General features: G+C 62.5%; 55 protein-coding genes and 1 tRNA gene (1 of these 56 cut by a window edge). 33 read left to right on the top strand and 23 right to left on the bottom strand.

The window, feature by feature from the left end:
• Both AC1RT2_RS21165 and trxB read right to left on the bottom strand, forming a co-directional pair.
• Positions 1-785, bottom strand: the 5' portion of a protein-coding gene (locus tag AC1RT2_RS21165) for a LysR family transcriptional regulator VtlR (protein ID WP_069058115.1). It extends 112 nt beyond the left edge of the window; 785 of the gene's 897 nt are visible here — the first part of the coding sequence; its start codon is at positions 783-785; its stop codon lies beyond the left edge, outside the window.
• Between the two features lie 112 nt (positions 786-897).
• Positions 898-1,872 carry a thioredoxin-disulfide reductase gene (gene trxB / locus AC1RT2_RS21160; protein ID WP_493105066.1) on the bottom strand — a complete coding sequence of 325 codons (975 nt, stop codon included), beginning with the start codon at positions 1,870-1,872 and terminating at the stop codon, positions 898-900.
• Between the two features lie 247 nt (positions 1,873-2,119).
• On the opposite strand from trxB, the gene AC1RT2_RS21155 reads away from it, so the two are divergent.
• A complete protein-coding gene (locus AC1RT2_RS21155; RefSeq protein WP_069058117.1) occupies positions 2,120-2,587 on the top strand; it encodes an Lrp/AsnC family transcriptional regulator in 468 nt (155 codons plus the stop codon).
• Here AC1RT2_RS21155 and AC1RT2_RS21150 read toward each other — a convergent pair.
• Together AC1RT2_RS21150 and AC1RT2_RS21145 are read right to left on the bottom strand one after the other, a co-directional pair.
• Complete coding sequence (locus AC1RT2_RS21150) at positions 2,559-3,542, bottom strand: mitochondrial fission ELM1 family protein (RefSeq protein ID WP_493105063.1); 984 nt, start codon at positions 3,540-3,542, stop codon at positions 2,559-2,561. The genes AC1RT2_RS21155 and AC1RT2_RS21150 overlap by 29 nt on opposite strands.
• A 1-nt stretch (position 3,543) precedes the next feature.
• Positions 3,544-4,674 carry a glycosyltransferase family 4 protein gene (locus tag AC1RT2_RS21145; RefSeq protein WP_493105061.1) on the bottom strand — a complete coding sequence of 377 codons (1,131 nt, stop codon included), beginning with the start codon at positions 4,672-4,674 and terminating at the stop codon, positions 3,544-3,546.
• A gap of 150 nt (positions 4,675-4,824) precedes the next feature.
• Here AC1RT2_RS21145 and AC1RT2_RS21140 point away from each other — a divergent pair, with 150 nt between their 5' ends.
• Positions 4,825-5,937, top strand: a complete 1,113-nt coding sequence (locus AC1RT2_RS21140; protein ID WP_493105059.1) for a glycosyltransferase family 4 protein — start codon at positions 4,825-4,827, stop codon at positions 5,935-5,937.
• A 32-nt stretch (positions 5,938-5,969) separates the two neighbouring features.
• Here AC1RT2_RS21140 and AC1RT2_RS21135 read toward each other — a convergent pair whose 3' ends face one another.
• Positions 5,970-6,701 (bottom strand): glycosyltransferase, encoded by a 732-nt coding sequence (locus tag AC1RT2_RS21135; protein ID WP_493105057.1) that lies wholly within the window; start codon positions 6,699-6,701, stop codon positions 5,970-5,972.
• A gap of 119 nt (positions 6,702-6,820) precedes the next feature.
• Here AC1RT2_RS21135 and AC1RT2_RS21130 point away from each other — a divergent pair, with 119 nt between their 5' ends.
• Positions 6,821-7,639 carry a glycosyltransferase family 2 protein gene (locus AC1RT2_RS21130; RefSeq protein WP_493105055.1) on the top strand — a complete coding sequence of 273 codons (819 nt, stop codon included), beginning with the start codon at positions 6,821-6,823 and terminating at the stop codon, positions 7,637-7,639.
• A 151-nt stretch (positions 7,640-7,790) separates the two neighbouring features.
• On the opposite strand, the gene greA is transcribed toward AC1RT2_RS21130, so the two are convergent.
• A complete protein-coding gene (gene greA, locus AC1RT2_RS21125; protein WP_069058123.1) occupies positions 7,791-8,267 on the bottom strand; it encodes a transcription elongation factor GreA in 477 nt (158 codons plus the stop codon).
• A 229-nt stretch (positions 8,268-8,496) separates the two neighbouring features.
• Here greA and AC1RT2_RS21120 point away from each other — a divergent pair, with 229 nt between their 5' ends.
• The 3 genes from AC1RT2_RS21120 to AC1RT2_RS21110 all read left to right on the top strand — a co-directional run bounded on the left by AC1RT2_RS21120 (position 8,497) and on the right by AC1RT2_RS21110 (position 10,496).
• A complete protein-coding gene (locus tag AC1RT2_RS21120) occupies positions 8,497-8,760 on the top strand; it encodes a hypothetical protein (protein WP_493105053.1) in 264 nt (87 codons plus the stop codon).
• A 442-nt stretch (positions 8,761-9,202) separates the two neighbouring features.
• Positions 9,203-9,520, top strand: coding sequence for a hypothetical protein (locus AC1RT2_RS21115; RefSeq protein ID WP_493105353.1), 318 nt, complete (start codon positions 9,203-9,205; stop codon positions 9,518-9,520).
• A gap of 10 nt (positions 9,521-9,530) precedes the next feature.
• Positions 9,531-10,496, top strand: coding sequence for an SDR family oxidoreductase (locus AC1RT2_RS21110; protein ID WP_493105051.1), 966 nt, complete (start codon positions 9,531-9,533; stop codon positions 10,494-10,496).
• A gap of 57 nt (positions 10,497-10,553) precedes the next feature.
• Here AC1RT2_RS21110 and carB read toward each other — a convergent pair whose 3' ends face one another.
• Both carB and AC1RT2_RS21100 read right to left on the bottom strand, forming a co-directional pair.
• Positions 10,554-14,036 carry a carbamoyl-phosphate synthase large subunit gene (carB, locus tag AC1RT2_RS21105; protein ID WP_493105049.1) on the bottom strand — a complete coding sequence of 1,161 codons (3,483 nt, stop codon included), beginning with the start codon at positions 14,034-14,036 and terminating at the stop codon, positions 10,554-10,556.
• Positions 14,037-14,086: 50 nt separating this feature from the next.
• Entirely contained in the window at positions 14,087-14,290 is a 204-nt protein-coding gene (locus AC1RT2_RS21100; protein WP_493105047.1) for a hypothetical protein, read from the bottom strand.
• Between the two features lie 43 nt (positions 14,291-14,333).
• On the opposite strand from AC1RT2_RS21100, the gene AC1RT2_RS21095 reads away from it, so the two are divergent.
• A complete protein-coding gene (locus tag AC1RT2_RS21095) occupies positions 14,334-15,515 on the top strand; it encodes an FAD-dependent oxidoreductase (protein ID WP_493105045.1) in 1,182 nt (393 codons plus the stop codon).
• 151 nt (positions 15,516-15,666) lie between these two features.
• On the opposite strand, the gene blaOXA is transcribed toward AC1RT2_RS21095, so the two are convergent.
• Positions 15,667-16,473 carry a class D beta-lactamase gene (gene blaOXA / locus AC1RT2_RS21090; RefSeq protein ID WP_493105043.1) on the bottom strand — a complete coding sequence of 269 codons (807 nt, stop codon included), beginning with the start codon at positions 16,471-16,473 and terminating at the stop codon, positions 15,667-15,669.
• A gap of 110 nt (positions 16,474-16,583) precedes the next feature.
• Here blaOXA and AC1RT2_RS21085 point away from each other — a divergent pair, with 110 nt between their 5' ends.
• Positions 16,584-17,471, top strand: a complete 888-nt coding sequence (locus tag AC1RT2_RS21085) for a LysR family transcriptional regulator (protein WP_493105041.1) — start codon at positions 16,584-16,586, stop codon at positions 17,469-17,471.
• Positions 17,472-17,475: 4 nt separating this feature from the next.
• Here AC1RT2_RS21085 and AC1RT2_RS21080 read toward each other — a convergent pair whose 3' ends face one another.
• The gene (locus tag AC1RT2_RS21080) at positions 17,476-18,135 is read right to left on the bottom strand and encodes a dihydrofolate reductase family protein (protein WP_069058130.1); all 660 of its coding nucleotides are present in this window, start codon (positions 18,133-18,135) and stop codon (positions 17,476-17,478) included.
• 189 nt (positions 18,136-18,324) lie between these two features.
• Positions 18,325-19,116 (bottom strand): LytTR family DNA-binding domain-containing protein, encoded by a 792-nt coding sequence (locus tag AC1RT2_RS21075; protein WP_493105039.1) that lies wholly within the window; start codon positions 19,114-19,116, stop codon positions 18,325-18,327.
• Positions 19,117-19,207: 91 nt separating this feature from the next.
• Here AC1RT2_RS21075 and AC1RT2_RS21070 point away from each other — a divergent pair, with 91 nt between their 5' ends.
• Both AC1RT2_RS21070 and ypfJ read left to right on the top strand, forming a co-directional pair.
• Positions 19,208-19,726 (top strand): DUF2306 domain-containing protein, encoded by a 519-nt coding sequence (locus AC1RT2_RS21070; protein ID WP_493105037.1) that lies wholly within the window; start codon positions 19,208-19,210, stop codon positions 19,724-19,726.
• Positions 19,727-20,060: 334 nt separating this feature from the next.
• Positions 20,061-21,002 carry a KPN_02809 family neutral zinc metallopeptidase gene (gene ypfJ / locus AC1RT2_RS21065; protein WP_069058133.1) on the top strand — a complete coding sequence of 314 codons (942 nt, stop codon included), beginning with the start codon at positions 20,061-20,063 and terminating at the stop codon, positions 21,000-21,002.
• A 48-nt stretch (positions 21,003-21,050) separates the two neighbouring features.
• Here the strand turns inward: ypfJ and AC1RT2_RS21060 are convergent, their stop codons facing one another.
• Entirely contained in the window at positions 21,051-22,790 is a 1,740-nt protein-coding gene (locus AC1RT2_RS21060) for a caspase family protein (RefSeq protein ID WP_493105035.1), read from the bottom strand.
• 117 nt (positions 22,791-22,907) lie between these two features.
• Positions 22,908-23,906 carry an aldo/keto reductase gene (locus tag AC1RT2_RS21055; RefSeq protein WP_493105033.1) on the bottom strand — a complete coding sequence of 333 codons (999 nt, stop codon included), beginning with the start codon at positions 23,904-23,906 and terminating at the stop codon, positions 22,908-22,910.
• 104 nt (positions 23,907-24,010) lie between these two features.
• On the opposite strand from AC1RT2_RS21055, the gene AC1RT2_RS21050 reads away from it, so the two are divergent.
• From AC1RT2_RS21050 to AC1RT2_RS21040, 3 genes are all read left to right on the top strand, one after another.
• Positions 24,011-24,913, top strand: a complete 903-nt coding sequence (locus AC1RT2_RS21050) for a LysR family transcriptional regulator (protein ID WP_493105031.1) — start codon at positions 24,011-24,013, stop codon at positions 24,911-24,913.
• Between the two features lie 141 nt (positions 24,914-25,054).
• Positions 25,055-26,308 (top strand): TCR/Tet family MFS transporter, encoded by a 1,254-nt coding sequence (locus tag AC1RT2_RS21045; protein ID WP_493105029.1) that lies wholly within the window; start codon positions 25,055-25,057, stop codon positions 26,306-26,308.
• A gap of 151 nt (positions 26,309-26,459) precedes the next feature.
• Complete coding sequence (locus AC1RT2_RS21040; protein WP_493105027.1) at positions 26,460-27,830, top strand: MATE family efflux transporter; 1,371 nt, start codon at positions 26,460-26,462, stop codon at positions 27,828-27,830.
• Here the strand turns inward: AC1RT2_RS21040 and AC1RT2_RS21035 are convergent.
• Positions 27,827-28,189 (bottom strand): hypothetical protein, encoded by a 363-nt coding sequence (locus AC1RT2_RS21035; protein ID WP_493105025.1) that lies wholly within the window; start codon positions 28,187-28,189, stop codon positions 27,827-27,829. The genes AC1RT2_RS21040 and AC1RT2_RS21035 overlap by 4 nt on opposite strands.
• 115 nt (positions 28,190-28,304) lie before the next feature.
• On the bottom strand, positions 28,305-29,513 hold the full coding sequence (gene carA / locus AC1RT2_RS21030; RefSeq protein WP_493105023.1) for a glutamine-hydrolyzing carbamoyl-phosphate synthase small subunit: 1,209 nt from the start codon (positions 29,511-29,513) through the stop codon (positions 28,305-28,307).
• A gap of 322 nt (positions 29,514-29,835) precedes the next feature.
• On the opposite strand from carA, the gene AC1RT2_RS21025 reads away from it, so the two are divergent.
• The 3 genes from AC1RT2_RS21025 (at position 29,836) to dnaG (ending at position 32,917) form a co-directional block, all read left to right on the top strand.
• The gene (locus AC1RT2_RS21025) at positions 29,836-30,285 is read left to right on the top strand and encodes a GatB/YqeY domain-containing protein (protein ID WP_083242805.1); all 450 of its coding nucleotides are present in this window, start codon (positions 29,836-29,838) and stop codon (positions 30,283-30,285) included.
• 238 nt (positions 30,286-30,523) lie between these two features.
• A complete protein-coding gene (locus tag AC1RT2_RS21020; protein WP_493105021.1) occupies positions 30,524-30,862 on the top strand; it encodes a hypothetical protein in 339 nt (112 codons plus the stop codon).
• 87 nt (positions 30,863-30,949) lie between these two features.
• A complete protein-coding gene (dnaG, locus tag AC1RT2_RS21015) occupies positions 30,950-32,917 on the top strand; it encodes a DNA primase (protein ID WP_493105019.1) in 1,968 nt (655 codons plus the stop codon).
• A 40-nt stretch (positions 32,918-32,957) separates the two neighbouring features.
• Here dnaG and AC1RT2_RS21010 read toward each other — a convergent pair whose 3' ends face one another.
• On the bottom strand, positions 32,958-33,341 hold the full coding sequence (locus AC1RT2_RS21010; protein ID WP_493105351.1) for a VOC family protein: 384 nt from the start codon (positions 33,339-33,341) through the stop codon (positions 32,958-32,960).
• Between the two features lie 143 nt (positions 33,342-33,484).
• Between AC1RT2_RS21010 and recQ the strand changes: the two genes are divergently transcribed.
• A complete protein-coding gene (gene recQ, locus AC1RT2_RS21005; RefSeq protein ID WP_493105017.1) occupies positions 33,485-35,350 on the top strand; it encodes a DNA helicase RecQ in 1,866 nt (621 codons plus the stop codon).
• A 74-nt stretch (positions 35,351-35,424) separates the two neighbouring features.
• On the top strand, positions 35,425-35,898 hold the full coding sequence (locus AC1RT2_RS21000) for a VOC family protein (RefSeq protein ID WP_493105015.1): 474 nt from the start codon (positions 35,425-35,427) through the stop codon (positions 35,896-35,898).
• 3 nt (positions 35,899-35,901) lie between these two features.
• Here the strand turns inward: AC1RT2_RS21000 and AC1RT2_RS20995 are convergent, their stop codons facing one another.
• A complete protein-coding gene (locus AC1RT2_RS20995; RefSeq protein WP_493105014.1) occupies positions 35,902-36,672 on the bottom strand; it encodes an SDR family oxidoreductase in 771 nt (256 codons plus the stop codon).
• Positions 36,673-36,787: 115 nt separating this feature from the next.
• Between AC1RT2_RS20995 and AC1RT2_RS20990 the strand changes: the two genes are divergently transcribed.
• The 14 genes from AC1RT2_RS20990 to AC1RT2_RS20925 all read left to right on the top strand — a co-directional run bounded on the left by AC1RT2_RS20990 (position 36,788) and on the right by AC1RT2_RS20925 (position 49,250).
• Complete coding sequence (locus tag AC1RT2_RS20990) at positions 36,788-37,516, top strand: class I SAM-dependent methyltransferase (RefSeq protein ID WP_493105012.1); 729 nt, start codon at positions 36,788-36,790, stop codon at positions 37,514-37,516.
• 129 nt (positions 37,517-37,645) lie between these two features.
• Positions 37,646-38,101 (top strand): GFA family protein, encoded by a 456-nt coding sequence (locus AC1RT2_RS20985; RefSeq protein WP_493105009.1) that lies wholly within the window; start codon positions 37,646-37,648, stop codon positions 38,099-38,101.
• Positions 38,102-38,138: 37 nt separating this feature from the next.
• Positions 38,139-39,326, top strand: coding sequence for a glycine C-acetyltransferase (locus AC1RT2_RS20980; protein ID WP_493105007.1), 1,188 nt, complete (start codon positions 38,139-38,141; stop codon positions 39,324-39,326).
• Between the two features lie 33 nt (positions 39,327-39,359).
• Positions 39,360-40,397 (top strand): L-threonine 3-dehydrogenase, encoded by a 1,038-nt coding sequence (gene tdh / locus AC1RT2_RS20975; RefSeq protein WP_069058149.1) that lies wholly within the window; start codon positions 39,360-39,362, stop codon positions 40,395-40,397.
• A gap of 74 nt (positions 40,398-40,471) precedes the next feature.
• The gene (locus tag AC1RT2_RS20970; RefSeq protein ID WP_069058150.1) at positions 40,472-40,819 is read left to right on the top strand and encodes a GFA family protein; all 348 of its coding nucleotides are present in this window, start codon (positions 40,472-40,474) and stop codon (positions 40,817-40,819) included.
• 424 nt (positions 40,820-41,243) lie between these two features.
• Positions 41,244-43,298 carry an RNA polymerase sigma factor RpoD gene (gene rpoD / locus AC1RT2_RS20965; RefSeq protein ID WP_069058151.1) on the top strand — a complete coding sequence of 685 codons (2,055 nt, stop codon included), beginning with the start codon at positions 41,244-41,246 and terminating at the stop codon, positions 43,296-43,298.
• Positions 43,299-43,757: 459 nt separating this feature from the next.
• Positions 43,758-45,149, top strand: coding sequence for an endo-1,3-1,4-beta-glycanase EglC (eglC, locus tag AC1RT2_RS20960; protein WP_493105004.1), 1,392 nt, complete (start codon positions 43,758-43,760; stop codon positions 45,147-45,149).
• A gap of 57 nt (positions 45,150-45,206) precedes the next feature.
• Positions 45,207-46,877: an alpha/beta hydrolase gene (locus tag AC1RT2_RS20955; protein WP_493105002.1), complete on the top strand. Its 1,671-nt coding sequence runs from the start codon at positions 45,207-45,209 to the stop codon at positions 46,875-46,877.
• A 106-nt stretch (positions 46,878-46,983) separates the two neighbouring features.
• Positions 46,984-47,337 (top strand): DUF1428 domain-containing protein, encoded by a 354-nt coding sequence (locus tag AC1RT2_RS20950; protein ID WP_160857128.1) that lies wholly within the window; start codon positions 46,984-46,986, stop codon positions 47,335-47,337.
• A 54-nt stretch (positions 47,338-47,391) separates the two neighbouring features.
• Positions 47,392-47,517, top strand: a complete 126-nt coding sequence (locus tag AC1RT2_RS20945; RefSeq protein WP_286157171.1) for a hypothetical protein — start codon at positions 47,392-47,394, stop codon at positions 47,515-47,517.
• Between the two features lie 13 nt (positions 47,518-47,530).
• Complete coding sequence (locus tag AC1RT2_RS20940; RefSeq protein WP_493104999.1) at positions 47,531-47,953, top strand: secondary thiamine-phosphate synthase enzyme YjbQ; 423 nt, start codon at positions 47,531-47,533, stop codon at positions 47,951-47,953.
• 57 nt (positions 47,954-48,010) lie between these two features.
• Positions 48,011-48,361 (top strand): nuclear transport factor 2 family protein, encoded by a 351-nt coding sequence (locus AC1RT2_RS20935; protein ID WP_069058156.1) that lies wholly within the window; start codon positions 48,011-48,013, stop codon positions 48,359-48,361.
• A 111-nt stretch (positions 48,362-48,472) separates the two neighbouring features.
• A complete protein-coding gene (locus AC1RT2_RS20930; RefSeq protein ID WP_493104996.1) occupies positions 48,473-48,874 on the top strand; it encodes a hypothetical protein in 402 nt (133 codons plus the stop codon).
• Positions 48,875-49,121: 247 nt separating this feature from the next.
• Complete coding sequence (locus tag AC1RT2_RS20925; RefSeq protein WP_493104994.1) at positions 49,122-49,250, top strand: hypothetical protein; 129 nt, start codon at positions 49,122-49,124, stop codon at positions 49,248-49,250.
• A gap of 228 nt (positions 49,251-49,478) precedes the next feature.
• Here AC1RT2_RS20925 and AC1RT2_RS20920 read toward each other — a convergent pair whose 3' ends face one another.
• A complete protein-coding gene (locus AC1RT2_RS20920) occupies positions 49,479-50,234 on the bottom strand; it encodes an SIMPL domain-containing protein (protein ID WP_493104992.1) in 756 nt (251 codons plus the stop codon).
• 154 nt (positions 50,235-50,388) lie between these two features.
• On the opposite strand from AC1RT2_RS20920, the gene AC1RT2_RS20915 reads away from it, so the two are divergent.
• Positions 50,389-50,464 (top strand) — tRNA-Ile (locus AC1RT2_RS20915).
• 543 nt (positions 50,465-51,007) lie between these two features.
• Here the strand turns inward: AC1RT2_RS20915 and AC1RT2_RS20910 are convergent.
• From AC1RT2_RS20910 to AC1RT2_RS20890, 5 genes are all read right to left on the bottom strand, one after another.
• Positions 51,008-52,045, bottom strand: a complete 1,038-nt coding sequence (locus AC1RT2_RS20910; RefSeq protein ID WP_493104990.1) for an AAA family ATPase — start codon at positions 52,043-52,045, stop codon at positions 51,008-51,010.
• Entirely contained in the window at positions 51,952-52,758 is an 807-nt protein-coding gene (locus tag AC1RT2_RS20905) for a hypothetical protein (protein ID WP_493104988.1), read from the bottom strand. Before AC1RT2_RS20905 ends, AC1RT2_RS20910 begins: the two co-directional genes overlap by 94 nt.
• A 39-nt stretch (positions 52,759-52,797) precedes the next feature.
• The gene (locus tag AC1RT2_RS20900; RefSeq protein ID WP_493104986.1) at positions 52,798-53,382 is read right to left on the bottom strand and encodes a hypothetical protein; all 585 of its coding nucleotides are present in this window, start codon (positions 53,380-53,382) and stop codon (positions 52,798-52,800) included.
• A 545-nt stretch (positions 53,383-53,927) separates the two neighbouring features.
• A complete protein-coding gene (locus AC1RT2_RS20895) occupies positions 53,928-54,149 on the bottom strand; it encodes a hypothetical protein (protein ID WP_493104984.1) in 222 nt (73 codons plus the stop codon).
• Positions 54,150-54,300: 151 nt separating this feature from the next.
• Positions 54,301-54,705 carry a hypothetical protein gene (locus AC1RT2_RS20890; protein WP_493104982.1) on the bottom strand — a complete coding sequence of 135 codons (405 nt, stop codon included), beginning with the start codon at positions 54,703-54,705 and terminating at the stop codon, positions 54,301-54,303.
• Between the last annotated feature and the right edge of the window lie 277 nt (positions 54,706-54,982).

The raw sequence follows: 54,982 nt of genomic DNA, 5'->3' as shown, positions 1-54,982 counted from the left end.
TCCGCACTGACGGGCAGCTGTAGAAGTCCCGGATCGCGTCCGACAATATAGTCCGGCAACATCGCGACGCCGATGCCGAGCAGGCAGGCGCGCTTGATCGAGGTCTGGCTGTTGATCTGCAGGACGGACGGACGGGGGTTGTCCGAATCACGACCGGCGATTTCCAGCCAGTTGACGTCGAGCAGGTAGTTGGGGGCCGGTTCGCCGAAGGTGATGATCTTGTGGTTGTCGAGATCGTCGATCGACTGCGGCTCGCCGTAGCGGTTGATGTAGGAGGGGGCCGCATAGATATGCATGTGCACGGTGAATAGTCGGCGCTGGATGAGATCCGATTGCTGCGGTTCCCGCAGCCGGATCGCGCAGTCGGCATGGCGCATGTTCACGTCCAGCTCCTCGTTGTCGAGGATGAGCTGCACCTGCATGTCGGGATAGAGCGCCAGGAACTCCTGTACCTTGTCGGTCAGCCAGCCCTGGCCGAGACCGACCGTGGTGGTGATGCGCAGCTTGCCGCTTGGCTTTTCGGTGTTTTCGGTGAGCTGGACACGCACGCTTTCCAGCTTCATCAGCACGTCGTGCGCGGTGCGATAGAGGATTTCGCCCTGTTCGGTGAGGATCAGGCCGCGGGCATGACGGTGAAACAGCTTGATGCCGACATCCTGCTCCAGCGCACTCACCTGACGGCTGATGGCGGATTGCGAAAGATGCAGCTTGTCCGCCGCATGCGTGAACGAGCCCGCCTCGGCCGCGGCATGAAAAATCCGCAGCTTGTCCCAGTCGAGCGCCATTCTATCCCCCATATGTCTGTGAGGCGGGGAGCGCTCGCTTCCCGCCTGGTCGCTGATCTTGCTGTTCCCACGTGGGCGGTCGGACGATGCCGCCGCCCTTTGTTGGCGGCTTCTACTCGGCCGCAATTGCGACAGGCATATGACCTGCAAGGTATTTTTCGGTTTCCAAGGCCGCCATGCAGCCCATGCCGGCGGCCGTAACCGCCTGGCGATAGATGTCGTCGGTGACGTCGCCTGCGGCAAAAACGCCCGGCACGTCCGTCGCCGTGGAATCGGCCGCCGTCCACAAATAGCCGTTCGGCTTCTGGCGCAGCTTGCCCTTGAACAGTTCAACCGCCGGCGCATGGCCGATCGCCACGAACACGCCGTCGATGGCGACGTCGCGCGTCTCGCCGGTCTTGACGTTGCGCAGCTTCACGCCGTTGACCGAGGCCGGCATCGGCGGCTTGGGATCCGTGCCGAGATACTCGACGACTTCGTGATCCCAGACGATCTTGACGTTCTCCTTGGCGAACAGGCGCTCCTGAAGAATCTTCTCCGCGCGGAAACCGTCGCGGCGGTGTACGACCGTCACGGTCTTGGCGAGGTTCGAAAGATACAGCGCTTCCTCGACGGCCGAGTTGCCGCCGCCGACGACGATGACGTCCTTGTTGCGGTAGAAGAAGCCGTCGCAGGTGGCGCAGGCAGACACGCCAAAACCCATGAACTTGTGCTCGGTCTCGATGCCGAGCCATTTGGCCTTTGCGCCGGTGGCGATGATCAGCGCATCGGCCGTCCATTCCGTGCCGCTGTCGGTGGAGATGCGGAAGGGGCGCACGCTCATGTCGACATTGGTGACGAGGTCGTTGACGATCTCGGCGCCGACATGCTCGGCCTGCTTGAGCATCTGCTCCATCATCCACGGGCCCTGAACCGGATCGGCGTAACCCGGGTAGTTTTCCACATCCGTGGTGATCATCAACTGACCGCCCTGTTCCATGCCGGCGATCAGCACGGGCTCCAGCATGGCGCGGGCGGTATAGATGGCGGCGGTGTAGCCGGCGGGGCCGGAGCCTATGATCAGCACCTTGACGTGGCGGGCGGACATGGTCGTTCCTTCCGGGGCATCAGGCCCCAATGGGCCGACCGCGCGATCCCGCGCATGGCTCGGCCAATGTTCGTTGTTCAATATCCATTTATGAAGGGAGTGCACCGAGTTTCAAGTGCGCGCTGCGCTTTGCCAACAGGCAAGCGATCCCGCGTGACATATTTGTGCCTCTTGCAGTAACAATGTTGCGCTGATGCGGCGATTCGGGTCACTTCCGGTCGCCTTCCCGAAAGGTCTGTAAATTCCCATGTTTCGTGCCGAACTCGACGCCATCGACATCCGTATCCTGAAAGAGCTTCAGGCCGATGGCCGGATGACCAATGTGGAGCTTGCGTCGCGCGCCGGCATTTCCGCACCACCCTGTCTGCGCCGCGTGCGCAAGCTGGAGGAGGCCGGCATTATCGAGGGCTACACCGCGCTGCTGAACGCGCCGGCCCTCGGCTATGATCTCGTCGCCTTCTGCATGGTTGGTCTCAAGCACCAGTCGGAGGCGAACCTCAAGGCCTTTGCAGCCGCAACGGCGGAATGGCCGATGGTTCGCCAGGCCTGGATGGTCTCCGGCGACAGCGATTTCCTGCTGCATTGCGTGGCCGAAAACCTCACCCGCTTCCAGGACTTCGTCATCGAAGAACTGACCGCCAATGCGCAGGTCGATACCGTGCGCACCATGCTGACGATCCGTCAGGTCAAGAAGGTCGGGCTGGTCGAACTCTGACATCCTGCCAGCGCGCGAGGATGTCGCGCGCGAGCCCCGGTGTCGAATTGACCGGGGCGTGCCGGCCGGTGGCCGGCGCCTCGGGAAAGCGGCCAATGGCGGCCTCCTGCGAAAGTGCCGCAAGGAACCGGCCGATCTTCGCATGCCCGCCAGAGGGATGGAAAATCTGCACGGGAACGCTCAGCGCTGCGGCTTCGCCAACCATGTTGGTCGAATCCGCCGTGACGACGATCTCGTCGGCCCATGCGAGATAGGCGAGCAAGGGATTGTCGCCCGTGCCATCCCAGAAGAGCACGTTCGGCCGCTTGGCGAGGTCTGCAAGGGCTACCGTGAGCGGTGCTGGCGTCCGGCGCGAGGCCGTGATCATCAAGGCGTTTCCCGCATCCAGCTTCCCCTCGAGGCCGTTGAGGAGACGTCTTACATCGTCCTCGGAAAACTGGTGATGCCGGCTGTCGCCGCCGATGAGCACGGCGACCCTTGGCTGGGGCAGGGAGGCAAGCCTGTCGGCCATTGCGTGGCGCGCCGTTTCCAGACGGTCTGGCGACATCCGGTTCGGGGCTGTCGTGACGACGAGCACGTTCTCGCCGCGGGGTGCATCGTGCTGCTGCACGATGAGCAGATCCGCCTTGTGCCGCCGCATGCGCGGATCCTTGAAGAGCACGCAGAACGTGGTCGGCGACAGGGATTTCAGCGTCCTGAGATAAGCCACCGCCCGCCGGCCCGTTGCAAGGCAGATATCCGGAAACGGTGGTGCAAGCGGCGAACCGGGCTTTTCCGGTGCGTCCTTGGGATCGATCGGCCCCCAGGGCATCAGCCAGGCGAAGGGGCGGCGCGGTGCGACGCGGCGCAGAACGGGCGTTGCGCCCATGGCTTCGGCAAGCCCGATCAGCGGCTGCTCGTCGCCGGCCTTGCTGTCCGTCAGGACCCACACGCTGGGAGGGGCGCTCGCCGCCATCTCAGCGCTGTGGCTCCGCCATCAGCCTCTGATAGGCGGAGAATTCCTTCTCCAGCATTTGCGCCGTCGTGAAATTCGCCAAGACATGCTGGCGGCCACGCTGCCCCATCGCCGCCAGTCGGCCCGGATCGGCGAGACCCTCGTCGAGGGCCGCTGCCAGGGCGGCAACATCACTGGGCGGCACAAGCCAGCCGGTTTCGCCCGGCAGGACGGTTTCGCGGCTGCCGCCATGATCGGTGGCGATGACCGGCGTGCCCATTGCCTGCGCCTCGATGGCGGCCCGGCCGAAGGCTTCCGGCTCGGTCGAGGCTGATATAGCGAGATCGGCAGCGGCGAGAATGGCCGGCACATCCCGCCGGCTTCCGGCAAAGACGACGCGGCCATCGAGGCCGAGGCGCGTCACCTCGCGCTGCAATTCGGCAATCAGCGTGTCGGAGCCGCTTCCGGCGAAAGCGAGGCGAATGTCCGGTCTGCCGAGGCGGGAGACGGCATCCAAAAGGACAGCGTGCCCCTTCCAGCGCGTGATACGGCCGACCATCACCACCAGCGGCCCGTTCCCCACGGCGCCCAGTTCTGTACGCAGCGCCGCCCGCGTTTCGGCCGAAATGGCCGCAGGTTCGAAGAGCGAAGGTTCGACACCGCGCGGCGCGACGATCACGCGCGCCTCCGGGAAGCCGTAGACATCGACGATATGGCGACGAATGAACTGCGAGTTGGCGATGACGAGCGGCGCGCGCAGCATGGCGCCATTGTAGAAGCGCTTGAGGGCATTGCCGTGGCCGTAGACGCCGTGAAAGGTCGTGACGAAGCGCACCGGCTTTCGGGCAAGGCGACGCGCCAACAGCCCGACCCAGGCCGGCACACGGCTGCGGGCGTGGATGATGTCGATGCCTTCCTGATCGACTAGGCGTGCGATGGCGCGCGCCGCCGAAACGGCGGAGAACAGCGATTTTCGCCCGACAGGCAGGGTGACGTGCCGCGCCCCGGCCGCTTCCGCCGCGGCCACCAGGGGACCACCCGCACTGGCAATCCAGTTGGGCAGGCCGAGCGCGCCAAGATGGCCCGCCATTTCCACCGCACTACGCTCCACGCCGCCATCGCCCAGCGCCGGGAGAAGTTGCAGGACCTTCATGGTTTCGGGCCGCTTCGGGAGACTTTGAGATGTATGCATGTTTCTTGCCACTGCTTGAATATCGGTCCATAGGAGCCATGTATTCTCCCGGTTGCGAGACAGGTATCGCCTGCGGACCGAAGTGCGACTTTTGCCCGAGAAATGATGAAAATGATAGTGGTCGTCACGCAGTGCTTTCCCCCGGCGATCGGAGGAATCGAGAATTTGATGGGTGGCGCGGCGGCGGCACTCCAGGCGCGCGGGCACGAAGTCGTCGTGCTGGCCGATGGGCACAAGGGACGCGTCGATGACAGCGGGCGTTTTGGGTCGGTGCGCTATTTCGGCGGCTGGAAGCCCTTGCGCCGGTGGCGCAAGGCCAAAGCGTTGCGCCACCTTCTGTCAACGGGAACCGCCCAAGCGGTGCTGGCCGATAGCTGGAAGAGTGTCGAAACGCTGGTGCGCAGCGGCGCATCGACCGGCGACGCGGCCATCGTCTGTTATGCGCATGGCAATGAGTTCCCCGAACAGCCCTCGGCGCCCAAGGTGCGGCGCATCGCGTCAGCCATGTCCCGTGTGACAAAGGTGATTGCAAATTCGCGCTTCACTGCCGACCGCGTTGGGCAATATGTCAAAACCGATACCGTCGTCGTGCGCGCGCCGCCCATCGGCGAGATCGATGCGTGTTCGTCTGATGATCGGTTGTGGGCGGAACGGTTGTGGGAAAAGGGGACGCCGCGGCTGCTGTCTCTCTCTCGTCTGGAGCCGCTTAAAGGCATCGACCTGACGATTTCTGCGGTGGCAACACTGGTGGGGCGATATCCTTTGCTCCGATATGTGATCGCTGGCGCGGGCGATGACCTCGATCGTCTCAAGGGACTCGTCATCCAGCATAAACTGGACGCACATGTCGTCTTTGCCGGACCTGTAGGCGGTTCAAAAAAATCTGCGCTTTATGAAAGCGCCGATCTTTTTGTTATGCCGACGCGCCGGATCGGCACGCGGCAGGAAGCATTCGGGATGGTTTATCTGGAGGCCGCGCTTCATGGCCTGCCTGTCATCGGTGGCCGGGCGGGCGGTGCCGAAGAGGCGGTCCTCGATGGTCAGACAGGGGTGTTGATCGATGGGGCGGATGCTTCAGCCATCACAGAAGCCATCGACAGGCTTCTGGCGAACGACACGGATCGCCGCACCATGGGTGAGGCCGCTTCCCTCTTCGCGAAGCGCTTCACCTGGCCCGAGCAGATCGCTACCCTTGAGAGCGATCTTTCCCGGCGTCCCGGATGAGCTTTCATCCGCAATGCGTGCCCAATTTCTGACTATTCGCCCCTGATCTTTCGATTCAGGCGTTTGATACGCTTCTTGATCGAACGCCGAAGTTTGGGCCAGAAGCTTCTGGCCCTTTTGGGCTGCGTTGGATCGTGAACATGCCGGCCATCGCCAATGTGTTGAACAGCCGGTATGGCGAGATTGTAGATTCTGAACCCAGCCTTCTTGAAATGATAGGAGATGTCTTCTTCTCTGCCCTTTGGCGTATACGGGCCGAGTTGCTGATAGTCCTTGAGACGGCGCATTCCCGGATTGAAAGAATGGCTGAAATATTCCGGGTGCCGCGTTGGGTCCTGCGAAAAGCAGCGAATGCCACGCACGTCTATTTCGGGCATGTCACGGATCAGCGGGTTGAGTTCGTGCCGGGGGCGCAGGCATACCATGCTGGCGTCCGGGCACGCTTCCAGGACCGTAATCGATTCCTTGACGAAGCCGCTGCGCAGGAATTCCCAGTCATCTTCACAATGAAAGATATAGGGTGTATTGACCAGCGCGTAGGCCTTGTCGATCGCCTTCATTTGACCCAGCTGCGGGTTGTTCAAGACAACCTCGACTGCGTATTTAAGGCCGGAAACGACATTTTCTACTTCGGGATTTCCGGTATCTTCAATGACAATGGTTCGAGCGGGCGGCTGATCCAAGGAGCTGAACAAAGAAGTTAGTGTCTCTTTCAGTAGATCAAAGCGGCCGCAACTCGTTAAAACTATCGTATATTCACTCATGACGGGTTCCGGCGTGCCTTGTTGCAATTTTGGTGTCAGAATTCACTGCTGTCACCTTGGTTTGTTTAATATACAGCCCTGATTTTCAGGGGTCAACGTGACGGCAAAATGAAGCGAAAATGACCGATCCAATCATCAACAATGAAACCCGCCCTCCGATCTCGTGCTACATCCGTACAAAAAATGAAGAAAGGCTGATCGGTTCTGTTATCGCAGCCGCTTTCCTGGTTGCACGCGAAGTCGTGGTTGTCGATTGCGGCTCCACCGACGAGACCGTGGCAATTGCGGAACGGCTTGGCGCCCGGGTGATCCAGCAAGCCTGGCTCGGCAACGGGTTTCAAAAGCGGGTCGGGGAAGAAGCGTGCCACTACGACCTGGTGCTGGATCTCGATGCGGACGAAGTGGTCAGCCCCGAACTTGCCGCTGAAATCACGCGTCAGTTCGAGGCGGGAGAACTTGGGCCGATCAATGCGCTGAAGCTCGTCACGGTTCCACCCGTCGGCAAACCCTGGCTTCATCACGCCATCGCCTATCGCAACAAGCTCTATGATCGCCGCGTCGTTCAGCAGCCCGCCCATGCAGCCTGGGATCAGTTCGACGTTCCTGATTCGGTCAAGGTGCGCAGGCTGGCGGCTCCTTTGTACCATCATTCCTATCGCGATTTGACGCAGATGATGGACAAGTTCAATTCGTATAGTCTCGTCCGATCGCGGCAGGGTAAACGACGAAGCCGTCTTTCGGCGCAGATACGAATTGTCTTTGCTCTGCCGATCTACTTCCTGAAATACTACTTCCAACGGGGTCACTATAAGACTGGCGTCTACGGTTTTTCCATCGCGATGATTTCCGCGTTTGGACGTTGGCTGAGTGACGCAAAGACTTATGAAGACTATCTGGCAGCGGACCGCGCCAAAGCTGAACAGCAGAACGACAAGTAGATATCGAAGGTGTTGCGCTGGGTGAGGGAACTCTCCCGTGCGGCCATAAATACATCAAGCCACGCGACCTAGAGAGTCGTGTGGCTTGAGAAGACCCTTTTTCGGGGAAACACGATGCCAGTCTCGAAAAAACAGGCGCAGCGAGCGCTTATCAACCCCAGGTGATGGCGAGGATTTCGTAGGCCTTGGAGCCGCCGGGTGCGTTCACTTCGATCGATTCGCCGACTTCCTTGCCGATCAGCGCGCGGGCGATGGGGGAGGAGATGGAAATGCGGCCCTGCTTCACATCGGCTTCCTGGTCGCCGACGATCTGGTAGACCTTCTCTTCCTCGGTGTCCTCATCCATGAGTTTGACCTTGGCGCCGAACTTGATCGTCGAGCCCGACATCTTGGAGAGGTCGATGACCTCCGCACGGGCGACAAAGTCTTCAAGTTCGCCGATACGGCCTTCATTATGGCTCTGGGCTTCCTTGGCGGCGTGATACTCGGCGTTTTCCGACAGGTCGCCATGGGCGCGCGCTTCGGCAATCGCTTCAATGATTCTCGGACGCTCTTCCTGCTGACGCCAGCGCAGTTCTTCCTGCAGCTTGACGAAACCGCCGTGAGTCATCGGTACCTTTTCAACCATTTTATCCCGTCCTTCAGCCCACGCCGCCCAGGCTCCCGCCCGCGCGAACGCAAAAGAAAACGGTCTCCGGAGAAGAATCCCCGGAACCGTCGAAAGCATTTGAACGGTCCTTATAGCAGATTGCGTCGGCCGAAAGCCAGTTTTTTCGCCGCAGGGCAGCATCCGCCCACAGCGGATCGGGAACAATCACCTGGTGGCATCGTTAGCTAGGGATCGCGGGAGGCGTGTAATGACGATCGGCAATTCTGTGAATCTCGAAGGCCGGATCAACGCGCATCGGCGTCTGCTTGTCGAGCTGCTTTCGGTGATTGCCGCAATTCCCGAGGCGCGCGAGGCGTTGATGGCCATGGCGCGCGACAGCGAAACGGTTTCCGACCACGAGGAAGATCCGGGCATCGAGCCCGATGCCACCTTCGCCGCTCAGCAGATCGTCGACGATGAAATCCGTGCGATCCTGAAGGATGCGATGGCCCGCCTCCAAAACAAGCTATGAGGACAAGATCATGGGTGTGATGCAGACGATTTCCGGTTATTTCAAACAATTCGTCGGCGAAGTGTCAGGCAATCAGGCGATGCACGACCAAGGACGTCGCGAGGCGGCGGATGGCGGCTATCAGGAGAAGGACGAGCAGGCCGTACCGGTCGCGCCGCGTTCCGTGCCAGGTGCCGAGAGTGTGTTTTCGGCAGAAACCGGCCGCGAAAAGATTATCCACGCCGACGCCGTTCCGCAGTTCGAAGTCTCTCAGGCCGGCCGGACGAATGACGGCATTTCGAGTGACAAGCCGCGGGCCGTCACCGGCAGCGATGATGCCACGGCTTACCGCACGCCGCCCGAAATGGAGGCCTCCGCCCGCGATTGGTCCGCCGGCTTCGACGAAGCCGCACCGCGGCAGGATACGGAGACGTCGGTTGCCGACTATTCCGATGTCGAGCAGCTGAAGCTCTACCGTCTTGTTCCGATCGCCGCGGCGACGGACACCAACTGGGATCTTGCGCCGAACCAGGGGGAGGTGATCGTGCGCGCGAGGTCGAGCGGGGATGCCCGCGTCGTGGCGGCGGAAGCCGAACTCGACTTCTTGGAAATCGATGCTCTTCCCGGCGACGGCAATTCCACGACGTCGTCAAGCGCCTTCCGCAACGAAAAACTTTACACCGTCATCGATGAAACCGACCCGGCTTTTCCGGTCGAAGGCCCGCGCGCAGTTGTCGCCGGCACGGTCCGTGTCGACAACATTCGCCCAACCGAGTTTTAAGGAGGCGGCCATGACCCGGAGCCAATCTGCCCGCACGGCGGCGAAACAGCGCGACATTCAGGACGAGGTGGCAGAGGCCGACCGCAAGGACGAGGGCGAAAAGCCGAAGGCCATGCAGGCCGGTGCGCGCCTTTATCCCGTGCCACCGTTCCCCAAGCAACACCAGCCGAAGCCCGGCAGCGAGGCTACGCTCGACCCGCCGCCGATGTACGACGCTCCGTTCTACAAGGGTTCGGAGAAGCTGAAGGGCAAGGTGGCGCTCATCACCGGCGGTGATTCCGGCATCGGCCGGGCGGTGGCGGTGCTTTTTGCCCGGGAGGGTGCGGATGTGGCGATCGCCCATCTCGCCGAAGGGCAGGACGCGAAGGACACGATTGCTGCGGTCGAGAAAGAAGGCCGGCGCTGCATCGCCTTCGCCGGCGACGTCAAGGACAAGGCTTTTTGTCTGCAGATGGTCAAATGTACAGTGAAGGATCTGGGCGGCCTGGATATCCTCGTGAACAACGCGGCCTTCCAGGTCCATGCCAAGGATATTCTCGATCTTTCGGAAGAGCATTTCGACGAGACGCTGAAGACCAATCTCTATGGCTATTTCTTCATGGCGCAGGCGGCGGTGCCGCACATGAAACCGGGATCGGCGATCATCAACACCGGATCGGTCACCGGCCTGGAGGGCTCGAAGGCGCTGCTCGATTATTCGATGACCAAGGGCGGCATCCATGCCTTCACCCGTTCGCTGGCGGGCCAGCTCGTGCCACGCGGCATTCGCGTCAATGCGGTGGCGCCGGGGCCGGTCTGGACGCCGCTCAACCCTTCCGACAAGGAAGCTGAGGATGTCGCAAAATTCGGCGCCGATACGCCGATGAAGCGGCCCGCCCAACCGGAGGAACTGGCACCGGCCTACGTCTTCCTCGCCTCGCCGCAGTGCTCCAGCTACATTACCGGCGAAGTGTTGCCCATCATCGGCGGCTATTAGGAACAAAAAAGCCGGGCGGTGGGACCGCCCGGCTTTTCATGTCTTGGCAAATGGTGCTCAGAAATACGACTGCAGCGGCCGCACTTCGAGCTGGCCCTGCTTCAGCGCCCGAATCGCCTGCGCGGCGGCGAGTGCGCCGGCCATGGTCGTGTAGTACGGCACCTTCTGCATCAGGGCGGCGCGGCGGAGCGACTTCGAATCCGAGATCGCCTTGTTGCCGTCCGTCGTGTTGATGACGAGGCTGACCTGGCGGTTGCGGATGGCGTCCTCGATGTGGGGGCGGCCTTCCTGCACCTTGTTGATCTTGATCGCCTCGATGCCCTTTTCGGCGAGGAAGCGGGCAGTGCCGGACGTCGCCATGACCTTGAAGCCGATGCCGGTCAGGATGTTGATGGCGGGCAGCACGCGTTCCTTGTCCTCATCGCGCACCGACACGAAGACCGTGCCTTCCCGCGGCAGGTCGACGCCGGCACCGAGCTGCGATTTGGCAAAGGCGAGCGCGAAGTCCGTGTCGAGGCCGATGACCTCGCCGGTCGAGCGCATTTCCGGGCCGAGCAGTGTGTCGACACCCGGGAAGCGGGCGAAGGGGAAAACGGCTTCCTTGACGGCGATGTGCTTGAGGTTGCGCGGGTCCGGTTTTTCACCATAGGCGGCGATTGCCGCGTCGAGGCTCTCGCCCGCCATGACGCGGGCGGCGATCTTGGCGATCGGCGCGCCGATGGTCTTTGCCACGAAGGGCACCGTGCGCGAGGCGCGCGGGTTGACTTCGAGCACGTAGATCGTGCCGTCCTTGATGGCGTACTGCACGTTCATCAGGCCGCCGACATTCAGCGCTTTTGCCAGAGCTTTTGTCTGGCGTTCCAGCTCATCGACGGTCTCATTGGACAACGTGTGGACCGGCAGCGAGCAGGCCGAGTCGCCCGAATGGATGCCTGCTTCCTCGATATGTTCCATGATGCCCGAGACGAAGACGTCCTTGCCGTCGCAGAGCGCGTCGACATCGACTTCCACCGCATTCGACAGGTAGCTGTCGAAGAGCAGCGGGTTCTTGCCGAGCAGGGTGTTGATCTGGCCGGTCTTGTCGTTCGGATAGCGCTGCTTGATATCTTCCGGCACGAGGCCCGGAACGGTGTCGAGCAGGTAGGTCTGCAGCATCGATTCCGAATGGATGATCTGCATGGCGCGGCCGCCGAGCACGTAGGACGGGCGCACGACGAGCGGGAAGCCGATCTCGGCCGCGACCAGACGGGCCTGCTCGACGGAATAGGCGATGCCGTTGTTCGGCTGGGCGAGGTCCAGCTTCTGGAGCAGCTTCTGGAAGCGATCACGGTCTTCGGCAAGATCGATCATGTCCGGCGCTGTGCCGAGGATCGGGATGCCGTTCTTTTCCAGCGCTTCGGCAAGCTTCAGCGGCGTCTGGCCGCCGAACTGTACGATGACGCCGACGAGTTCGCCGTTGGTCTGCTCGGCCTTCAGGATCTCGATGACGTCTTCTGCCGTCAGCGGCTCGAAATAGAGACGGTCGGACGTGTCGTAGTCGGTCGAGACCGTTTCCGGGTTGCAGTTGATCATGATCGCTTCATAGCCGGCATCCTTCAGCGCGAAGGCGGCATGGCAGCAGCAATAGTCGAACTCGATGCCCTGGCCGATGCGGTTCGGGCCACCGCCGAGGATGACGACCTTCTTGCGGTTGGAAATTTCGGCTTCCGAGCGCGTCGCACCGGCAAACGGCGTCTCGTAGGTCGAGTACATGTAGGCGGTCGGCGAGGCGAACTCGGCGGCGCAGGTGTCGATGCGCTTGAAGACCGGGCGCACGTCGAGGCGGTTGCGCAGTTCCGCGACTTCTTTCGGACGCTTGGCCGACAGGGTGGCGAGGCGGGCGTCGGAGAAGCCCATGGCCTTCAGCATGCGCAGGTTCTCGGCGTCTTCCGGCAGGCCGTGCTCGCGGATGCGGGCCTCCATGTCGACGATCGCCTTCAGCTGCTCGAGGAACCACGGGTCGATCTTCGAGCCTTCATGTGCCTCTTCGAGGGTGAAGCCGAGGCGCAGCGCCTGGGCGACCATGCGCAGGCGGTCCGGCGTCGGCGTGGAAATGGCGGCGCGGATGGCGTTCTTGTCGTTGCCGTCGCTGAGGCCGGGAATCTCGATCTCGTCGAGGCCGGTGAGGCCCGTTTCGAGGCCGCGCAGGGCCTTCTGTAACGATTCGGCGAAGGTGCGGCCGATGGCCATGACTTCACCGACCGACTTCATGGCCGTCGTCAGCGTCGGTTCGGCGCCCGGGAATTTTTCGAAGGCGAAACGCGGGATCTTCGTGACGACATAGTCGATCGACGGTTCGAACGAGGCCGGCGTCGCACCACCGGTAATGTCGTTCTCCAGTTCGTCGAGCGTATAGCCGATGGCGAGTTTGGCGGCGATCTTGGCGATCGGGAAGCCGGTCGCCTTCGACGCGAGCGCAGAAGAGCGCGAAACGCGCGGGTTCATTTCGATGACGACGAGGCGGCCGTTTTCCGGATTGACGGCGAACTGCACGTTCGAGCCGCCGGTCTCGACGCCGATCTCGCGCAGCACCGCAATCGAGGCGTTACGCATGATCTGGTATTCTTTGTCCGTCAGCGTGAGGGCAGGGGCGACCGTGATCGAATCACCCGTGTGCACGCCCATCGGATCGATGTTTTCGATGGAGCAGATGATGATGCAGTTGTCCGCCGTGTCGCGGACGACCTCCATCTCGTATTCCTTCCAGCCGAGCACCGATTCTTCGATCAGCACTTCGGTCGTCGGCGAGGCGTCGAGACCGGAATTGACGATCTCGAAGAATTCCGAGCGGTTGTAGGCGATGCCGCCGCCGGTGCCGCCCATCGTGAAGGACGGGCGGATGATGGCGGGAAGGCCGATCGTGTCGAGCGCCTGCGCGCCGATCGCCATGGCATGGCTCATGTAGCGCTGCTTGCGGTCGGTCTCGCCGAGGTTCCACTGGTTTTCCAGCTCGTCCAGCGCCTTGTCGAGCGCATCGCCGGACAGCTGCGCCTTCACCTTGGCGCGCTCGGCCTCATGCGCCTTGCGGTCGACGTCCTTGATCTCGGTGGCGTTGGCGAGTAGCGACTTCGGCGTCTCGAGGCCGATGCGGGCCATCGCTTCGCGGAACAGCGCGCGGTCTTCGGCCATGTCGATGGCGGCGGGCTTGGCGCCGATCATCTCGACATTGTAGCGGTCGAGCACGCCCATGCGCTTCAGCGAGAGCGCCGTGTTGAGCGCGGTCTGGCCGCCCATGGTGGGGAGAAGCGCGTCCGGCCGTTCCTTGGCGATGATCTTTGCCACGACTTCCGGGGTGATCGGTTCGACATAGGTCGCGTCGGCAAGGCCCGGGTCGGTCATGATCGTCGCCGGGTTGGAGTTGACGAGGATGACGCGGTAGCCTTCCTCCTTCAGCGCCTTGCAGGCCTGGGTGCCGGAATAGTCGAATTCGCAGGCCTGACCGATGACGATCGGCCCCGCGCCGATGATGAGGATCGATTTCAAATCTTGGCGCTTGGGCATCTCTCTATCCGTTCTTCCGCGTGCGCGAAAAACCGGCCATGGTGATGGGTTCACCGGGCCGGGCGCGCAAAATGGTCTTTCAAGGCTAGAAGCGGCTTATAGGCAAATGCGGGGGCAAGCGGAACCCCGAAAATGGCGCCATCGACAGGAAAAGTCAGGGACGCATACCATCCTGCCGTCGGCAAACAGGCGGCGTCCATAATAGTCTTGTACATGCCGGCAAATTTCGTCTTCTTGGAGGGAGAATCGGTCACGCGGGGAAAATCCCAGTGCGGGTCGATTTTGGGAGTGTGAACGATGCTGCCGCAGGAAACCGATGTGCTGATCGTCGGGGCGGGACCAAGCGGTCTCGCGCTCGCCGTCACCCTGCAACAGGCGGGCATTCGTCCTGTCATCGTCGATCGGCTCGCCGCCGGCGAGAACACTTCTCGCGCCGCCGTCATCCATGCGCATACGCTTGAAGTGCTGGAACGCATCGGCGTGACGGACGAATTCGAGGCGCGGGGTCTCGTCCTCACCCGCTTTGCTTTGCGTGATCATGACAAGGCGCTGTTGGAACTCGACTTCTCCATGCTGCCCTCGCGCTACGCCCAGATCCTCATGATCCCGCAGGACGAGACCGAAGCGATCCTTGCCGAGCGGCTGACGAGCCTCGGTGGCAATGTCGAGCGCGGCGTTTCCGCAACGACGATCGAGCCCGATTCGAGTGGGGCGACGGTGCATCTTGAAACGTCGGATGGTCCGAGGACGATCCGAGCGCGTTATGTCGTTGGCGGTGACGGCATGCACAGCGTGGTGCGCAGTGCGGCCGGCATCACCTTCGATGGCGAGACCTACGGCGAATCTTTCGTGCTCGCCGACGTGCACATGGACTGGGGCTTGAGCGACGAGGTGACGTTGTTCTTCTCGCCTGAGGGCATGGGTGTTGTCGCGCCGCTGCCGGACAACCGCTACCGCATCGTCGCACCGGTCGAGGCGGCCCCGGAAGCGCCCGACGCCGCCTTCGTGCAGGCGCTTCTCGACGCCCGCGGCCCGCGCCAGAACCCTGGTCGGGTGCGCGATGTCATCTGGAGTTCGCGCTTCCGCGTGCACCATCGTGTCGCGCCGCGCTATCGATCCGGTCCGCTCTTCATCATGGGGGATGCGGCCCATGTGCACAGCCCGGCCGGTGGGCAGGGCATGAACACCGGGCTGGTCGATGCCGTCGTGCTCGGGCAATTGCTTGCCGATGTGTTGCGCGGCAAGGCACCCGAGGCAGCGCTGGACCTCTATGAAGAGAAGCGCCGTCCGGCCGCCGCCGAAGTGCTGGAGCTGGCAAGCCGCCTGACGAAGGTCGCGACCGTGCGCAGTTCACTCGGCCGCGTCATGCGCAACGTCGCCCTGCGCGTTCTCGGCTCTTCGCCGGTCTTCCGTCGCAAGCTCACGCTTAACCTGTCGGGTCTCGCCCGCAAGGGGATGGGCATGGTGCCTCCGCGCTGAGGGCTACCCCCTCATCCGGCCCTTCGGGCCACCTTCTCCCCGAGGGGAGAAGGGAAACGAGGCGTTGGTGACCTTCCCCTTCTCCCCAGCGGGGAGAAGGTGCCGGCAGGCGGATGAGGGGGTGCCGCAGGCGTCGAGCGTGGGCGTCTAATCAATCCGTCGCCAGTATTCCCGGCAGTTCCTGCAAGATGCTGTCCCTTGCCCGCAGGCTCGTGCGCGGCTCCTGCTTCTTCTCGTCCTGCACCAACCGGGCGAAAACCACGGTGCGTTCGTCGCGGCGTGCCCATCCGACATACCAGCCCCATGGCCGGTTATAGTCGAAATTGCCGTCGGCCTTTCGGGGATAGGCCATGCCGGTCTTGCCCTGTGCGCCCCAGCCGTCGGCAATGTCGCGCCGCTCGATAATCTCCATGGCCGCATCCATCGCCTCGACGGAGACCGGCAGTTCGTGGTTCACCAGCTTCTTGAGGAATTCGATCTGCTCGCGCGGTGAGATTTTCAGCGAGGAGGCGATCCAGGCGCGCTCCAGCCCATTGTTCTTGCCGGGATCGCCCGTCATGTCGGCATTGCCGTAGCCGAAGGCATCGGCGTAATCGCGCAGCTGCTCGTAGCCGAGAAATTCCGTGATGCGCTGTGAAAACCAGACGACGGAGAACTCCATCCAGCGTTTCGGCGTCGTCGGCTGACGCCAGGCATCGCCGCCCCAGTCCGGATAGCCCTTCATGAACGGCAGGACCGGCTCATTTGCATCTTCCAGATAGCCGGAATCGTAGCCCATCACGGCAAGCGGCACCTTGAAGGTGGAGGCGGGGGTGACGCGGCTTGCGCAATCGCCCTTTTCCAGAATGACCTCGTTGCTCCCCGCATCGGCAACGATCGTACAAATAATGCGGGCTTGCGCAGGCGCGCTGATGCTGGCAGCCAGCAGGGCGCTGGCCGCGAAAAGACGGATATTCATCACGTTTTCCTCGAGTTCCGAATGGCTTGTGCATTCTGGATAGCAATGCTTTGATGCCCTGACAAAAGATCAATACTGGTCTTAGCCATTAGGAAAATTGGGGCATTGCCATGGTTCGGCCATACCTGCCGCTGAACGCCTTTCGCGCCTTCGAGGCGTCTGCCCGGCATCTCAGTTTTACGCGCGCGGCGATCGAGTTGAACGTCACGCAGGCGGCCGTCAGCCATCAGGTGAAGAGTCTGGAGGAACAGCTTGGCGTCGTTCTATTCAAGCGCCTGCCGCGTGGGCTGATGATTACGGCCGAGGGGGAAAGCCTGCTGCCGGTGCTGCGCGACAGCTTTGACCGCATGGCGGATGCCGTGGAGCGATTTCGCAGCGGTCATGTGCGGGAAATCCTGACGGTCGGCGCGGTCGGCACCTTCGCCGTCGGCTGGCTGCTGCCGCGCCTCGCGACCTTCCGCGAGCGGCACCCCTTCGTGGAGGTGCGGCTTTCCACCAACAACAACCGCGTCGATCTCGCCGCCGAGGGGCTGGACTTCGCCATCCGTTTCGGCGCCGGCGCCTGGCACGGTACGGATGCCATCAGGCTTTTCGACGCGCCGCTCTCTGTTCTCGCCACGCCCGCCGTCGCGCGGGATTTAAGGGAGCCGGAGGACCTGTTCGGCCTGACGCTGCTGCGTTCCTATCGCCGCGACGAATGGACCCGCTGGTTCGAAGTGGCCGGCCTGCCGCGCACCCCGCCGCCGCAGAGTGCCATCGTCTTCGATACGTCGCTTGCGATGATGGAGGCGGTGTTGCAGGGCGCGGGTGTGGGGCTCGCGCCGCCTTTGATGTTTTCCCGGCTGCTGTCCGCCGGCGCCGTCGTTCAGCCGTTCAAGACGAGCGTCGTGCTTGGCAGCTACTGGCTCACGCGCCTGCAATCGCGTAGCGCCACCCCGGCCATGTCCGCCTTCGCCAACTGGCTTGGGGAGACGGTGGCGGAGGAGGGGCTGGGCTAACCGATCATGTCAGGTTGCGGCGGCGTTCCAGTTCCGCCGCAGTTGGCGTCTCGAATTCGAAGGAGCCGGTGGCGACGTCGCCGGCGCGGGCATATTTGTTCATGACGACACCGGAATCGCTGGTACGCGATTCGATCAGCGTCAGTGCGCGCGGGAAGGACGCGTCACCGAATAGCCGCTTGCCCTTGCCCAGAATGACCGGGAAGACGGAGACGTGGATCTCGTCGACGAGGTCGTTTTCGAAAAGTGCCTTGAGGAACTCCGTGGAGCCCTGCGTCAGGAGGTCCGGTCCGTCCTCGCTCTTCAGCGCCTTCACAGCGGCAATCGCATCGGCGCCGAGGACATGGCTGTTCTGCCAGGTGGTCTTGAAGGCCGGATTGCGGGTCGCGACATATTTGTTGATGCGGTCGAAGAGCGGGCCGATCGGGTCGTCCTTCGCCGCATAGGGCCAGTGGGCGGCGAAGATGTCGTAGGTCTTGCGGCCGAGCAGCAAGTCGAACGGCCTCGAAAAGAGTTCGCCGATGAAAGCCCCCATCTTTTCGTCAAAGAGCGGGGCGACCCAGCCGCCGAATTCGAAGCCGCCGATCGGGTCTTCCTCCGGGCCGCCCGGTGCCTGCATGACGCCGTCAAGGCTGATGAAGGCGCCGACAATGATCTTTCTCATGGGGTTTCTCCTGGCAGGATGTTGAACTGATACCTAGAGCATTGCCGCTTTTCTTCGAATCGCGAAAAAGCTCTATCTCTTTGTTTTTACGCAGTTCGCGGCACGCAAATCGCCGCGCACTTTTGCTGGACTTGCTCTAGAGACGAACGGCGGATGCGCCACCCGACAACCGTTCGAAAATTCTTTCCCCTAACCCCAGCGGCCGCGCACCGCCTCGGTGCGACTGCGGCTGACCGGAATTTCCTGCCCGTCCTTCATAAGGACCGCCAGCCGGCCTTCGGCGCGCAGTAATCTTTCCACATGGCTGTCGGCGACGAAATGCGAGCGGTGCACCTGCAGCCCCGGCGTGTCGCCAAGTTCTTTCAGGGCATCGGAAAAGCGGAGCAGGATCAGCTCACGCCCGCGGCTCGTCGTGACCTCCGTGTAGTGGTCGGCGACGGTCATGTGCAGGATTTTCCCGCGGTTCTCCGGTTTCAGGCGGCGTAGCAGGGCGACCTCCGCCCGGTCTTCCGTCGCCGGCGCAGGGGCCGGGGCAAGCGTTTCGACCGACTTGCTGCCCATCGTCATATAGGTCAGGCCGCAGAAGAGGGCAGAGAGGAGGAGGCCGCTGGCTATGCTTTCGGCAAGGCTCGAAACCGTCACCGCGCCGCCGAAGGTCGCAAGGCTGATCGCCTCCGTCGCCAATCCCACCGGCACCCCTGCAACGAGCGTGCCGAGCGCGATGCGGCCGGCAAGGCTTGGAACGCGGTGCAGCAGAAGCGTGTTCACGAGCACGAGGGCGGTGACCGCAATGCTCCAGGCGACGGCGTGCAGCACAAGCCAGAAGCCAAGGCGCGGCACGGTCGCCAACCGCTCGGCGGTGCCATAGGGGCCGGTCACCCAGAAGATCAGCACGACAGCGCCAAACGTTGCCCAGAACCGCGGCGAGCGCAGAAAGACCTGCAGTTCACGAAGCGCGGATTGCAGGAAGGGGCGTTCCACGAAGTTTTCCGTCCGTTCGGGCCAAAGCGTTTGAGGCGATCCGATCAATGGCTGAAGACGGGGTCGATTTCAACCTTGCCCGGAACCTGCCATGACCTTCGAACCTCTTCTCGACGCCCCCTTTGCCGTGCAGTTCCATGTCGCCACCGTGCTGCCGGCTGCCGTGCTGGGCGCCGTCCTGCTCGCCCGCCGGAAGGGAACGCCCGCCCACCGCCTTCTGGGGAAAATCTGGCTGCTGCTGATGGTGGTGACGAGTTTTTCGACCTTCTTCATCCATGACCTGAAGACAGTCGGAAACTTCAGCCCGATCCATCTGCTCTCGGTCTATGTCATCGTGGGCAGTATCCCCGCGATCCGCGCCGCGCGTCGCCGCGATATCCGCACGCACCGGGCCCATGTCGCCGGCATGTATTTCGGCGGCATCGTGGTCGCGGGGCTGTTCACCCTTGTGCCGCACCGCGTGATGGGCGCGATGATCTTCGATGGCATATCGGGCCTCGCAAGCGGCTTGGCCACGGCCTTCGTCTGTGTCCTGCTGGTTGCGGCCGGTGCACTTGCGATCCGCGAAGCCGGCTGGTCGGAGCGTTTCGAGACATTCCGGCGGCGCTGAACGCGGGGGCAGCGGTTAAATCGCGATAGGGCGGGTTAGTCGCCCCTGCCTCTGCTTTTCCGGCGCCAAACATCCTCATGGGGCTGTCTGTCAATACGTATGGCCGGCGCTATCTCGTTGACGTCATTGCTAGTTCTGGCGTCGCGGCGGCGGCAATTGTCGTCGTCACGGCGGTGTTCAGGCTTTCTCCCGTGCGAAGCAAACGCGAAGCAACGGCCGCAACAGCGGCTTAGACTGTTGCCGCCATTGAATTTATAGTGGTCCCTGTTATCTGAGGAAGCTGAGGGCACTTTTGTCCGCAGGAACGCCCAGAGGGCGAACGGGAGATCTCGCAATGGAATGGAAAGGTCGTCGACAGTCGAGCAACATCGAGGACCAGCGCGGCGCCGGGCCTTCGGCGGGCGGAAGCAATCCGTTCGGTCGCGGCAATGGCGGGTTTCGCCTTCCGACGGGCGGTGGACGCCGCGCCGGCGGCGGCATGAGCATCGGCACGATCGTCCTCCTCGTCGTCGTCTACTTCGTCTTGAAGATGATGGGCATCGACCTGTTGCAGGTGATGGGCGAGGGCGGTGGCGGGCAGGTCAGCATGCCGGGCTTCGAGCAGACCGAAACTGCCAGCAAGCGGACGTCGCCGCAGGAGGAAGAAACCAAGGCCTTCATGTCGACGGTGCTGGCCGAGACGGAAGACACCTGGAACGGCATCTTCCAGTCGGCCGGCGAAAAGTATGAGGAGCCGAAGATGGTGCTCTTCTCGGGGTCCGTGCAGTCGGCCTGCGGCTTTGCCTCGGCGGCTTCCGGTCCGTTCTATTGCCCGGGCGACCGCAAGGTCTATCTCGACATGAGCTTCTTCGACGAACTCGCCAACAAGTTCGACGCGGCTGGCGATTTCGCCCAGGCCTATGTCGTTGCCCACGAGGTCGGCCATCACGTGCAGAACCTCACCGGCGTGCTACCGCGCTTCAACCAGCAGCGTCAGCGCATGAGCGAGGTGGAAGCCAACCAGATGTCGATCCGCGTCGAACTCCAGGCCGATTGCTACGCCGGCATCTGGGGCAAGTACACGCAGCAGAAGGGATTGCTCGAGACCGGCGACCTGGATGAAGCGCTGAATGCCGCGACCCAGATCGGCGACGATACGTTGCAGAAGCGCATGCAGGGTTATGTCGTGCCGGAAAGTTTCAACCACGGCACCTCCGATCAGCGTCGCCGCTGGTTCAAGCGTGGCTTCGATACGGGCCGCGTCGATGCCTGCGACACGTTCAAGGGTGACGTGTAACCCTTCCGTCGGGCTACTCCAAAGATGGAGTGCCTCCCGAAAATGCCATCACGTCTTTGGCGTGATGGCCTCGATCGCCCGCTGGAAACGAAAATTCAGCGTTCCATCGGCATTGCCATTGTAGTCGCCGGTAAACGTCAGCCTCTTTTGCGCTTCGGCGATGACTGCTTTTGGCCAGGGGCTGGGGCTGTCCTCCGTAAGGCTGGCGCGTGCCGCTTTCGAGCCCTTTCGTACGGCAAAGACCAGCCATAGGGCCGCTGTTTTTTCGTCGCGGGCTATGATCCGCCCTTCGGCATATTGCCGGGCCATGACGTACATGGCGTAGCCGTCGCCAACATTGGCGCGTCGCTGGAGCAAGTCTACGGAATCGCCCATGAGTGCGACGCCCTGCGCAAGCTGCGCGCCTTCCGAACTGCCCGCTTCCGCCGCTTTCGACAGCCAACTGAATGACGTGCCGGTGTCGAACGGGATATCGTCAGCCGCGACGTACATCTTGCCGGTTGCAAGCATCGAAAGCACGATCCCCTGGGCCGCAGATTTTTGGAAGAGCGGCAAGGCCTCGATGTTGCGTCGGGCTGCATAGAGGGCAAGCGCCATCTGCGCCTGTGCTGTTGCCGAATCCGGCATTGCCTTCAACAAGGCTCCGCAGCTGTCGAGCGCGACGTCCTTTCTCAGCCTGTATGGATCGAAATCCCCAAAATCCTTCATATCGGCCAGTTTTTCAGCCGAGATCGTGAAGGCATCGCAGGCCGCGGCATTCTTGGCCGTCTCCGTGCTCAACCGCTCGACGTCTTCGTCTATGAGGGAGTCGTTGGAGCCGGACAGCGCCGCAACCGCTTCGCCCGACTTGACGGTGTTGTCGACCGACGGAGTGCCCAGCGTGACAGAGCCATCGGCTGTCGGCAGTGTTTCCGGCACGGGGCGCTTCTCATCGGCGCTTTTTGCCGTCACGCCGGGTAGCTCGACACGGGCGGCTGTCCCGTTGTCCGGCAGCATGTAGATATCGCTGCGAATGCTGTCGCGATATTCCGGAAACTGCTCGTGATTTTGCGTTTGCGCGAGATCGGCGACATCGATCTGCACACGTTTTGCCAGGCTGGAGAGGCTCAGGCCTGGCGTCCTCAGCAGCGGCAGCAGCTTGCGCGTGAAGACCGAGTTGCGGTCGTTGTCCTCTCCGCGCAGCCTGTCGAGTGCCCGCTGGCCCGCGCCGGCGGACAGCAGAACAAAGGTGCCCTGAGGGGCGTTCACCGGTGCCAGGCCGCGCTCGTAGCCGGCTGATTTGAAGACATTGGGAAGGGGATTGTCGCGGCAGGCGTCCAGCACGAAGATGCCGACCACCCGCTTGTCGCGAAGCCGTGCCAGCAGGCTGTCCACGGCCTGCGAGAGATCCTCCGCCGTGTCCTGAGTGGCTTCCCGGGGAAAGTCCACGGGAAGCAGGAGATTACGGTCCCGCGGAGCGACGCCGTGACCGGAAAAGAAGAAGAAGGCCGTGTCGCCGGGGCGGAGCTGGCTTTCGAATTCACCGAACTTTGTCACCGATTGTGTGCGGGTGAAGTTGAAGCCGGTCAGGATGACGTCGAATTTCAGATCGTCGCGCAATGTTGCACTGATGGCGTCCGCGTCGCTGACAGCCCTTTCGAGGACGGGAAGTTGCTGATATCGGTCGTTGCCGATGACGAGGGCCACCTTTCGCGCTTGCGCCGGGCCTGCGCCTGCCAGAAGAGCCATAAAAAGGAACAGGAGGGCGGCCGCCCTTCCGGCGGCCGCGGTTGCCGGCATCGCTTTCATTCGCGTCGTTCCCCGTCAGCGTTCAACGAATGATAGCTGATCCAGACAGGCCGGCAACATATTAGGCCTGTCTTCTTCGCGTGGCAGCAGCCCTGGCGCTCGTGAGCGAACTGTCGCCTAAACCCGCTTTTCGCTGTCCATATGGACGAGCTGAGCTGCCGGGTAGCGCTCGCCGGCGGCGGCGTCCTTCGGCATGGCGGCCTCGATGGCGGCGAGGTCGGTTTCGGTGAGCGAGACCTGCTGGGAGCCGAGCGCCTCCGTCAACCGGTCGCGGCGGCGGGCACCGACGAGGGGCACGATGTCCGCACCCTGCGCGGCTACCCAGGCGATGGCGAGCTGAGCGACGCTGGCGCCTTTTTCGTCGGCGACGCGGCGCAGTTCCTCGACGAGCGCGAGATTGCGATCCACATTGCCGTCTTGGAAGCGCGGGCTCATGGTGCGGAAATCGCCGCCGGCCGTCGCACCCTTCTGCCAATGGCCGCTGATCAGGCCGCGTGACAGCACGCCATAGGCGGTGACGGGGATGCCGAGCGCCCGGCAGGTCGGCAGGATATCGTCCTCGATGCCGCGCGAGATCAGCGAATACTCGATCTGCAGATCCGAGATGGGGTGCACGGCGGCAGCGCGGCGGATCGTCTCCGAGCCAACTTCCGAAAGCCCGATATGGCGGATGTAGCCGGCCTTCACGAGGTCGGCGAGGGCGCCAATGGTCTCCTCGATCGGCACGGCCGGATCGAGGCGGGACGGGCGGTAGATGTCGATATGGTCGGTGCCGAGCCGTTGCAGTGAGTAGGCGAGGAAGTTCCGGATCGCCGCCGGGCGGGAATCATAGCCGCTCCATACACCGTCCGGTCCGCGTAGCGCGCCGAACTTCACGCTCAGCACCACATCCTCGCGGCGGCGCTCCTTCAGCGCCTCGGCGATCAGCATCTCGTTGTGGCCCATGCCGTAGAAGTCGCCGGTATCGAGCAGGTTGATGCCGGCGTCGAGTGCGGCGTGGATGGTGGCGATGCTTTCCGCCCGGTCGGCCGGGCCATACATGCCGGACATGCCCATGCAGCCGAGCCCGATCGTGGACACTGTGGGGCCGGACTTGCCGAGGGTTACGGTTTTCATGGCGTCTCTCCTGTGATCTGCCTTCTGGTCGACGCTCTTCTACCGCGTCCGGCTTTGTGCGATAATCCGGTCTCTGTTTGACAAGCTGTGCGGATATCCGAACAATGAACGCCATTCCCCTTGCAGACCTCGATACCTTCGTCGCGATCGCCCGTGTGAAGAGTTTTCGCGCGGCGGCGAAACTGCGCGGCGTCTCCGCCTCGGCACTCTCCGAAGCGATGCGGCGCCTGGAGGCGCGGCTTGACCTGCGCCTGTTTAACCGCACGACGCGCAGCGTGACGTTGACGGATGCCGGCGAGCGTCTGCTCGAACGGCTGGTGCCGGCGCTGTCAGAGGTCGAGGCGGCGATCGATGGCGTCAACAGCCTGCGGGATCGCCCGGTCGGCCGGTTGCGGCTCAACGTGCCGGGTATCGTCGCCCGCTTCGTGCTGCCGCCGATCGTCACGCCGTTCCTCAAGACCTATCCAGGCATCACGCTGGAAGTCGCCTCCAACGATGCGCTGGTGGATGTGCTGGCCGCCGGTTTCGACGCCGGTATCCGTTATGAGGAGGCGCTGCACCAGGACATGATCGCCGTGCCGATCGGCCCGCGCCGCCAGCGCTTCGTGGTGGCCGCCGCCCCGTCCTACCTTGCCGAACACGGCGTGCCGGAGCATCCGCGCGACCTGATGCAGCATCGCTGCATCCTGCATCGCTTCGCAAGCGGCCGCGTGCTGACCTGGGCGTTCGAGCGGGGGGAGGAGAGGGTGTCGATCATGCCGCCCGCCTGCCTTGTTTCCGAATCGAACGAGGTGGAGCAGCATGCGGCCATCGCCGGCCTTGGCATCGTCTGCACCTTCGAGGAGTTTCTGGCGCCGGGGCTCGCCTCCGGTGCACTGCAGGTGGTGATGCCGGACTGGATCCAGACCTTTTCCGGTCCCTTCCTCTATTACCCGAGCCGCACCCTGATGCCGGCACCGCTGCGCGCCTTCGTGGATTTTGTGAAGGCCAATCCCTGGCTCGAATGACAGGAGGATGAGCAAAGCGCATCGGATTCATCAAAAAATTTGCAATGTTCACGGATTGTTTCGCGGAAAAAAGTGAAATAGAACTCTTCGCCTGACGTTTTGCCCGTCCGGTCGGGCGCCGATCACTCCAGAGGACATACCATGATCGATGCCAGGACAACCCGGCGCGGGCTCTTCATCGTCTTCATGATCATGTTCCTCGATGTGATCGGCATCGCCATCATCATGCCGGTTCTGCCGACGTATCTGCGCGAACTGACGGGTGACAGCCTCAGCGAGGCGGCGATCGACGGTGGATGGCTGTTGCTCGTCTATGCCGGCATGCAGTTCCTGTTTGCGCCGTTCATCGGCAACCTGTCCGATCGTTTCGGCCGGCGGCCGGTGCTGCTCGCCTGCATTCTCACCTTCGCCATCGACAACCTCATCTGTGCGCTCGCGACGAGCTACTGGATGCTCTTCATTGGCCGGGTGCTGGCGGGCATCAGCGGCGCGAGCTTCGGCACGGCGGCTGCCTACATCGCCGACGTCTCGACCGATGAAACCCGCGCGAAAAATTTCGGACTGATGGGCATCGCCTTCGGCACGGGCTTCGCGCTCGGGCCGGTGATCGGCGGCCTGCTTGGCGAGTTCGGGCCGCGCATCCCGTTCTACGGCGCGGCAGCGCTTGCCTTCCTCAATTTCGTTGCTGCCTGGTTTCTGCTGCCGGAGAGCCTGGAGCCCGCCAACCGCCGCCGCTTCGAGTTCTCGCGTGCCAATCCGCTCGGCACGCTGCTCCAGATGCGCAACTATCCCGGCGTGCTGTGGATCGGCCTCGTCTTCTTCTGTTATTGGCTTGCGCATTCCGTCTACCCCTCGGTCTGGTCCTTCGTCGCGGCGTTCCGCTACGGCTGGAGCGAAGGGCAGATCGGGCTGTCGCTTGGCGTTTTCGGCATCGGTGGTGCCATCGTCATGGCGTTCGTGCTGCCGCGCGTCGTGCCGAGGCTCGGCGAATATCGCACCGCGGTGCTCGGCCTTTCCTTCTCCATTCTGGGGCTTGCCGGCTACGGAGCGGCCTGGCAGGGCTGGATGGTCTATGCCGTGATCGCGTGCACGGCGCTTGAAAGCCTGGCCGATCCACCATTGCGCTCCATCGCCTCGGCCCGCGTGCCGCCATCGGCCCAGGGCGAGTTGCAAGGCGCGCTTACCAGCGTTTCCAGCTTCACCACGATCATCGGGCCGCTGATCTTCACGCAGGTGTTCAGCCACTTCACCGGGCCGCAGGCGCCGGTGGTTTTCGCCGGCGCGCCTTACGCGCTCGCCGCGGTGATCCTGCTTCTCGGTCTCGCAATCTTCGCGGTGAAGCTGCGCGGCGCTGGCGCCGGCCCGACGGAGACTTTGGAGCCGGAAAATGCCTGAAGCGCTTTCAAACGTGACGTTTTGACGAAATTTTTGCCGGAAGCGGGCGGTAAATGCCCGGTTTCGCGCAGTTTTGATGAAAACATCAAATCTATTCGATTGATCGCGGCCGGAACATGTGATCCGAAGCAACGCGAAAGTGAGAACTATCATGCACATCGCAATGCATCGCGAGGACAATAGCTGGGGCGCCCATTTCAAGGCGACCTTCACCCTCGGCGTGCCGCTGATCGGCGCACAGCTCGCCCAGCTCGGCATTCACACGACGGACGTGGTCATCCTCGGACGACTGGGTGCTGCGCATCTGGCGGCGATCGTGCTGTCGAGCCAGTTCTTCTTCACCATCTTCATCCTCGGTTCGGGCTTCGCCAATGCCGTCATGCCCATGGTGGCGCAGGCCTATGGTCGCGGCGACACCGTTTCCGTGCGCCGCTCCGTGCGCATGGGCATGTGGGTGGTGCTGATCTATTCGGTGCTGATGATCCCGCTGTTCTACAGTGCGGAAAACATCCTGCTCTATGCCGGCCAGAAGCCGGAAGTCGCAGCCCTTGCCGGCAGCTACCTAAAGATCGCGCAATGGGGCATAGGCCCGGCGCTGCTGTTCATGACGCTGCGCGGCCTTGTCAGCGCGCATGGCCGGGCCGGCATCGTGCTCTATGTCACGATCACCATCCTGACGATCAACGCGGTCCTCGCCTATGGCCTGGTGCTCGGCCATTTCGGCCTCCCGGCCCTGGGCATGGATGGGGCGGCCATCGCCTCCGTCGTCGTCAACGTGCTGAGCTTCCTGCTCATCACCGCCTATATCCAGTCGCGCGCCGACATGCGCCGCTACGAACTCTTCGTGCGCTTCTGGCGGCCGGACTGGCAGGCCTTTCGCGAGGTCCTCCATCTCGGCCTGCCGATCGGTCTCACCATGCTGGCAGAGGTCAGCCTCTTCACCGGGGCCTCGCTGCTGATGGGCAACATCGGCACGCTGGAGCTTGCCGCCCACGGCATCGCGCTGCAGCTCGCCTCCGTCGCCTTCATGATCCCGCTCGGACTGGCGCAGGCCGGCACCGTGCGTGTCGGCGTGGCGCATGGCCGGGGTGATCATCTCGGCATCGTGCGTGCCGCCTGGGCCGTGCTCATCGTCGCCGCGATCATCGCGGTCGGCGGCGGCGTTCTCTTCGCTGCCATTCCGACGACGCTCGCCTCGATCTTCCTCGACAAGGCAGGTAAGGATTCGGCCGCAGTGCTCGCCATCGCCGGCCCCTTCGTGGTGATCGCCGGCGTCTTCCAGCTCGTCGATGGCTTGCAGGCGATTGCCGCCGGCCTGCTGCGCGGCCTGAAGGATACCCGCATCCCGATGATCCTAGCGCTGATCTCCTACTGGCCGATCGGCTTTCTTGCCGCCTGGTTCTTCGCCTTCCCGGCCGGCTTCGGCGGTATCGGCGTGTGGTTCGGCTTCCTCGCCGGCCTCGCTGCCGCCTCCGTGCTGCTCAATTGGCGCTTCTACCGGCTGGTGCGACAAGCATCCTAATCAGTAAAGAAGTCCTGCCAGGAGCCATCGACAACGGCCCCGTAGGGCGAGCCTTGCTGGTTCGTAACATCTACTCTACCGCTGCCATGCTCCACGCGAATGCGGCAATAAATGGCGAGTGCGATGTTTGCCCGAACGCTCTGATGGCTTTTGAACCATTGCTTGTGAACGACGATAACCTTTGCGCTGGCACCCCTATAATCAATACGATCGATAACGTTCAGGGCAGGCGAAGTAGTCAAGAAAACGTTTTCGTAATAGCAGGCTGCCTCTGGTACTGCGGATCTGAACTCAGCTTCTGCATTTGCATGGCCTCCCATGCACATCAAAGCGAGCAAGGCATAACGAGCGGTCTTCATCTAGGCATCCGCGATCCATTTGTCGGTCATGTTCTTGCTAATGCAGGGATTTGCAATTGAAAAGGCCCCGGACGCGATGTCCGGGGCCTTTCGTTTCATCGGGATAGAGCCGCGCTTACGCCCGCTCTGGAATGGCCTCTTCGCCCTTCTTCGCGCGCACCAGGTTGATGAAGCGGCGGAAGAGGTAATGGCTGTCCTGAGGGCCGGGGGAGGCTTCGGGGTGGTGCTGGACGGAGAAGACCGGCTTGCCGGTAAGGCGCAGGCCGCAGTTCGAGCCGTCGAACAGCGAGATGTGGGTTTCTTCCACGCCAGCGGGCAGCGAGGACGAGGCGACGGCGAAGCCGTGGTTCATCGAAACGATCTCGACCTTGCCGGTCGTGTGATCTTTCACCGGATGGTTTGCGCCGTGATGGCCCTGGTGCATCTTTTCGGTGGTCGCGCCGACGGCGAGGCCGAGCATCTGGTGGCCGAGGCAGATGCCGAAGACCGGGATGTCCGTTTCGATCAACGTCTTGATGACCGGCACGGCATATTCGCCGGTGGCGGCCGGGTCGCCCGGGCCGTTGGAGAGGAAGATGCCGTCCGGCTTCTGGGCGAGCACCTCTTCGGCGCTCGTCGTTGCCGGCATGACGGTGACCTTGCAGCCGAGGCCGGCGAAGAGGCGCAGGATGTTGCGCTTCACGCCGTAGTCGAGCGCCACGATGTGATACTTCACGTCGGCGTCGGCGAGGTCTTCGGCGCCCTCGTTCCATACCCACGGCTTTTCGCTCCAGCGCGAGGACTGGCCGGAGGAGGCGACCTTGGCGAGGTCGAGGCCGACGAGGCCGCTCCAGGCTTTGGCTTCCGCCTTCAGCGTCTCGATGTCGAAGACGCCGTTCGGGTCGTGGGCGATCACCGCGTTCGGCGCGCCGTTTTCGCGGATCCACGCGGTCAGCGCGCGCGTGTCGATGCCGGAAAGGCCGATGATGCCGCGGGCCTTCAGCCAGGCGTCGAGGTGCTTCGTGGCGCGGTAGTTCGACGGCTCGGTGATGTCGGCCTTGAAGATCGTGCCGACGGCGCCGTGGCGCGCGGCGGGTGTCAGGTCTTCGATGTCCTCGTCATTGGCGCCGATATTGCCGATATGCGGGAAGGTGAAGGTGACGATCTGGCCGAGATAGGAGGGGTCGGTCAGGATTTCCTGGTAGCCGGTCAGCGCCGTGTTGAAGCAGACTTCCGCGGTCACCTTGCCGGTGGCGCCGATGCCCTTGCCTTCGATCACCGTGCCGTCGGCGAGGACGAGAAGGGCGGTCGGCTTTTCGGTGGTCCATGCGGGGGTCGAGGTCATATTCATCCCGTTTCCGGCACCAGGGGTGAGGCTTGAAAACGCCGCCGCCAGGCACCATTTGAGGTCGCAGGCAAGGGCGCGCGGAAACCCGCGTTGGTTCGCCCTGATTGCCAAATTTCGTGCAGGTGCCGGAAAATAGACAAAGCGGATGACGGGGTCAACCGCCGCCTGTGGATTGCGTGGAATTATAAAGCGTTGAAATTCAACTGCTTACGCAATCCGTTTGCGGTTTGACCCTTTGCCGGTCTATGAGCATGCACAATCGAACGATGATCGAGGCCTTGCCGCGCACCGGCGCCGGCGACCTCCCATGGAGAAAATGATGCGCGAGAACTTCGCAAATTCCCTCAAGGATGCACTCAAGGCCAAGGACGCCTGCCGTGTTTCTACGCTGCGCCTGATCCAGGCCAAGCTGAAGGACTGCGACATTGCCAACCGCGGCGCAGGCAAGGGCCCCGTCGAGGACGACGAAGTGTTGCAGATCCTCGCCAAGATGATCAAGCAGCGCGAAGAATCGGCAAAGATCTTCGGCGACAACGGTCGTCCGGAACTCGCGGCCCAGGAGCGCGCGGAAATCAAGGTCATCGAGGATTTCCTGCCTGAGCAGATCTCCGAGGACAAGATGAAGGACCTGATTGCTGCCGCCATCGCCGAGATTGGCGCGCAGGGCCTGCGCGACATGGGCAAGGTCATGGCCGTGCTCAAGGAGCGTTATCCCGGTCAGATGGATTTCGCCAAGGCCTCCGGCGTGGTGAAGGACCTGCTGAAGTAATCCGGTGGCGACAGGTTTGAACGAAAGGGCGGCTTTGGCCGCCCTTTCTGTTTGAGCAGGCATCGCGCGCCGCCACGGGAACCAAAAGCCAAGAGCGCAGTTATGCGGAAAGAATAGGAGCCCGACGGTGCAGCGATGATCGCGCATCGGCCCGCCCCGGCGAAGTGCATGCTGTGCCGCCGGCTATGTTTGTGCGTTGACGCCAGGTGGCCGTTTTCGTCAAACGGAGACCGAGCCGATGCGTGTATTGTCCCTGCTTCCCCTTGCCATGTTAGCCTTCGTTGAACCGGCACGCGCGCACGACGCGGCGAGCGGCTGGCAGTACGCGCAGTTCTGCTGCAACGGCAACAGCCACAATGGCGACTGCCAGATGATTCCCGCGACGACCGTGCGCATCATCACGGGCGGCTATCAGGTGACGCTTGCGCCCGGCGACCACCGGCTCGCCACGCGCAGCCATATCTTTCGCCTGCCGCAGAATACCGCCCGCCGCTCGCAGGATGGCGAGTATCACCTTTGCCTCTACCCGACGGAGGATACGCCGCGCTGCTTCTATGTGCCGGACATGGGATTTTGACGTGCAGCCTGTGAATTGCTGTGGGTGACCGACTATTGCTGGCGGCGGGGCACCGGCATGGTTATATGAACCTTGACCGAGGTACCCATGCGCTTTTCCAACGCCTTCCTAGACGAGATTCGTGACCGCGTTTCCATTTCGGACGTGATCGGCAAGCGTGTGACCTGGGACCGCCGCAAGACCAATGTCTCGCGCGGCGACTATTGGGCGTGCTGCCCGTTCCATGGCGAAAAGTCGCCGAGCTTCCACTGCGAGGATCGCAAGGGCCGCTACCATTGTTTCGGCTGCGGCGTTTCCGGCGATCATTTCCGCTTCCTGACCGATCTCGACGGGCTGGCCTTCCCGGAAGCGGTGCAGCAGATCGCCGACATGGCCGGCGTCGCCATGCCCCAGCCGGACCCGCAGGCCGAGCAGCGCGAGAAGGAGCGCATGGGGCTCGTCGAGGTCATGGATATGGCCACGCGTTTCTTCGAGGATCAGCTCCAGACGCCGGCCGGCGCCAAGGCGCGCGCCTATCTGCGCGATCGCGGCCTGACGGGGCGCACCATCGAGACGTTCCGGCTCGGTTTTGCGCCGGAGAGCCGCAATGCGTTGAAAGAGCACCTCGCCGGCAAGGGCGTGCCGAAGGAGGCGATCGAGGCGTGCGGCCTCGTCGTGCACGGACCGGAGATCCCGGTCTCCTATGACCGCTTTCGCGACCGCATCATGTTCCCTATCCTGTCGATCCGGGAAAAGGTCATCGCCTTTGGCGGCCGCGCCATGTCGCCGGATGCGCCGGCGAAGTACCTTAATTCCAACGAGACCGAACTCTTCCACAAAGGGGGCGTGCTTTACAACCATGCCCGCGCCCGCAAGGGTGCGCAGGGCGCCGATGGTCCCGGCACGATCATCGCCGTCGAAGGCTATATGGACGTGATCGCGCTCCATCAGGCGGGAATCGAGAACGCCGTTGCGCCGCTCGGCACGGCACTCACCGAAAACCAGCTCGAACTGCTGTGGAAGATGACGCCGGAGCCGGTGCTTTGCTTCGATGGCGATGGCGCGGGTATCCGCGCGGCCAACCGTGCCGCCGATCTCGCGCTGCCGTTCATCAAGCCGGAGCGCACGGTGCGTTTCGCATTGCTGCCGGACGGCAAGGACCCGGACGATCTGGTGCGCCACGAGGGCCGCGCGCCTTTCGACAAGGTGATGGCCAGCGCCCGGCCGCTCGCGGAGATGATCTGGAGACGCGAGGTCCAGGGCGTCAATTTCGACACGCCGGAAAGCCGCGCGGCGCTGGAAGCGCGCCTGCGTCAGGTGACCGCCGTGATCGCCGACGAGGACGTGCGCCGGCACTACCAGCAGAACATGCGCGACCGGTTGAACACCTTCTTCCGTCCCGTCCAGCGGCAGGGCAGCGGCAATTTTTCCGGCAACCGGCAGGGCAAGGGCGGCGCGCGCAATGCGCCGCAGGGCAATGCCGCGCCCACCGGCGTTTCCGATCGGTTGATGCGTTCGGCGCTGGTGCGCGGTGCGCAGGAACTGCCGGCACTGCGCGAAAGCGTGCTGGCGCTCACCGTCGTCAACCATCCCGGCCTGCTCTTCAGCGACTATGACGAGATCGCCATCATCGAATATGAGAACCGCGATCTGCAAAGGCTCTGGTCGGCGCTCATCGGCATTGCCGGTGCCATCGGCGCCCGGCTTGAGCGTGACCGGTTGATCGAGGAACTGGAGGCCGCCGGTTTCGACACGGTGCTGAAAACCCTCGAACAGCAGGTCCGCAATTCACGCCTGTGGACCGCGACGGTGGAAGCAGCCCCCGAGGATGCCCGCGAAGGCTACCTGCAGGCATTGGCACTGCACAAGCGCACCCGCGCGCTGCTCTGGCAGCGCCGCGAGCTGGAACGGGAACTCGCCGTCTCGACGGAAGAGGGCGACGGCGAACGGGTGCCACAGATCCTCCGTGCGCTTCAGGAAGTGCAGCAGGAGACCGTGCGCCTGGAGAACCAGGAGGCGATCATCGAAGGGTTTGGTGTGCTGTCCGGCCGGGTGAAGGGGCCTGCGGCGCGTTAGAATCAGTGCACGCCGCCAGAAAATCCCGACACCCGGTGCGTTAGCCGTTGAAGACGATTGCCAGCTTGTTGCCCGAAGGATCACGTACGTAAGCGGAGTACCAGTCCGGCCCGTATTGCGGGCGGGGGCCAGGGGCACCGTCGTCCGTTCCACCATGGGCAAGGGCTGCCGCGTGGAAGGCGTGCACCTCGTCGTGTGACGCAGCCGGAAAACCGATCATCGTGCCGTTCCCGGCACTTGCCGGCTCGCCGTTGAAGGGCGTGCAAAGCCAGAGCGTGAAGCCTTTGTCGCCGCCGCCCTCGGTGTAGCCGCGCCATCCCGGGAAATCGGACTGGACCGCCCAACCGATGGTCGAGAGCACAGCATCATAGAAGGCCGTCGTCGCCGCGGCGTCGGATGTGCCGAGTGTCGCATAGAGATCCATCATCATTCTCCTTCCTCTCATGGCATGCAACTTTATCTTGAACATGGAACAAATCAAGAACATTATGGATGGAGGGTGAAAGTTGCCTGTGGAGTGGTCGCCGAGGGTCCCATGCCTGGCCGAATGGAGGTAAGAACGTGCGCATGATGACCCAGACCAGACCAGCCAGCCCTGTTGCCGCCCTGTTCGATGCGCCGTCGGCGCGTCCCCTTGACGTGCTGAAACGCGTCTATGGCTATGATGTCTTCCGTGGCAAGCAGCAGGCGGTGATCGAGCGTGTGACGGCCGGCGGGGATGCCGTCGTGCTCTTCCCGACGGGCGCCGGCAAATCGCTGTGCTTCCAGATCCCGGCGCTCTGCCGCGAGGGTGTGGGCATCGTCATCTCGCCGCTCATCGCCTTGATGCGTGACCAGGTCGAGGCCTTGAAGCAGCTTGGCGTCAAGGCGGCTGCCCTCAACTCTTCGCTCTCCCGCGAGGAATATTTCGTGGTGCGCGATGCGATGCGCACGGGCGATCTCGACATGCTCTATGTGACGCCGGAGCGCATCGTCACGGAGGGCTTTGCCGAACTCGTCGCGGATGCCCGTATCGCGCTCTTCGCCATCGACGAGGCGCATTGCGTGTCGCAATGGGGGCACGATTTCCGGCCGGAATATCGGACGCTAGGCATGCTGGGCGAGCGCTATCCCGGCGTGCCGCGCGTAGCACTGACGGCGACGGCGGATCCACACACCCGTGAGGACATCATCGAGCGCCTGGGACTTCAGGACGCCGAAGTCTTCTCCACCAGCTTCGACCGGCCGAACATTGCCTACGAGATCGCCGAGCGCGATCAGGCACGCCAGCAATTGCTGCGTTTCCTGTCGCGCCACCAGGGAGCGAGCGGCATCGTCTATTGCCTGTCGCGCGCCAAGGTGGAGGACACGGCGGAGTGGCTGAACACGCAGGGCATTCGTGCGCTGCCGTACCATGCCGGCTTCGACCGCGCGGTGCGCGACGCCAACCAGGATGCGTTCCTGAAGGAGGAAAACCTCTGCCTCGTCGCGACTGTTGCGTTCGGGATGGGCATCGACAAGCCGGATGTCCGCTATGTCGCCCATCTCGACCTGCCGGGTTCGGTGGAGGCCTATTACCAGGAGACCGGCCGTGCCGGGCGTGATGGCCTGCCGTCCGAGGTCTGGATGGCCTATGGCATGGCGGATGTTGTTCAGCGCCGCAAGATGATCGACGAGGGCAATGCGGCCGACGAGATCAAGCGCATCGAGCGCGCCAAGCTAATGTCGTTGCTCGCCATCTGCGAGACGGCGGGCTGCCGTCGCAAGGCGATCCTCGCCCATTTCGGCGAATCCCACGCGGGCCAATGCGGTAATTGTGATACCTGCCGTAACCCGGTCGAGACCTGGGACGGCACCGAAGCCGCCATCAAGGCGCTCGCCGCCGTCTACCGCACAGGCGAACGGTTTGGTGCCGCCCATGTCATCGACGTGCTGCAGGGTTCGGTGAACGAGAAGACCGAGCGTTTCGGCCATACCGGCATGCCGGTCTTCGGGGCGGGCAGCGATATACCACCGCGCATCTGGCAGTCGATCTTCCGGCAATTGCTGTCCATGGGGTTGATCAGCGTCGATCACGCGGCCTATGGAGCCTTGAAGCTGGAGCCGGAGGCGCGCACCGTGTTCCGCCGCGAGCGCGAGATTTTCTTCCGCAAGGACCGCCCACAGACGGGACGCAAGGCGAAAGCCGGCAATTCGCCCACCGCCCGCGAGCGTTCGAACCTCACCGGTTCCGATCGCGAGCTCTTCGAGGCGTTGCGTGCCGAGCGCCTTGCCATCGCCAAGGACCTCGATGTGCCGCCCTATGTCGTCTTCCCGGATACGACCCTGATCGCGCTTGCCAAGGAGCGGCCGCGCGACCGCGAGGAACTTCTGGACATTCCCGGCATCGGCATCTCGAAGCGCGACCGGTTCGGCGATGCCTTCCTCGCCGTCATCGAGGACTTCGCGGGCTAGGTTTTTTCATCCGTCCTGTCGGAACGTTCATCCGTCGTTCGTCCTTGTGTCTGTTCAGCAAGGAGGACGCCACGATGAAAGTCACCCAGCATCTCTGGTTCGAAAAGGACATGGAAGCCGCCATCGGCTTCTATACGTCGCTCATTCCGGGCTCATCCGTTCAGTGGGTTTCACCGCTGCTGGCGGAAACGCCGAGCGGCCCGCCCGGCAGCGTCAAGGTCGCAAGCTTCACGCTCGGCGACCAGCGCTACATGGCGATCGAGGCGGGACCGCTCGACCCGTTCAATCACAGCTTTTCCATCATGGTCGAATGCGAAACGCAGGGCGATCTCGACCGGCTGTGGGATGCCTTGAAGGAAGGCGGCGCGGTGGAGCAGTGCGGCTGGCTGAAGGATCGCTGGGGCCTCTCCTGGCAGATCGCGCCGGCACGGCTTGGCGAGTTGATGAGCGATCCGGACCAGGCGAAGGTCAAGCGCGTCACCGAGGCGATGCTGAAGATGGTGAAGCTGGATATTGCGGGGCTGGAGGCAGCGGCCGCGGCGCGTTGACCATCACATCCTGACCGTCATCCCGCCATCGACCACCAGCACATGGCCGTTGACGAAGGAGGCCGCATCGCTTGCCAGGAACAGGGCGGCGCCGGCGATTTCGTCGGGGCGGGCCCAGCGCTGGACGGGAATGCGCTGGCGAACGAAGGGCATCAGGTCATCGTTGGCAGCGAGGGCTGCGTTGGTTTCCGTCGCGAACCAGCCGGGGGCGATGGCATTGCTGGTGATGCCATGGGGGGCGTATTCCACGGCCATGCTGCGCATCAGGCCGGTAAGGCCCTGCTTGGCGGCGGGGTAGACGCCGTCGTTCGGCATAGCGACCTGCCCGCCGATCGAGGTGATGGCGATCAGCCGGCCGTGGCCGTTGCGTTTCATTAGGGCGGCCGCATCGCGCGACAGGCTGACGGCGGCGGCAAGGTCGGTGCGGATGAGCTCGTCGATGGCGTCGTCGTCCATCTCGGCTAGCGGGCGACGGTCGCGCGCGCCGACATTGTTGACCAGCACGTCGAGCCGGCCGTGTTGGCGCTCAATATCGGCGAGCGCCGTGCGCTGGGCCGGGCGATCGGCGATGTCGAAGGCGGCTGCCGACGCGCTCCCCCCAAGGGCAGTGATCTTTGCGACGGCATCGTCGAGTGTCGCGGCCGTGCGACCCGTGACCACGACATGCGCGCCGGCTTCCGCCAGCGCCCGGGCGATCTCGAAGCCGAGGCCGCGTCCGCCGCCGGTGACGAGCGCCACGCGGCCTTTTTGAGAAAACCTGTCCAGTATCGTCATGATGCGTCCTTTCGGGAGGTCACCGGATAGCGGCGGAGCGCGTCTGTCAACCCCGCCTGGCGGGGTTTGCCCTCCGGCGAAAAGGCGCTATGTCCGCCTAGAAAGGACTCTTCCCATGGCTCAGAATATCTACGACCAGCCCGCCTTCTTCGAGGGCTATAGCAGCCTTCCCCGCTCGGTTCACGGGCTCGCGGGGGCCGCGGAATGGGAATCGGTGCGCGCGCTGCTGCCCGACCTTGCGGGTAAGCGCATCGTCGATCTCGGCTGCGGTTTCGGCTGGTTTTCGCGTCATGCGGCGGCGGAAGGGGCGGCAAGCGCGCTGGGCCTCGACCTGTCGGAAAACATGATCGCCCGGGCCAAGGTGGAGACGGCGTCGCCCGCCGTGCGCTACGAGATTGCCGATCTCGACCGGCTGGACCTGCCGACGGGCGGCTTCGACTTCGCCTATTCGTCGCTTGCCTTCCACTATGTCGCGGATTTCGACCGGTTGGTGCGCACCATCCACGCGGCACTGGTGCCGGGGTCATCCTTCGTCTTCACCATCGAGCATCCGATCTACATGGCGCCCACGAAGCCCGAATGGGTGGAGGTCGGCGGCACGACGGTCTGGCCGGTGGATAACTACCTCATCGAAGGACCGCGCACGACGGACTGGCTCGCCAAGGGCGTCGTCAAATATCATCGCACACTTGGCACGACGTTGAATGCGCTGATTGGCGCGGGTTTTGTCATTCGCCATGTGGAGGAGTGGCGGCCGAGCGCGGCGCAGCTTGCGGAGCATCCGGAATGGCAGGTGGAACTGAACCGGCCGATGTTCCTGCTGATCGCCTGCGATCGTCCCTGAAACGTCCAAAAGAGCAGCCGCGGCCCTTTACGCGGCCTGCCGCTGCGCTAGAACTATCGCGTAGAGCCAAATCGCCGGCATCACGAGCAAAAGAACAAGCCGGCGTGCATCGGAAGGGAAGCCGAACCTATGACTCGACTGAAATTGCCGCTCGATGGCGCTTGCCGCTGCGGGCGGGTGAAAATCCGCATCAGCGCGCCGCCGATGATTACCATGGCCTGTCATTGCACCGGCTGCCAGCGCATGTCGGGCAGCGCCTATTCGCTGAGCGCGGCGATCCCGACGGAGGGGTTTGCCGTCATCGAGGGTGAACCCGTCGTGGCTGGCGCCAGCCCGGAAGCGGGCCATCATTTCTGCCCGGATTGCATGACCTGGATGTTCACCCGGCCGGCCGGGCTCGATTTCTTCGTCAATGTCCGGCCGACCATGCTCGACGATACCGGCTGGTACAGCCCCTTCGTCGAGACCTATACGAGCGAAAAACTCGAATGGGCGACGACGCCTGCCGCGCACAGCTATGAAAAATTCCCGCCGATGGAGGATTTTGAAATGCTGATGGCCGGCTATGCGGCGAGCGTCGCCTGAACCGTCGAACCTTTCTCAAAGCTATGAGTGCGCGCCCATGACCTCCGCCTTCGTCGCCCATCTGCAATCCGAACTCGACGGCCTCAAGTCCGCCGGTCTCTACAAGTCCGAGCGCGTCATCACCTCCAAGCAGGCCGGTGAGATCGCCGTCGCCTCGGGCGAGCGCGTGTTGAATTTTTGCGCCAACAACTATCTTGGCCTTGCCGACAACGAAGAATTGGCCGAGGCCGGCAAGGCGGCGCTCGACCGCTACGGCTACGGCATGGCCTCGGTGCGTTTCATCTGCGGCACGCAGGAGGAGCACAAGCAACTCGAAGCCCGTATCTCGGCCTTTCTCGGGCTGGAAGACACGATCCTCTATTCCTCGTGCTTCGACGCGAACGGTGGCCTCTTCGAGACGCTGCTGTCTGAAGAGGATGCCATCATCTCGGATGCGCTGAACCATGCCTCGATCATCGACGGCGTGCGGCTCTCCAAGGCGAAACGCTTTCGCTATGCCAACAACGACATGGCGGCGCTGGAGGAGGAACTGAAGAAGGCGGAAGGCTCACGCTTCAAGATGATCGCCACGGACGGCGTCTTTTCGATGGATGGCATCATCGCCAACCTGCAGGGTGTCTGCGACCTTGCCGAAAAATACGGCGCCATGGTCATGGTCGACGACAGCCACGCGGTCGGCTTCGTCGGCAAACATGGCCGGGGCTCTGCGGAACATTGCGGCGTCGAAGGCCGCGTCGATATCATCACCGGCACGCTAGGCAAGGCGCTCGGTGGCGCGTCCGGCGGCTATACGTCGGGCAAGCGCGAGGTGGTGGAATGGCTGCGCCAGCGCTCGCGGCCCTATCTCTTCTCCAACACGCTCGCCCCGGTCATCGCGGCCGCCTCGCTGAAGGTCTTCGACCTGATCGACAACGGCGATGCGCTGCGCCGGCGCCTCTATGCCAACGCAGATCTGTTCCGCACGGAGATGACGAAGCTCGGCTTTACCCTGGCGGGTGAGGGGCATGCGATCATTCCGGTCATGCTGGGCGGTGCCACGCTTGCGCAGGAAATGGCCTCGCGCATGTTGACCAAGGGCGTCTATGTCGTCGGCTTTTCCTTCCCCGTCGTGCCGCGCGGCCAGGCACGCATCCGCACCCAGATGTCGGCGGCGCACAGCGAGGCGGATGTTCGCAAAGCGATTCAAGTTTTCGCCGATGTCGGACGCGAGCTGGGCGTTATTTAAAGAATCCTCTGAATCCCTTGTGGAGATTTCGTCATGTCGAACATGATGCGTGCGCTGGTTAAAGCGAAACCTGAAGTCGGCCTCTGGATGGAGACCGTTCCGGTGCCGGAGGTCGGGCCGAATGATGTGCTCATCCGGGTGAAGAAGTCGGCGATCTGCGGCACGGACGTGCATATCTGGAATTGGGACCATTGGGCCCAGAAGACCATTCCGGTGCCGATGGTGGTCGGCCACGAGTTCGTCGGCGAGATTGCCGAGATCGGTTCGTCCGTCACCAAGTACCATGTCGGCGAGCGCGTTTCGGGCGAGGGGCATATCGTTTGCGGCAAGTGCCGCAACTGCCGCGCCGGCCGAGGGCATCTGTGCCACTACACCAAGGGTGTCGGTGTCAACCGGCCGGGCTCCTTCGGCGAGTTCGTCTGCATTCCCGAGCACAATGTCGTGCCGATCCCCGACGAGGTGCCTGACGAGGTGGCGGCGATCTTCGATCCGTTCGGCAATGCCGTGCACACCGCGCTTTCCTTCGACCTGGTGGGCGAGGACGTGCTCGTCACCGGTGCCGGGCCGATCGGCATCATGGGGGCGATGGTCGCAAAGCGCTCGGGCGCGCGAAAGGTTGTCATCACCGACATCAATCCCGTTCGCCTCGATCTCGCCCGCAAGGTCGGCATCGATTATGTCGTCGATGCCTCGAAGCAGGATCTGGCCGAAGTGATGACGGAGATCGGCATGACGGAAGGGTTCGACGTTGGCCTGGAAATGTCCGGCGCCCCACCGGCCTTCCGCTCGATGATCGACACGATGAACAATGGCGGCAAGATCGCCATTCTCGGCATCGCGCCGGACGGTTTCGGCATCGACTGGAACAAGGTGATCTTCAAGATGCTGACGCTGAAGGGCATCTATGGCCGGGAAATGTTCGAGACCTGGTACAAGATGATCGCCTTCGTGCAGGGCGGGCTGGACCTCTCGCCCATCATCACCCACCGCATCAAGATCGACGAGTTCCGCGACGGCTTCGAGGCGATGCGCTCGGGCAATTCCGGCAAGGTCGTCATGGATTGGCACTAAGAATGTCGCGCAAAAGGGCGTAGCGGTTTTGCGACAACGACATGCGGAAATAAGGAATCGGGAGGAGTTTCGCGATGAAGTACGAAGGAAGCTGCCACTGCGGCAATATCGCTTTTGAAGTGGAAGGGGAGTTCGACACGGGGCTGGACTGCAACTGTTCCCTGTGCCGCCGGCGCGGCGGGCTCCTTGCCTTCGTGCCTGCGGATCAGTTCACGCTGGTGTCGCCCGCGGAGAAGGTTTCCACCTACCAGTTCAACCGCCACGTCATCGAGCATCACTTCTGTGCCAATTGCGGCATTGCGCCGTATGGCGAGGGCAAGGATCCAAAGGGAAACAGCATGGCGGCGATCAATCTGCGCTGCATTCCGGCGATCGATCTTGAGACATTGACCATCACCAAGGTCGATGGACGGTCGTTTTAAAACTCAGGCGTGCGAATCGGTGTGCATGGAGGATCGGTGGGGCAAAGAGGGCGGCTCTTGTCTTTCCGGGATTTGCGCCTACATGAAGGCTCAATCACCCGGATCCGCCGACTTGTCCGCTTGCGAACCCGAATCGTAACCTTTTGCGGCTTTTTTGCCGGAAAAGCTTGACGGAACCGAAAATTCTGGGAATCACCATTGTTGGCGAGCAAGGAATGGGTACGGCAGATCGGGAAGTCATGTCAATTGTGTTGCCTCGGCAACATATCCATAGTCCCGCGGGCCGGGATGTGGTTAATCAGGATTTAATTGTCAATCCGTTAGGTCAGGGACGCCGATAAGGCGATTGCGCATGCCGAAGGGCGATCGGCTGCGGAAACCCTAACCGCTTGAAAACTGGATGCTCAGGAAAGCGACGAAATAAATGGCGACAAAGGTCAAAGAGAACGAGGAAGTCGAAAACGAACGCGAAGGCGCATCCGACGGCCCACTTCTCGATCTTTCCGATGATGCAGTCAAGAAGATGATCAAAGCCGCCAAGAAGCGCGGCTATGTCACGATGGACGAGCTGAATTCCGTCCTGCCTTCCGAGGAAGTGACCTCGGAGCAGATCGAAGACACGATGGCCATGCTCTCCGACATGGGCATCAACGTCATCGAGGACGAGGACGCCGAAGAGGCGGCCCCGGGCGGCGAAGACGAGGCGAGCGACGACGACAACGAGAGCGAAGGCGGCGAGATCGCGCCTTCCAGCGGTACCGCGCTTGCGACCGCCAAGAAGAAAGAGCCGACCGACCGCACGGACGATCCGGTTCGCATGTACCTGCGCGAAATGGGTTCCGTGGAACTCCTGTCGCGCGAGGGCGAAATCGCCATCGCCAAGCGCATCGAAGCCGGCCGCGAGACGATGATCGCCGGCCTCTGTGAGAGCCCGCTGACGTTCCAGGCCATCATCATCTGGCGGGATGAACTCAACGAAGGCCAGACGCTGCTGCGCGAGATCATCGACCTCGAGACGACCTATTCCGGTCCCGAGGCGAAGGCTGCCCCGCAGTTCCAGAGCCCGGAAAAGATCGAGGCCGACCGCAAGGCTGCCGAAGAAAAGGAACGGACCCGCAAGCCGCGCGCTGCCAACGACGACGACATCACCAATGTCGGCGGCGACAGCATGCCGGCAGAGGAAGAGGAAGAGGACGACGACGAGTCGAACCTTTCGCTTGCCGCCATGGAAGCGGAACTGCGTCCGCAGGTCATGGAAACGCTCGACACCATCGCCGAGACCTACAAGAAGCTGCGCAAGCTGCAGGACCAGCAGGTGGAAGCCCGCCTGCAGGCGACCGGTACGCTGTCTCCCGCCCAGGAGCGCCGCTACAAGGAGCTCAAGGACGAGCTGATCACCGCCGTCAAGTCGCTGTCGCTCAACCAGAACCGTGTCGACAGCCTCGTCGAGCAGCTCTACGACATCTCCAAGCGCCTGATGCAGAACGAAGGCCGCCTGCTGCGCCTTGCCGAAAGCTATGGCGTCAAGCGCGATTCGTTCCTGGAACAGTATTCCGGCGCGGAACTCGATCCGAACTGGATGAAGTCGATTGCCAATCTGGCCGCCCGCGGCTGGAAGGAATTCGCGCGTTCGGAAAACACGACGATCCGCGATATCCGCCAGGAGATCCAGAATCTCGCTACGGAAACCGGCATCTCGATCGCCGAATTCCGCCGCATCGTTTCTATGGTGCAGAAGGGTGAGCGCGAAGCCCGCATCGCCAAGAAGGAGATGGTCGAAGCCAACCTCCGTCTCGTGATCTCGATTGCCAAGAAGTACACGAACCGTGGCCTTCAGTTCCTGGATCTCATCCAGGAAGGCAATATCGGCCTCATGAAGGCGGTCGATAAGTTCGAGTACCGCCGCGGCTACAAGTTCTCCACCTACGCGACGTGGTGGATTCGTCAGGCGATCACCCGTTCGATCGCCGACCAGGCGCGCACGATCCGTATCCCGGTGCACATGATCGAGACGATCAACAAGATCGTCCGGACGTCGCGCCAGATGCTGCACGAGATCGGCCGCGAGCCGACCCCGGAAGAACTGGCCGAAAAGCTCGCCATGCCGCTCGAAAAGGTCCGCAAGGTCCTGAAGATCGCCAAGGAGCCGATTTCGCTCGAAACCCCCGTGGGTGACGAAGAGGATTCGCATCTCGGCGATTTCATCGAGGATAAGAACGCGCTTCTGCCGATCGACGCCGCCATCCAGGCGAACCTGCGCGAGACGACGACCCGCGTGCTGGCATCGCTCACGCCGCGCGAAGAGCGTGTCCTGCGCATGCGCTTCGGCATCGGCATGAACACCGACCACACGCTCGAAGAAGTCGGCCAGCAGTTCTCGGTTACCCGCGAACGTATCCGCCAGATCGAAGCGAAGGCGCTGCGCAAGCTCAAGCACCCGAGCCGCTCCCGCAAGCTGAGAAGCTTCCTGGACAGCTAAGTCCGCCGGACTGTGGATCCACAACAAGACGAAAGCCGGGCCTTGCGCCCGGCTTTTTGCATTTGTGCACAGGGTGCCGGATAAATCAGCCTCTGCCACGACCCTCTAATTGAGGTCCTGGTTTAATCCTCTGAAACTCAAGAACTCTCTTGGAAAACCTGCCGATTTTTTCCCCACCGGCAATGTGCCGGAACGGGTGACGGAGGGTTAAGGCTGGGATGGATTGTGTCATGCCTTGGGACATCCGCGCCAACCTGCCGACCAAAGGTAATTTCCCGCAACATCCTGTTTTACTGGCCATATTAGGAGCTTGCCCGGTGGACATCCGCTCTCGCCGCAGACCTGCCCGAGGCGCGGGTCGATTCGACGCGTTCGCCCCCCGCTGCTAGCCTTGTCGCACGTCATTGGATTGAAGAGCGTATCGCTGGGAGGAGCGTGCGCGCAACGAGGATTGGATATATGGCCGGCAGCATTCTGAACGCTCTTGGCGTTTCTCTTCACTACAGCGGTGGCTCTTCTGCATGGTTTTCTGCCACGGGATCAGGCCCCCGGCTGAACGGCACGGCCAGGAACGATTCGATGTGGGGTGACGGCGCGGTCGATGTCACGATGGCCGGCGGTGCCGGTGATGACATCTACTACCTCTATTCGACCCGCAATCGGGCGTTCGAGGCGGGCGGGGAGGGCATCGATACGATCTCCACCTGGATGAGCTATACGCTGCCGGCGCATATCGAGAACCTCACCGTCACGGGCCACGGCCGCTACGCATTCGGCAACGGTCTCGACAACATCCTGACCGGCGGTTCCGGCAGCCAGACGATAGACGGCGGCGCGGGCAACGATGTGCTGATCGGGGGCGGAGGCGCCGACATCTTCGTCATCCGAAAGGGCAATGGCAGCGATCTTGTCACGGATTTCGGCGCGGACGACACGCTGCGCCTTGATGGCTACGGCCTTACCTCCTTCGCGGGCGTGCTTGCCGCCATGGACCAGGAGGGGGACGACGTGCGCCTTGCGCTCGGTGGCGGGGAGAGTTTTGTCTTCGCCGGTACGACGATCGCCGATTTCCGGCCCGACCAGTTCCGCCTCGCGCTCGACAGGTCGGCACTGGCGCTGACCTTCGTCGATCATTTCAACGGGCTGAGCCTTTCGGATAACGGCGGCACATGGGACACCCGGCACTGGTGGGCGCCGGAAAAGGGCGCGACGCTGACCGAAAACGGTGAAAAGCAGTGGTATGTGAACCCGTCCTACGGCCCGACCTCGACGGTCAATCCGTTTTCGGTCGATGACGGCGTTCTGACGATTACGGCGGAGAAGACGCCCGACGATATCCGCCCGATCATCGACGGTTACGAATACACGTCCGGCATGCTGACGACGCATTCCTCCTTTTCCCAAACCTATGGCTACTTCGAGATCCGCGCCGACATGCCCGACGAGCGCGGAACCTGGCCGGCTTTCTGGCTGCTGCCTGCAGACGGCTCCTGGCCGCCCGAACTCGACGTGGTGGAAATGCGCGGCCAGGACCCCAACACGGTGCATGTCACGGTTCATTCGAACGAGACCGGCAAGCGCAGCTCGATCTCCAGCGCCGTCACGGTCGACGACACCGGCGGGTTCCACAACTACGGTGTGCTCTGGACGCCTGAGAAGATCGTCTGGTATTTCGATGACGTCGCGGTCGCCAGCGCCGAAACCCCAGACGATATGCACGACCCGATGTATATGGTCGTCAATCTGGCGGTCGGCGGAGTGGCGGGTACGCCCGATGCCGGGCTGGATGACGGCGCCGAGTTGAAGGTCGACTACATTCGCGCCTATGCGCTCGACGACTGGTTGGTGTAGCCTTTCCGCCGTGGTTTCCTTGCACCCGCATCGTCCCCATGCAAGTCTGACGGCGACATGTCGAATGCGGGAGCGCTCAAGGGAATGCTGAAGCGGATTGCGGGTTTCGCGGGTTTTTCCGCTGCGGGCTTGATCGTCGGTACATTGCTTTTCGCCGCCTCGCTGACGCCGAGCCTGTTGCCGCGCACCTATGTGACGCAGGGCCTGCTCTCCGGCGTCGCCATGGCCTGTGGCTACGGTCTTGGCGTGCTGCTTGCCGCGCTGTGGTTCTGGCTTGAGCTGCCGGAGCCGAAGGATCGTGTGCGACTGGGATTGAAGGCGATAGTCGGCGGCGCCTGCGGCCTTGTCGCGCTGGTCTTTCTGTGGCGCACGGCCGAATGGCAGAATTCCATCCGCACGCTGATGCACCTGCCGCCGATCGAGACGGCGCATCCGTTCTATGTCGGCCTCATCGCGCTTGCGGTCTTCCTCGTCTTCCTTGCCCTGGGGCGTCTTTTTGCGCTGTTCGTGCGGCTGTTTGCCAGCACGTCGCGCCGTGCCGCTCCGCGTCGGCTCTCCTATGTCATCGGCACCGCACTGGCCGCCACGTTGTTCTGGACGTTGGCCGATGGCCTGCTCGTACGCTTCGTGCTGCACACGGCCGATTCGTCCTTCCGCCGGCTCGACCAGGTGATCGAGCCGGATACGGCGGAACCCTCCGAGCCGCTGAAATCTGGAAGTGCTGCCTCGCTGGTGCGCTGGGACGAACTTGGCCGCATGGGCCGTTCCTTCGTGGCGAGCGGCCCGACAGCGGCGGAGATTTCCGCCTTCACCGGCAAGCCGGCCGTTGAGCCGTTGCGGGTCTATGCCGGCCTCAATGCCGCCGATACGCCTGAGGCTCGCGCCAGGATCGCGCTCGACGAGCTGATCCGCGTCGGCGGCTTCGAGCGCTCGACGCTGCTGATCGTCATGCCGACCGGCACCGGCTGGGTCGATCCCGAGGGGATCGATACGGTCGAGTACCTGCATCATGGCGACATCGCCAGCGTCGCCATCCAGTACTCCTATCTCGCAAGCTGGCTCTCGCTGCTCGCCGAGCCGGACTACGGCGCGGAAGCGGCCCGCGCGCTCTTTCACGCCATCTACGGCCACTGGACGACGCTGCCGAAGGAGAGCCGTCCTAAGCTCTATCTCTACGGCCTCAGCCTCGGGGCGCTGTCATCGGAGCAATCGGCGGAACTCTTCGAGGTGATCGGCGACCCCTATCAGGGCGCGCTGTGGGCCGGTCCGCCATTCCCGAGCCGGATCTGGCGCAAGATGACGGCGGATCGCAATCCCGGCACGCCAGCCTGGTTGCCGCGCTTCCGCGACGGCTCCTATGTGCGCTTCACCAGCCAGCGCAATGTGCTGCCGGAGGCGGGCGATCACTGGGGGCCGATGCGCATCGTCTACCTGCAATATGCCAGCGATCCGATCGTCTTCTACGATCCCTATTCCTTCTACCGTCAGCCATCCTGGATGGACGTGCCGCGCGGGCCGGATGTCTCGCCCGACTTCCAATGGTACCCGGTGGTCACCTTCCTGCAATTGACGCTGGATATGGCGATGGCGACGACGACGCCCATGGGATTGGGGCATGTCTATGCCGGCGAGCACTATATCGACCCGTGGATCGCGGTGACCGAGGTCATGGACTGGAGTGCCGCGGACATTGCGCGGCTGAAGGAGAAGTTCCGCGCGGGGCGGTAAGTCCGGCTTCAGAGCGCCGGACCGTGCTGATAAAAAAATCTGCCCCTTGTCGGATCGGCGGTGTGATCCAGGTCCTTGTCATGTCCAAACCAAGGAGGAGACGATCATGACCTATGTCGATGGATTTTTGCTCGCCGTGCCGAAGGCCAATGTCGAAGCCTACAAGGAGATGGCGCGCACGGCGGGTGCCGTCTGGAAGAAGCATGGCGCGATCGACTATGTCGAGTGCATCGGCGACGACGTGCCCTATGGCGAACTCACCTCGTTTCCGCGCGCCGTGCAGGCAAAGGAGGACGAGATCGTGATCTTCGCCTGGATCACCTATGAATCGCGCGCGCGGCGTGATGAAATCGTCGCCAAGGTCATGGAGGACGAACGCCTCAAGGGCGACGACTGGAAGGATGTCTTCGACGGCAAGCGCATGATCTTCGGCGGCTTCCAGGCCTTCCTCGAGTTGTGAGTAGGGGCTGGCTGCGCTATCACTGCGCTGGACAGTTTTGCAAAGGATGCGCCCATGATGGATCTCTACTACGCGATCGTCGGCACCACCACGGATACCAATGCCGGCCTCGCACGCTTCATGGGCGTGATCATCGCTTTCATCCTCGTGGTCGGCACCCTGTTCTGGGCGATCGGCTGAGGCGCCGGGCGCCATGGCGCAGAAAATCCTGACAGCCCAAACGCGCGGGCAGGGGCTCTATGAGTTCACCGGCGATGCCGCGGCCTTCGTGCGCGGTGCGGCGGTGGAAGAGGGTCTTCTGACGGTCTTCGTCCGCCACACATCCTGCTCGCTGCTCATCCAGGAAAATGCCGATCCGGATGTGCGGCGCGATCTCGACCAGTTCTTCCGCCGCCTCGTGCCGCCCTCCGACGACCCGTCCATGCGCTGGATCGTGCACACCATGGAAGGGCCGGACGACATGCCGGCCCATATCAAGGCGGCCCTGACGCAGATCTCGATCGGCATACCCGTCATGAACGGTCGCCTCGCGCTCGGCACCTGGCAGGGCCTCTATCTCTTCGAGCATCGGGACCGGCCGCACCGCCGGGAAATCGTGCTGCATCTCGGCTCTTGACGGAACACGTTCACACAGTGGAACGTTCCTGCGGTGATCCATCGAGAGGAGAGATCCATGGCGAACACCGAAAGCATCAATCATGCCGTGATCGAGGCGCTGAACAGCCGCGACTTTGCCGCCCTTGCGGCCAAGGTTCACGAGGACGTCTCGATTTCCGGCATCGGCGAGGGCATGGACAATGGCCGTGAAGCGTTGCGCGCGCGCCTTGCCCGGCATTTCGAGGCCTTTGACGAAAGCTACGACGACGCCCTTGTGATGAGCGATGCCCTCGGTAGTAACGTCGCGATCAAGCTGACGGCGCACGGCAAGAGAGCCGGCGGCGATAGCTACTCGGCGGAAAAGATCCTGCTGCTCGAGCTCGACGAAGGATCGATCACCCGCATTGCCTTCTTCGCCGTTTCATGAAGTTGAATGCAGGCTGAACGGCGGCTTCGGCCTGCGTTCAGCCTGACCCTTCTAAGGTTTCCTCAATCGCCGAACACGACGGTTCGGCGGACCGAAACAGGAGATCCTTCGATGGCCAGCTTTCTCAAAAAATCCATTCTTGCCGCGGTTCTCGGTCTTGGCGCGCTGACCGCTTCGGTGCCGGCCGCCTCTGCTGCAGGCCTCGACGTGACGATCGAAACGGTCGGCTATCGCAACGGTTTCCTCGAAGTGCACGACAATGGCTGGCGCCGTGACCGCTGGGATCGCCGCCATGACCGCTGGGATCGCCGTCACGAGCGCCGTCATGAAACAGGCCGTCGTGGCCGCTGCTCGCCGGATCTTGCTGTGGCCAAGGCACGCGATTTCGGCGTGCGCCGCGCCCGCGTTGTCGACATGTCGCCGCGCCGGGTCGTCGTCGAAGGCTACCGTCATGGCGGCTTCAGCCGTATCGTTTTTGTCAACGACCGTGGCTGCCCGACCATGTGGCGTTAAGAGGAGGGCGCTGGCTCTCGCTGGCTGCTCCCTGACGGATACCGCTCGTCAAGTCACCCCCGGCCGGCGAGCGGCCGCCCTCCCGGTTTCGACCGGGAGGGTTTTTGCATTTTGGCAGGTAGCAGCTCTCGTCTTGAAGAGCGCCATTGCCGGCACCGCGTAGGCAGTTGTTCCGTAGGTATCTATGCGGGCGGCTTGGTTGACCAGGCTGGTGGGATGATGCCGCATAGGCATCAGGACATCATCCGTGGAAGATGACGCCGCGGATGGGGCACTGCTGGGCCGCTCTTCCCCCGCGTCGATGGCCGAATTCTGTGAAAAGATCGGCCATTCACGCGCGTTGCCGCTCATGGCGCGGGCAAAGCCGGTGCTTTGACATCCGGTAGATTTTATGCGGCGGAAGCGGCCGGCGACGGTATCGGTTGTGGCGGCTGACATTCGTGCAGCCGAGGTCCCGCCAGCACGCTGACGGATTGGTGTAGTTGCGTCATTTCGCGGTCGATCCCGTTTGCGTGCCCGCGGCGGCGGCCGGCTGACACGATAGCCGTAGAAACAAAAAAGGGGCCGGTTTCCCGGCCCCTCGTTTGAAAGCGATCAATCGGTTTCACTTGCCAAGCGCGAACGTCACGTTGACGGTGACCGCATAGCTGTTCTCGCCGGTGGCGAGTGGTACGGCGCCGCCTTCGGCATAGTCCTTCGCCATGGCGCGCATCATCGGCATCGGTTCGGCGCGATAGCTGGTTTCGGAAATTTCCAGCACGCGGCCGAGATCGACGCCGGCGGCTTCGGTCAGTTCCTTCGCCTTGGCGACGGCGTTTTCCACGGCCTTCTTGCGGGCGGCGCTGACGGCCGTTTCCGGCTTGTCATTGGTGAAGCGGATGCCGCCGCCCTGGTTGGCGCCGAGCGTCACGGCCTTGTCCATGATCTCGCCGAGCTTTGCGAGATCGCGCACGCGCAACGTGACGGTGTTGGTGACCTGGAAGCCGGTCAAGATCGGCGGCGGGTTTTCGCCCGTCGAGCTCTGCGGATACTGGTACTGCGGGTTGATCATGAACCCGGAGGTCTGCAGGTCGCGCTCCGCGATGCCGGCTTCCTTCAGCGCGGCGAGGACTTCGGCCATGGCCTTGTTGTTGGCATCGAGCGCCTCGCGGGCGGTCTTAGCATCCTTGACGACGCCGAGATCGATCAGCGCCATGTCAGGCGCGACTTCAGCGGTGCCTTCACCGGTGACGATGATGGTCGCCTCGCGCGGCTTGGCAGCCTCCTCAGCCTTGGCGGCGAGCGGAACGGCGGCGGCGAGGGCCAGCGAAAGTGCAAAAAGGCTGGCGCCGGTCCGGCGGCCCAAGGTCCCGTGGATCATAAAGAATGTCTCCTGATGGTTGTGTCCCTTGCCCCGTTCTTCGCCCGGGATTGTGTAGAGAATACGGCGGCGCTTGTGAGCGGCAACGAATTCGTCTAGACGATCCACATCGTCGGTTGCCATTGACCGACGACCCCGGCAGACCCGCCGGGCCGGGCCTGTAGCTCAATGGTTAGAGCCGGCGGCTCATAACCGCTTGGTTGGGGGTTCGAGTCCCTCCGGGCCCACCATTCCCCATGTCGGCCGCCACAAACGTCTGAACCGGCCGCCATCAACCTCTGATCCGAAGACCCCAAGAACTGCAATTGCGCGCTCTCGATTCGGCTCTTGAGACAGACAAAAGGGTCCGAACGTCGAGTTCGGACCCTTCACATTGCGTTACATCCCCAAAATGCAAATTTATCGCGAGCGGGGGGCAGAATTGGCCGCAAAACTTGACAGCTCGGTGAAATAGACTCCGACTGTTTCGGAGCGTTCCAATTTTTTAGGCCATCTCGGGTCTGCATTTAAAAAATATATCGAGACATCATTCTCCGACGATACTTGTAGACCTCGAAGCGAATTTCCTTCGCTATCCCACCCTCGACAACGACGACAAAGTGAGTTGATCTGCGTCTCTCACGGCCTCGACAATTTCCTCGGCCTTCAGTCGCTTTCGCGTAATGAGTGCGTCAGCCAGCGAGAGCAGAACAACCTTGCGACTCTCCAGCATCGCTTCCGCGCGGGCCATCTCCTTGCGCAGAGTCGCTTCAACCGCTTCGGACAACCCCGGCTTACGAAGTCCTCATTTCCGCCAGCCTGTCGGCCGAATTACAGACTTCGGACGACATCCTGCTTCCGAAGCCCCACGTGATCTCCATCATGGTGGCAAGGTCGGTCGCGATGTTGAGGTCGGCTTCCCGATGGCCGGCCGCCCCCGTCGAGTGATCGCCGAGCACGACGCGCTCCGCCGCCATGCCCGCGAGAAGCACCGCGATCTTATTCTGGAAGTAAGTCGAGGTCTTGCGGCAGATCGCAGGTTCACGGAAGGCGGCTCCGCCGAGCGAAGACGTCGAAGCGTTCAGATCGACGGTGTCCTCGATCGACAGGTGGACCAGTTCGTCCGCTTCGACCAAGACACCGACGATACCATGGCCGACCTCGTGGATCGCCACCGATCTGAGGATGTCGTCTGGCAACGTCGTCCTTGGCGGCATCGCCGAGAAAAGGTCATCGACTGTCACCGGGCGGCCTGAGCGACGAGCGATCCGTCTGGCATCGCGCACGCAGCGCTCGATATCCGCGCCCGACCAATTTTCGGTGTGGCGCACCACCGGAAACAGCGAGCGCGATCTCAGGTCTTTGCCGAGGTAATGTCTGAAGATACCGGCTCTTGCTTTCCTGTCCGGAAGCGGGATCGCACAATGGCGTTCAAGACGGCCCGGACGGAGCAGGGCGTCGTCGATGAGGTTGGGGTAGTTCGTCGCCCCGATGACAACGACGCCTTCACGGCCCTGGGCGCCGTCCAGGCGTTCAAGCAACCCGTTAACGACCTGGCGGGAATAGCTGGCATTTTCGCCGCTCATGTCTTCCCTGTTCGAAAAGCTGTCGAACTCGTCGATGAACATGATCGCGGGCGCGCTGTTCATGGCTTCTTCGAATGCAGACCTCATCGCCTTGAGGAGATCGCCGAGATGTCCCTTCGCCTGCCAGCGCGCAGCGGAAGCGTGGACCAGCTTCACGCTGCAAGTACGTGCGAGCGCAGAGGCGTACGAAGTCTTGCCGCATCCCGGAGGACCCGAGAGAAGCAGGCCCGATCCACTTCGCTCCAAGCAAGCCTGCCACGCTTCCAGTCGGCGAGGTCGGTCGCCAATTCCATACCCCAGGTCTTTGCTTCCCCGAAACCATGAAGGTCGCGCAACGTCGGCCCCGTCGCCTTATCATCTGCTTTGACGACCTCCGGCTTGGCCGGCAGCCTGCGCAGGCGTGAGAGCATGGCGTCTACCGAGCGGCCGTGCCTCATGACAAGGGAAAGGCGCGTGAGGTCCTGCGTCTCGAGGAACTCGGCGTCCTGGCTTCTGATATTGCCGAAACCCATTCTCCTTGCGGCGACCTTGATGTCACGCGCCGTCGGTCTGGGCAGCTGTGCGGTGAAATCGGAGGCTAGTCGCACGTCGTCCGTCACCCATTCCGCCCGCTCGACCATCACGATCGCCCGTCGGATTTCGTTGAGCTTCGCCAGCCTGGTGACATCGCCGATGTCGTCTTTTTCCTTCACGACGATGACGTCGGCGTTCGAGGAACCCCTGATGCCGCCTTCGCGGGGATGGTCCAGCAACCAATGCGCAGCGGCCGCGTAGGTATGGACATTCGTGCCTTCAGGGATGACGACCGTGACGACGAACCTCGTTGCCCGGTGGAGGTAGGTTCGCAGTACGCGAGCGAGCGCCACGACGGCCAACTGGGTTCCAAGCGGAAGCTCTCTGGCCGCCCGCTCAGGGGACGTGATTTCATTGAAAAAGTGGCTGGCGGCTTTATTGCTCATTTCGAAGTCCTCGGTGACACGGTGTGGCGAACAGCGGCATCAAGCCGTTATCCGTTTCACCTGCGTTCCTGGACCGATAAGCGCGTCGTCGAGGTCTACCTCGACAAAGCCAGCGAGGATCATGGAGGCCAGGCCTCCGATGGGCTTGGTTTCCGAGAAGGCGGTCAGGCATTCTACGACCGTCAGCGTGCCGTGTTCCTCGAGGGCGGCAAGAAGCCTTACTCTGTCGCCAAGGGTGACCTGGTAGTTGGAATACCTCAGCAGGTCCTTGGCGTTCCTGAGACGGCACCCAGAGTAGACCTCGCCTCGCGTCCGGCGAGCGTATTCAAACCCTGTCTTCTTAGCGGCGGCTCTCAAGTCCCCGTCGGCGATGTCTGCCTCGTGGTCCGGCGCATCGACGAGGCTTTCAACACCCCAGATGTCCACGACCGAAAAATCACAGACGAATGACTTATCGGAAACCAGAAGGGCAGGGGGATTGCAGGTCCACGAATGAACCGATCCGTCGACGTCCAGGAGACATGCGACATCCCTTGCTGTCTGGGACCGGAAGGACACGGCGCCCTCGCTCTTCACCGTGCCTCTGGGAAAGAAAGATTTCCGGACCCCGACAACCTTTGCCATCTCTCTGGCGGCAGAACTATGCAAGCTACGCATAACTAACCTCACAACTGAATACACGCACGGCCGTCATGGCCGGCTGACGATCAGCGTATTCGGAAAGTCGTTTTGTGGGGCTCGGTGAACATGGAGAACATAAATTGAACAAAATTTGGACGTCTAGCCCTAAAATGCAAAGCGTGCTCGTTTAAATTGTAGCTGGCCGTGATGGGTGGCCGACCGGATTGTCCGAGGTCGACCTCGTAGTGATGACGCCTCCATCACTGCGGCCAAGTAGGCCAGCATAGAAAAAGTGGTTTTAAACCAAGACTTCCGCGGGAAGACTCCACAGGTGACTGTCCGTCGCATGGCCAGCAATCTTTTTTTCGGAGGCGAGCATCGAGCGGCTCTCGGGCGGTCGCGGCAGGCAAGGAATCTGCCTCCGGAAAGCTGTACAAATCGCCTTCCCGCGCATTTAATCAGGCCAGGTTGAACGAGAAAGGAGCCATCAAAGGGAGGTAGTCGTAGGTCATGTTCCACGACTTATTTGTGCGAGGCTGTAATCCGTTCTAGTCGTCGATGACGAAACCCTGATCCGCATGGCGCTGACCGATGCGCTCGTGGACGAGGGCTATGCCGTATTCGAAGCGGCGAACGTGCTTGAGGCGGTGGCCCACCCTGATTTTGATACGATGCCCCAGGGGCTTGAATGCGACCTCATCTAGGCCGGAGCCGAGGGATTTCGCCGAAGCATCTAGCTCGTTCTCGGTAGAAACTTTGTGATCATCCATGATGAGCCTCGCAATCAGCCAATGCCCTAGATGAGCCCGTTGGAACGCAATGGCAAGGGGAGGCGGTGGCTTCATCGCGCTGTCCAGGTCTGCGAAGGGCGCTCTCTGGGAGAATCGGGCGTCCTTCTTTTCTTGGGCATCAACTTCGTGACTATTCTGAAATGATTTGGTTCGTACGAGGTGCTGAGGGTATGAGGCCTTGACGTCGCGCGAACTCGAGGGCTTCGAAATCTGGATTGTCCTGCGGACGAAACACTGCGCCGAAGATTTGCGTCCGAAGGCACTTCGCCGCTAGAAGCTGGATGTCCGTAGATGGATCACTGGAATACTTCTGAGCGTATTCCAGATAGTTGGACGACGCGAACAAATCCGGTGCGCCACCATGCAACATCGTATTCCGGATGCGAAGCAGGCCATCAAGTCGCTTCTCCTCGATCGGTTCGTGGAGCGTATCGGCAATTCCCTTCTTCATACCGGCTGCAAAGCCCAAGCCGTCTTGCCCAAAGATCGCGTCAAGGGCCATGAATAGGAGGAAACAACGGTCGGACTCGTCCATGAACCAAGCACGGTAGTAGTATTCGAGCGCTTTCCCATGGCGCTTCAAGGGTGTCGAAGACCTGGCAAAGATACGAGAAAGGTTGCACAACCAGGCATGATCTAGGTTCTCAATCGTAATCGGGCTTCCGATCGGAGGGGTGTGGGGTCACTCGAGGAAACGCTAATCGTCCTTCGAGATGGGAACCGTAGGAAACCCGTTGACCTTGCCCCCAAGTTTTATCCAGTTTTGAGTTCGCTCCAGCGGTTTTTGGTTTCGGTGTTTGCGGCGGTAGCGG

This window comes from Shinella sp. GW821-FHT11G07 (genome assembly GCF_058808115.1).
The sequence above is the reverse complement of the archived record's forward strand: the minus strand, read 5'-3'. Positions and strand labels throughout refer to the sequence as shown.

What these genes read in the sequence shown, in the direction of transcription:
- AC1RT2_RS21000 (WP_493105015.1), top strand. Translation starts at nt 35,425, where the DNA reads ATGAAAGTCACCCAGCATCTCTGGTTCGAAAAGGACATGGAAGCCGCC.
- AC1RT2_RS20890 (WP_493104982.1), bottom strand. Translation starts at nt 54,705, where the DNA reads ATGGACGAGTCCGACCGTTGTTTCCTCCTATTCATGGCCCTTGACGCG.
- AC1RT2_RS21150 (WP_493105063.1), bottom strand. Translation starts at nt 3,542, where the DNA reads ATGGCGGCGAGCGCCCCTCCCAGCGTGTGGGTCCTGACGGACAGCAAG.
- AC1RT2_RS20900 (WP_493104986.1), bottom strand. Translation starts at nt 53,382, where the DNA reads ATGGCAAAGGTTGTCGGGGTCCGGAAATCTTTCTTTCCCAGAGGCACG.
- ypfJ (WP_069058133.1), top strand. Translation starts at nt 20,061, where the DNA reads ATGGAATGGAAAGGTCGTCGACAGTCGAGCAACATCGAGGACCAGCGC.
- AC1RT2_RS20895 (WP_493104984.1), bottom strand. Translation starts at nt 54,149, where the DNA reads ATGGATGATCACAAAGTTTCTACCGAGAACGAGCTAGATGCTTCGGCG.
- AC1RT2_RS21060 (WP_493105035.1), bottom strand. Translation starts at nt 22,790, where the DNA reads ATGAAAGCGATGCCGGCAACCGCGGCCGCCGGAAGGGCGGCCGCCCTC.
- AC1RT2_RS21135 (WP_493105057.1), bottom strand. Translation starts at nt 6,701, where the DNA reads ATGAGTGAATATACGATAGTTTTAACGAGTTGCGGCCGCTTTGATCTA.
- AC1RT2_RS20950 (WP_160857128.1), top strand. Translation starts at nt 46,984, where the DNA reads ATGACCTATGTCGATGGATTTTTGCTCGCCGTGCCGAAGGCCAATGTC.
- AC1RT2_RS20905 (WP_493104988.1), bottom strand. Translation starts at nt 52,758, where the DNA reads ATGAGCAATAAAGCCGCCAGCCACTTTTTCAATGAAATCACGTCCCCT.
- AC1RT2_RS20945 (WP_286157171.1), top strand. Translation starts at nt 47,392, where the DNA reads ATGATGGATCTCTACTACGCGATCGTCGGCACCACCACGGATACCAAT.
- AC1RT2_RS21080 (WP_069058130.1), bottom strand. Translation starts at nt 18,135, where the DNA reads ATGAGAAAGATCATTGTCGGCGCCTTCATCAGCCTTGACGGCGTCATG.
- carA (WP_493105023.1), bottom strand. Translation starts at nt 29,513, where the DNA reads ATGACCTCGACCCCCGCATGGACCACCGAAAAGCCGACCGCCCTTCTC.
- AC1RT2_RS21120 (WP_493105053.1), top strand. Translation starts at nt 8,497, where the DNA reads ATGACGATCGGCAATTCTGTGAATCTCGAAGGCCGGATCAACGCGCAT.
- trxB (WP_493105066.1), bottom strand. Translation starts at nt 1,872, where the DNA reads ATGTCCGCCCGCCACGTCAAGGTGCTGATCATAGGCTCCGGCCCCGCC.
- AC1RT2_RS21020 (WP_493105021.1), top strand. Translation starts at nt 30,524, where the DNA reads ATGCGTGTATTGTCCCTGCTTCCCCTTGCCATGTTAGCCTTCGTTGAA.
- AC1RT2_RS20990 (WP_493105012.1), top strand. Translation starts at nt 36,788, where the DNA reads ATGGCTCAGAATATCTACGACCAGCCCGCCTTCTTCGAGGGCTATAGC.
- recQ (WP_493105017.1), top strand. Translation starts at nt 33,485, where the DNA reads ATGATGACCCAGACCAGACCAGCCAGCCCTGTTGCCGCCCTGTTCGAT.
- eglC (WP_493105004.1), top strand. Translation starts at nt 43,758, where the DNA reads ATGGCCGGCAGCATTCTGAACGCTCTTGGCGTTTCTCTTCACTACAGC.
- AC1RT2_RS21140 (WP_493105059.1), top strand. Translation starts at nt 4,825, where the DNA reads ATGATAGTGGTCGTCACGCAGTGCTTTCCCCCGGCGATCGGAGGAATC.
- AC1RT2_RS21040 (WP_493105027.1), top strand. Translation starts at nt 26,460, where the DNA reads ATGCACATCGCAATGCATCGCGAGGACAATAGCTGGGGCGCCCATTTC.
- AC1RT2_RS21045 (WP_493105029.1), top strand. Translation starts at nt 25,055, where the DNA reads ATGATCGATGCCAGGACAACCCGGCGCGGGCTCTTCATCGTCTTCATG.
- AC1RT2_RS21050 (WP_493105031.1), top strand. Translation starts at nt 24,011, where the DNA reads ATGAACGCCATTCCCCTTGCAGACCTCGATACCTTCGTCGCGATCGCC.
- AC1RT2_RS21130 (WP_493105055.1), top strand. Translation starts at nt 6,821, where the DNA reads ATGACCGATCCAATCATCAACAATGAAACCCGCCCTCCGATCTCGTGC.
- AC1RT2_RS21070 (WP_493105037.1), top strand. Translation starts at nt 19,208, where the DNA reads ATGACCTTCGAACCTCTTCTCGACGCCCCCTTTGCCGTGCAGTTCCAT.
- AC1RT2_RS20985 (WP_493105009.1), top strand. Translation starts at nt 37,646, where the DNA reads ATGACTCGACTGAAATTGCCGCTCGATGGCGCTTGCCGCTGCGGGCGG.
- blaOXA (WP_493105043.1), bottom strand. Translation starts at nt 16,473, where the DNA reads ATGAATATCCGTCTTTTCGCGGCCAGCGCCCTGCTGGCTGCCAGCATC.
- AC1RT2_RS21145 (WP_493105061.1), bottom strand. Translation starts at nt 4,674, where the DNA reads ATGAAGGTCCTGCAACTTCTCCCGGCGCTGGGCGATGGCGGCGTGGAG.
- AC1RT2_RS20920 (WP_493104992.1), bottom strand. Translation starts at nt 50,234, where the DNA reads ATGATCCACGGGACCTTGGGCCGCCGGACCGGCGCCAGCCTTTTTGCA.
- AC1RT2_RS21035 (WP_493105025.1), bottom strand. Translation starts at nt 28,189, where the DNA reads ATGAAGACCGCTCGTTATGCCTTGCTCGCTTTGATGTGCATGGGAGGC.
- AC1RT2_RS20940 (WP_493104999.1), top strand. Translation starts at nt 47,531, where the DNA reads ATGGCGCAGAAAATCCTGACAGCCCAAACGCGCGGGCAGGGGCTCTAT.
- greA (WP_069058123.1), bottom strand. Translation starts at nt 8,267, where the DNA reads ATGGTTGAAAAGGTACCGATGACTCACGGCGGTTTCGTCAAGCTGCAG.
- rpoD (WP_069058151.1), top strand. Translation starts at nt 41,244, where the DNA reads ATGGCGACAAAGGTCAAAGAGAACGAGGAAGTCGAAAACGAACGCGAA.
- AC1RT2_RS21025 (WP_083242805.1), top strand. Translation starts at nt 29,836, where the DNA reads ATGCGCGAGAACTTCGCAAATTCCCTCAAGGATGCACTCAAGGCCAAG.
- AC1RT2_RS20935 (WP_069058156.1), top strand. Translation starts at nt 48,011, where the DNA reads ATGGCGAACACCGAAAGCATCAATCATGCCGTGATCGAGGCGCTGAAC.
- AC1RT2_RS20980 (WP_493105007.1), top strand. Translation starts at nt 38,139, where the DNA reads ATGACCTCCGCCTTCGTCGCCCATCTGCAATCCGAACTCGACGGCCTC.
- AC1RT2_RS20955 (WP_493105002.1), top strand. Translation starts at nt 45,207, where the DNA reads ATGTCGAATGCGGGAGCGCTCAAGGGAATGCTGAAGCGGATTGCGGGT.
- AC1RT2_RS21095 (WP_493105045.1), top strand. Translation starts at nt 14,334, where the DNA reads ATGCTGCCGCAGGAAACCGATGTGCTGATCGTCGGGGCGGGACCAAGC.
- dnaG (WP_493105019.1), top strand. Translation starts at nt 30,950, where the DNA reads ATGCGCTTTTCCAACGCCTTCCTAGACGAGATTCGTGACCGCGTTTCC.
- AC1RT2_RS21110 (WP_493105051.1), top strand. Translation starts at nt 9,531, where the DNA reads ATGACCCGGAGCCAATCTGCCCGCACGGCGGCGAAACAGCGCGACATT.
- carB (WP_493105049.1), bottom strand. Translation starts at nt 14,036, where the DNA reads ATGCCCAAGCGCCAAGATTTGAAATCGATCCTCATCATCGGCGCGGGG.
- AC1RT2_RS21010 (WP_493105351.1), bottom strand. Translation starts at nt 33,341, where the DNA reads ATGGATCTCTATGCGACACTCGGCACATCCGACGCCGCGGCGACGACG.
- AC1RT2_RS21085 (WP_493105041.1), top strand. Translation starts at nt 16,584, where the DNA reads ATGGTTCGGCCATACCTGCCGCTGAACGCCTTTCGCGCCTTCGAGGCG.
- AC1RT2_RS21055 (WP_493105033.1), bottom strand. Translation starts at nt 23,906, where the DNA reads ATGAAAACCGTAACCCTCGGCAAGTCCGGCCCCACAGTGTCCACGATC.
- AC1RT2_RS20930 (WP_493104996.1), top strand. Translation starts at nt 48,473, where the DNA reads ATGGCCAGCTTTCTCAAAAAATCCATTCTTGCCGCGGTTCTCGGTCTT.
- AC1RT2_RS20995 (WP_493105014.1), bottom strand. Translation starts at nt 36,672, where the DNA reads ATGACGATACTGGACAGGTTTTCTCAAAAAGGCCGCGTGGCGCTCGTC.
- AC1RT2_RS21155 (WP_069058117.1), top strand. Translation starts at nt 2,120, where the DNA reads ATGTTTCGTGCCGAACTCGACGCCATCGACATCCGTATCCTGAAAGAG.
- AC1RT2_RS20970 (WP_069058150.1), top strand. Translation starts at nt 40,472, where the DNA reads ATGAAGTACGAAGGAAGCTGCCACTGCGGCAATATCGCTTTTGAAGTG.
- tdh (WP_069058149.1), top strand. Translation starts at nt 39,360, where the DNA reads ATGTCGAACATGATGCGTGCGCTGGTTAAAGCGAAACCTGAAGTCGGC.